Source organism: Castellaniella sp., from assembly GCF_034674885.1.
Lineage (GTDB): Bacteria > Pseudomonadota > Gammaproteobacteria > Burkholderiales > Burkholderiaceae_B > Castellaniella.
Genome location: NZ_JAUCDS010000001.1, coordinates 112,806 through 168,743, shown reverse-complemented (window position 1 = coordinate 168,743; position 55,938 = coordinate 112,806). Strand labels below are relative to the sequence as shown.

At 65.6% G+C, this 55,938-nt stretch carries 55 protein-coding genes and 1 riboswitch (2 of these 56 running past the window's edge); of the genes, 33 read left to right on the top strand and 22 right to left on the bottom strand.

What is annotated here, in order from left to right:
* Positions 1–115: the end of a c-type cytochrome gene (locus VDP74_RS00815; RefSeq protein ID WP_322997703.1), read on the top strand. The gene continues 254 nt to the left of window position 1, outside the view; only the last 115 of its 369 coding nucleotides appear in the window; its start codon lies off the left edge, out of view; its stop codon occupies positions 113–115.
* Between the two features lie 61 nt (positions 116–176).
* The gene (msrA, locus tag VDP74_RS00810) at positions 177–701 is read left to right on the top strand and encodes a peptide-methionine (S)-S-oxide reductase MsrA (protein ID WP_322997702.1); all 525 of its coding nucleotides are present in this window, start codon (positions 177–179) and stop codon (positions 699–701) included.
* Here msrA and VDP74_RS00805 read toward each other — a convergent pair whose 3' ends face one another.
* Positions 702–1,169 (bottom strand): Fur family transcriptional regulator, encoded by a 468-nt coding sequence (locus VDP74_RS00805; protein WP_322997701.1) that lies wholly within the window; start codon positions 1,167–1,169, stop codon positions 702–704. It abuts the gene before it with no gap.
* A 180-nt stretch (positions 1,170–1,349) separates the two neighbouring features.
* Between VDP74_RS00805 and VDP74_RS00800 the strand changes: the two genes are divergently transcribed.
* From VDP74_RS00800 to VDP74_RS00790, 3 genes are read left to right on the top strand one after another with little or no spacing between them, the layout of a single operon-like run.
* Positions 1,350–2,132 carry an ABC transporter ATP-binding protein gene (locus VDP74_RS00800; RefSeq protein WP_322997700.1) on the top strand — a complete coding sequence of 261 codons (783 nt, stop codon included), beginning with the start codon at positions 1,350–1,352 and terminating at the stop codon, positions 2,130–2,132.
* The gene (locus VDP74_RS00795; RefSeq protein WP_416232906.1) at positions 2,129–3,037 is read left to right on the top strand and encodes a metal ABC transporter permease; all 909 of its coding nucleotides are present in this window, start codon (positions 2,129–2,131) and stop codon (positions 3,035–3,037) included. The genes VDP74_RS00800 and VDP74_RS00795 overlap by 4 nt, the downstream gene beginning before the upstream one ends.
* A 52-nt stretch (positions 3,038–3,089) precedes the next feature.
* Positions 3,090–4,016, top strand: coding sequence for a metal ABC transporter solute-binding protein, Zn/Mn family (locus VDP74_RS00790; protein WP_416232913.1), 927 nt, complete (start codon positions 3,090–3,092; stop codon positions 4,014–4,016).
* Positions 4,017–4,048: 32 nt separating this feature from the next.
* On the opposite strand, the gene xerC is transcribed toward VDP74_RS00790, so the two are convergent.
* The 5 genes from xerC to VDP74_RS00765 all read right to left on the bottom strand — a co-directional run bounded on the left by xerC (position 4,049) and on the right by VDP74_RS00765 (position 8,430).
* A complete protein-coding gene (gene xerC, locus VDP74_RS00785) occupies positions 4,049–5,029 on the bottom strand; it encodes a tyrosine recombinase XerC (RefSeq protein ID WP_322997698.1) in 981 nt (326 codons plus the stop codon).
* A gap of 16 nt (positions 5,030–5,045) precedes the next feature.
* On the bottom strand, positions 5,046–5,726 hold the full coding sequence (locus VDP74_RS00780; protein ID WP_322997697.1) for a DUF484 family protein: 681 nt from the start codon (positions 5,724–5,726) through the stop codon (positions 5,046–5,048).
* Complete coding sequence (gene dapF / locus VDP74_RS00775) at positions 5,723–6,610, bottom strand: diaminopimelate epimerase (protein ID WP_322997696.1); 888 nt, start codon at positions 6,608–6,610, stop codon at positions 5,723–5,725. The genes VDP74_RS00780 and dapF overlap by 4 nt, the downstream gene beginning before the upstream one ends.
* Before the next feature lie 62 nt (positions 6,611–6,672).
* Positions 6,673–7,563 carry a lysophospholipid acyltransferase family protein gene (locus tag VDP74_RS00770; protein ID WP_322997695.1) on the bottom strand — a complete coding sequence of 297 codons (891 nt, stop codon included), beginning with the start codon at positions 7,561–7,563 and terminating at the stop codon, positions 6,673–6,675.
* Between the two features lie 21 nt (positions 7,564–7,584).
* Entirely contained in the window at positions 7,585–8,430 is an 846-nt protein-coding gene (locus VDP74_RS00765) for a lysophospholipid acyltransferase family protein (protein ID WP_322997694.1), read from the bottom strand.
* Positions 8,431–8,659: 229 nt separating this feature from the next.
* Here VDP74_RS00765 and metK point away from each other — a divergent pair, with 229 nt between their 5' ends.
* From metK to metF, 10 genes are all read left to right on the top strand, one after another.
* The gene (metK, locus tag VDP74_RS00760) at positions 8,660–9,823 is read left to right on the top strand and encodes a methionine adenosyltransferase (RefSeq protein WP_322997693.1); all 1,164 of its coding nucleotides are present in this window, start codon (positions 8,660–8,662) and stop codon (positions 9,821–9,823) included.
* 199 nt (positions 9,824–10,022) lie between these two features.
* Positions 10,023–10,916, top strand: coding sequence for a MurR/RpiR family transcriptional regulator (locus tag VDP74_RS00755; RefSeq protein ID WP_322997692.1), 894 nt, complete (start codon positions 10,023–10,025; stop codon positions 10,914–10,916).
* Positions 10,909–11,877 carry an isoaspartyl peptidase/L-asparaginase family protein gene (locus VDP74_RS00750; protein ID WP_322997691.1) on the top strand — a complete coding sequence of 323 codons (969 nt, stop codon included), beginning with the start codon at positions 10,909–10,911 and terminating at the stop codon, positions 11,875–11,877. The genes VDP74_RS00755 and VDP74_RS00750 overlap by 8 nt, the downstream gene beginning before the upstream one ends.
* A gap of 24 nt (positions 11,878–11,901) precedes the next feature.
* Complete coding sequence (locus VDP74_RS00745; protein WP_322997690.1) at positions 11,902–13,098, top strand: DegT/DnrJ/EryC1/StrS family aminotransferase; 1,197 nt, start codon at positions 11,902–11,904, stop codon at positions 13,096–13,098.
* A gap of 9 nt (positions 13,099–13,107) precedes the next feature.
* Positions 13,108–13,422, top strand: a complete 315-nt coding sequence (locus tag VDP74_RS00740; RefSeq protein ID WP_322997689.1) for a hypothetical protein — start codon at positions 13,108–13,110, stop codon at positions 13,420–13,422.
* A complete protein-coding gene (locus tag VDP74_RS00735) occupies positions 13,419–14,972 on the top strand; it encodes a sodium:solute symporter family protein (protein ID WP_322997688.1) in 1,554 nt (517 codons plus the stop codon). Before VDP74_RS00740 ends, VDP74_RS00735 begins: the two co-directional genes overlap by 4 nt.
* 53 nt (positions 14,973–15,025) lie before the next feature.
* The gene (locus tag VDP74_RS00730) at positions 15,026–15,730 is read left to right on the top strand and encodes a creatininase family protein (RefSeq protein ID WP_322997687.1); all 705 of its coding nucleotides are present in this window, start codon (positions 15,026–15,028) and stop codon (positions 15,728–15,730) included.
* Positions 15,731–15,791: 61 nt separating this feature from the next.
* A riboswitch (S-adenosyl-L-homocysteine riboswitch) is annotated at positions 15,792–15,890 on the top strand.
* A 63-nt stretch (positions 15,891–15,953) separates the two neighbouring features.
* The gene (ahcY, locus tag VDP74_RS00725) at positions 15,954–17,360 is read left to right on the top strand and encodes an adenosylhomocysteinase (protein WP_322997686.1); all 1,407 of its coding nucleotides are present in this window, start codon (positions 15,954–15,956) and stop codon (positions 17,358–17,360) included.
* A gap of 92 nt (positions 17,361–17,452) precedes the next feature.
* On the top strand, positions 17,453–17,791 hold the full coding sequence (locus VDP74_RS00720; RefSeq protein ID WP_322997840.1) for a phage holin family protein: 339 nt from the start codon (positions 17,453–17,455) through the stop codon (positions 17,789–17,791).
* Between the two features lie 15 nt (positions 17,792–17,806).
* Positions 17,807–18,667, top strand: coding sequence for a methylenetetrahydrofolate reductase [NAD(P)H] (gene metF / locus VDP74_RS00715; protein ID WP_322997685.1), 861 nt, complete (start codon positions 17,807–17,809; stop codon positions 18,665–18,667).
* 7 nt (positions 18,668–18,674) lie between these two features.
* On the opposite strand, the gene VDP74_RS00710 is transcribed toward metF, so the two are convergent.
* Positions 18,675–19,301: a 5-formyltetrahydrofolate cyclo-ligase gene (locus tag VDP74_RS00710; protein ID WP_322997684.1), complete on the bottom strand. Its 627-nt coding sequence runs from the start codon at positions 19,299–19,301 to the stop codon at positions 18,675–18,677.
* A gap of 122 nt (positions 19,302–19,423) precedes the next feature.
* Here VDP74_RS00710 and VDP74_RS00705 point away from each other — a divergent pair, with 122 nt between their 5' ends.
* The 3 genes from VDP74_RS00705 to murI all read left to right on the top strand — a co-directional run bounded on the left by VDP74_RS00705 (position 19,424) and on the right by murI (position 23,539).
* The gene (locus VDP74_RS00705) at positions 19,424–21,502 is read left to right on the top strand and encodes a transglycosylase SLT domain-containing protein (protein ID WP_416232912.1); all 2,079 of its coding nucleotides are present in this window, start codon (positions 19,424–19,426) and stop codon (positions 21,500–21,502) included.
* A 2-nt stretch (positions 21,503–21,504) separates the two neighbouring features.
* The gene (locus tag VDP74_RS00700; protein WP_322997682.1) at positions 21,505–22,653 is read left to right on the top strand and encodes a tRNA CCA-pyrophosphorylase; all 1,149 of its coding nucleotides are present in this window, start codon (positions 21,505–21,507) and stop codon (positions 22,651–22,653) included.
* A 112-nt stretch (positions 22,654–22,765) separates the two neighbouring features.
* Positions 22,766–23,539, top strand: coding sequence for a glutamate racemase (murI, locus tag VDP74_RS00695; RefSeq protein ID WP_322997681.1), 774 nt, complete (start codon positions 22,766–22,768; stop codon positions 23,537–23,539).
* 32 nt (positions 23,540–23,571) lie between these two features.
* On the opposite strand, the gene VDP74_RS00690 is transcribed toward murI, so the two are convergent.
* From VDP74_RS00690 to VDP74_RS00680, 3 genes are all read right to left on the bottom strand, one after another.
* Entirely contained in the window at positions 23,572–24,750 is a 1,179-nt protein-coding gene (locus tag VDP74_RS00690) for a class I SAM-dependent methyltransferase (RefSeq protein ID WP_322997680.1), read from the bottom strand.
* 104 nt (positions 24,751–24,854) lie between these two features.
* Positions 24,855–26,507, bottom strand: a complete 1,653-nt coding sequence (locus VDP74_RS00685; protein WP_322997679.1) for a DEAD/DEAH box helicase — start codon at positions 26,505–26,507, stop codon at positions 24,855–24,857.
* A 261-nt stretch (positions 26,508–26,768) separates the two neighbouring features.
* The gene (locus VDP74_RS00680; RefSeq protein ID WP_322997678.1) at positions 26,769–27,254 is read right to left on the bottom strand and encodes an Lrp/AsnC family transcriptional regulator; all 486 of its coding nucleotides are present in this window, start codon (positions 27,252–27,254) and stop codon (positions 26,769–26,771) included.
* A 190-nt stretch (positions 27,255–27,444) separates the two neighbouring features.
* Between VDP74_RS00680 and glmS the strand changes: the two genes are divergently transcribed.
* Complete coding sequence (gene glmS, locus VDP74_RS00675) at positions 27,445–29,277, top strand: glutamine--fructose-6-phosphate transaminase (isomerizing) (protein WP_322997677.1); 1,833 nt, start codon at positions 27,445–27,447, stop codon at positions 29,275–29,277.
* A 27-nt stretch (positions 29,278–29,304) separates the two neighbouring features.
* On the opposite strand, the gene VDP74_RS00670 is transcribed toward glmS, so the two are convergent.
* Complete coding sequence (locus tag VDP74_RS00670) at positions 29,305–30,213, bottom strand: LysR family transcriptional regulator (protein WP_322997676.1); 909 nt, start codon at positions 30,211–30,213, stop codon at positions 29,305–29,307.
* Positions 30,214–30,322: 109 nt separating this feature from the next.
* Between VDP74_RS00670 and VDP74_RS00665 the strand changes: the two genes are divergently transcribed.
* Positions 30,323–31,081: an SDR family NAD(P)-dependent oxidoreductase gene (locus VDP74_RS00665; RefSeq protein WP_322997675.1), complete on the top strand. Its 759-nt coding sequence runs from the start codon at positions 30,323–30,325 to the stop codon at positions 31,079–31,081.
* A 43-nt stretch (positions 31,082–31,124) separates the two neighbouring features.
* Here VDP74_RS00665 and VDP74_RS00660 read toward each other — a convergent pair whose 3' ends face one another.
* Positions 31,125–31,733, bottom strand: coding sequence for an FMN-dependent NADH-azoreductase (locus tag VDP74_RS00660; RefSeq protein ID WP_322997674.1), 609 nt, complete (start codon positions 31,731–31,733; stop codon positions 31,125–31,127).
* Between the two features lie 128 nt (positions 31,734–31,861).
* Here VDP74_RS00660 and VDP74_RS00655 point away from each other — a divergent pair, with 128 nt between their 5' ends.
* Complete coding sequence (locus VDP74_RS00655) at positions 31,862–32,755, top strand: LysR substrate-binding domain-containing protein (RefSeq protein WP_322997673.1); 894 nt, start codon at positions 31,862–31,864, stop codon at positions 32,753–32,755.
* Here VDP74_RS00655 and VDP74_RS00650 read toward each other — a convergent pair.
* Positions 32,752–33,975 carry an MFS transporter gene (locus VDP74_RS00650; RefSeq protein ID WP_322997672.1) on the bottom strand — a complete coding sequence of 408 codons (1,224 nt, stop codon included), beginning with the start codon at positions 33,973–33,975 and terminating at the stop codon, positions 32,752–32,754. The genes VDP74_RS00655 and VDP74_RS00650 overlap by 4 nt on opposite strands.
* Positions 33,976–34,006: 31 nt before the next feature.
* Positions 34,007–35,383 (bottom strand): MmgE/PrpD family protein, encoded by a 1,377-nt coding sequence (locus VDP74_RS00645; RefSeq protein ID WP_322997671.1) that lies wholly within the window; start codon positions 35,381–35,383, stop codon positions 34,007–34,009.
* Between the two features lie 164 nt (positions 35,384–35,547).
* Between VDP74_RS00645 and VDP74_RS00640 the strand changes: the two genes are divergently transcribed.
* The 5 genes from VDP74_RS00640 (at position 35,548) to VDP74_RS00620 (ending at position 40,994) form a co-directional block, all read left to right on the top strand.
* Entirely contained in the window at positions 35,548–36,459 is a 912-nt protein-coding gene (locus tag VDP74_RS00640; protein ID WP_322997670.1) for a LysR substrate-binding domain-containing protein, read from the top strand.
* 116 nt (positions 36,460–36,575) lie between these two features.
* A complete protein-coding gene (locus tag VDP74_RS00635; protein ID WP_322997669.1) occupies positions 36,576–37,736 on the top strand; it encodes an acyl-CoA dehydrogenase family protein in 1,161 nt (386 codons plus the stop codon).
* Between the two features lie 10 nt (positions 37,737–37,746).
* On the top strand, positions 37,747–38,898 hold the full coding sequence (locus VDP74_RS00630; RefSeq protein WP_322997668.1) for a CaiB/BaiF CoA-transferase family protein: 1,152 nt from the start codon (positions 37,747–37,749) through the stop codon (positions 38,896–38,898).
* A gap of 112 nt (positions 38,899–39,010) precedes the next feature.
* The gene (locus tag VDP74_RS00625; RefSeq protein WP_322997667.1) at positions 39,011–40,018 is read left to right on the top strand and encodes a TRAP transporter substrate-binding protein; all 1,008 of its coding nucleotides are present in this window, start codon (positions 39,011–39,013) and stop codon (positions 40,016–40,018) included.
* 154 nt (positions 40,019–40,172) lie between these two features.
* Positions 40,173–40,994, top strand: coding sequence for an FAS1-like dehydratase domain-containing protein (locus VDP74_RS00620; RefSeq protein WP_322997666.1), 822 nt, complete (start codon positions 40,173–40,175; stop codon positions 40,992–40,994).
* Positions 40,995–41,012: 18 nt separating this feature from the next.
* On the opposite strand, the gene VDP74_RS00615 is transcribed toward VDP74_RS00620, so the two are convergent.
* Positions 41,013–41,915 (bottom strand): LysR family transcriptional regulator, encoded by a 903-nt coding sequence (locus tag VDP74_RS00615; RefSeq protein ID WP_322997665.1) that lies wholly within the window; start codon positions 41,913–41,915, stop codon positions 41,013–41,015.
* Positions 41,916–42,080: 165 nt separating this feature from the next.
* Here VDP74_RS00615 and VDP74_RS00610 point away from each other — a divergent pair, with 165 nt between their 5' ends.
* From VDP74_RS00610 to hmgA, 6 genes are all read left to right on the top strand, one after another.
* Positions 42,081–42,647, top strand: coding sequence for a TRAP transporter small permease (locus tag VDP74_RS00610; protein WP_322997664.1), 567 nt, complete (start codon positions 42,081–42,083; stop codon positions 42,645–42,647).
* Positions 42,647–43,924 (top strand): TRAP transporter large permease subunit, encoded by a 1,278-nt coding sequence (locus tag VDP74_RS00605; RefSeq protein ID WP_322997663.1) that lies wholly within the window; start codon positions 42,647–42,649, stop codon positions 43,922–43,924. Before VDP74_RS00610 ends, VDP74_RS00605 begins: the two co-directional genes overlap by 1 nt.
* A gap of 43 nt (positions 43,925–43,967) precedes the next feature.
* Positions 43,968–44,948 (top strand): TRAP transporter substrate-binding protein, encoded by a 981-nt coding sequence (locus tag VDP74_RS00600; RefSeq protein ID WP_322997662.1) that lies wholly within the window; start codon positions 43,968–43,970, stop codon positions 44,946–44,948.
* Between the two features lie 73 nt (positions 44,949–45,021).
* Complete coding sequence (locus VDP74_RS00595) at positions 45,022–46,041, top strand: fumarylacetoacetate hydrolase family protein (RefSeq protein WP_322997661.1); 1,020 nt, start codon at positions 45,022–45,024, stop codon at positions 46,039–46,041.
* A gap of 7 nt (positions 46,042–46,048) precedes the next feature.
* Entirely contained in the window at positions 46,049–46,690 is a 642-nt protein-coding gene (gene maiA, locus VDP74_RS00590) for a maleylacetoacetate isomerase (RefSeq protein ID WP_322997839.1), read from the top strand.
* 91 nt (positions 46,691–46,781) lie between these two features.
* Positions 46,782–48,080, top strand: a complete 1,299-nt coding sequence (gene hmgA / locus VDP74_RS00585; RefSeq protein WP_322997660.1) for a homogentisate 1,2-dioxygenase — start codon at positions 46,782–46,784, stop codon at positions 48,078–48,080.
* Between the two features lie 24 nt (positions 48,081–48,104).
* Here the strand turns inward: hmgA and VDP74_RS00580 are convergent, their stop codons facing one another.
* Complete coding sequence (locus VDP74_RS00580; protein ID WP_322997659.1) at positions 48,105–49,235, bottom strand: homogentisate 1,2-dioxygenase; 1,131 nt, start codon at positions 49,233–49,235, stop codon at positions 48,105–48,107.
* A gap of 216 nt (positions 49,236–49,451) precedes the next feature.
* On the opposite strand from VDP74_RS00580, the gene VDP74_RS00575 reads away from it, so the two are divergent.
* Positions 49,452–50,219: an IclR family transcriptional regulator gene (locus VDP74_RS00575; protein ID WP_322997658.1), complete on the top strand. Its 768-nt coding sequence runs from the start codon at positions 49,452–49,454 to the stop codon at positions 50,217–50,219.
* Positions 50,220–50,268: 49 nt separating this feature from the next.
* Here the strand turns inward: VDP74_RS00575 and VDP74_RS00570 are convergent, their stop codons facing one another.
* The 6 genes from VDP74_RS00570 to paaN form a co-directional block, all read right to left on the bottom strand.
* A complete protein-coding gene (locus VDP74_RS00570) occupies positions 50,269–51,414 on the bottom strand; it encodes an ABC transporter substrate-binding protein (RefSeq protein WP_322997657.1) in 1,146 nt (381 codons plus the stop codon).
* 31 nt (positions 51,415–51,445) lie between these two features.
* Positions 51,446–51,604, bottom strand: a complete 159-nt coding sequence (locus VDP74_RS00565; protein ID WP_416232905.1) for a hypothetical protein — start codon at positions 51,602–51,604, stop codon at positions 51,446–51,448.
* Positions 51,605–51,628: 24 nt separating this feature from the next.
* Positions 51,629–52,951, bottom strand: a complete 1,323-nt coding sequence (gene paaK, locus VDP74_RS00560) for a phenylacetate--CoA ligase PaaK (RefSeq protein ID WP_322997656.1) — start codon at positions 52,949–52,951, stop codon at positions 51,629–51,631.
* 41 nt (positions 52,952–52,992) lie between these two features.
* A complete protein-coding gene (gene paaI / locus VDP74_RS00555; protein ID WP_322997655.1) occupies positions 52,993–53,448 on the bottom strand; it encodes a hydroxyphenylacetyl-CoA thioesterase PaaI in 456 nt (151 codons plus the stop codon).
* Positions 53,449–53,519: 71 nt separating this feature from the next.
* A complete protein-coding gene (paaG, locus tag VDP74_RS00550; protein ID WP_322997654.1) occupies positions 53,520–54,314 on the bottom strand; it encodes a 2-(1,2-epoxy-1,2-dihydrophenyl)acetyl-CoA isomerase PaaG in 795 nt (264 codons plus the stop codon).
* Positions 54,315–54,346: 32 nt separating this feature from the next.
* A protein-coding gene (gene paaN / locus VDP74_RS00545; protein ID WP_322997653.1) for a phenylacetic acid degradation protein PaaN crosses the window boundary here: on the bottom strand, positions 54,347–55,938 show its 3' portion. 76 nt of this gene lie beyond the right edge of the window; only the last 1,592 of its 1,668 coding nucleotides appear in the window; its start codon lies off the right edge, out of view — the gene reads right to left on this strand; the stop codon is at positions 54,347–54,349.

Sequence of the window (55,938 nt, the reverse complement as noted above, 5' to 3'; positions counted from 1 at the left end):
CAGCAGCGGCCAGTGGGGGGCGATCCCCATGCCCGCGCAACCGCGGCTGTCCGATGCCGATGCGATGCGCCTGGCGCAGTGGATCTTGTCCCTGTCCGAATCGAAACAGCCCTGACGCACTGGCTGCGCGGGGGTATCCTGGATACGAGCGTTCAATGGATGATCGGGAGGCAAATATGGAACAGGCGATCGTCGGCGGCGGGTGCTTCTGGTGCCTGGAACCGGTGTTTCGAGCGCTACCGGGCGTGCATGACGTGCAGCCGGGATATTGTGGCGGACACGTCGATCACCCGACGTATGACCAGGTGTGCCGACAGGATACCGGCCACGTCGAAGTCGTGCAGGTGGATTTCGACCCGGATCGGGTCAGCTACCGTACCTTGCTGGAGGTCTTCTTCGGCACGCATGATCCGACCACGCCCGATCGTCAGGGGCATGACGTCGGTCCCCAGTATGCATCGGTCGTTTTCTATCGGGACGATGCCCAGCGCGACGTTGCCCAGGCCGTGCGCGACGATGCGCAGGTGCATTTCGATGCCCCCATCTGTACCCGGATCGAGGCGGCCGGCAGGTTCTGGCCGGCCGAGGCCCTGCATCGTGAATATTTCCAACGCCATCCCGAACAGGGTTATTGCCAGTTCGTGATCGCGCCGAAAATGGCGAAATTCCGCCAGCGCTACGCCCACCTGCTGGCGGGCTGATCAATCTTTCTGGCAGCGCGTACAGACGGCACGCAGTTCGGTTTCGTGGCCGTCCAGCGCAAAGCCGGCTTTGGCCACGCAGTCGGCCAGGCGCCGGCTGAGCGCCGGGTCGCTCAATTCGGCGACGTTGCCGCAGCGGGTGCAGACGATCAGCAGGTCGTGCGGTTCGCCGCCGGCATCGGTGCAGGCCGACCAGGCGTTGATGGCGTCCAGGCGGTGAATCAGGCCCTGGGCCGTCAGGAAATCCAGTGCGCGGTACACCGTAGGGGGGGCCGCGCCTGGCTGGGCGGTGCGCAGGGCATCCAGCAGTTCGTAGGCTTTCAGGCTGCCAGGGTGTCGCAACAGGGTCTCCAGCACCAGCCGGCGCAAGGGCGTCAGCCGCGAACCGCGCTGGGTGCAGAGCTGTTCCGCCGTCTGCAGACGCTGGGCGATGGCGGACGCTGAGTGAGAATGGGCCTTGGTCGTCATGATGGTTATGTTATAACATAACGAACTTTCTTCGTTGCCACCACCCATGCCGCGCTTTCGCCCCTTGTCCCGATCCGACCATTACCGGGGATCTTCCTTGTTGCTATCGGCTGCGTGCCGGATGCGGCGCGTTGCGTGGGCGGTGTTGCTGTTGTGGGCGCTGACCGGGTGGGCGCTGCAATGGTGGTAGATCATGGGGTCGGTGGTTCCTGCTCCGTGCATGGGGGGCAGGGAGTGGCCTCGGGGCAGGGCGCGCCCGCGATCGAACTGCAGCAGGTCTGGCTGGGCTGGCGTGACCGTATCGCCGTGCGCGACGCCTGCGGCACGTTTTCCCAGGGCGCGCTGACGGCGGTGGTCGGCCCCAATGGCGCCGGAAAATCCACGCTGATCAAGGCGCTCACGGGGCGGCTCAGCCCGGCTCGAGGGCACATCCGCATCGATCCCGATCTGGGGCGCAGCCTGGCCTGCCTGCCGCAGGCTGCGGAACTGGATCTGGACTTCCCCATCAGCACCTTCGACATGGTGGCGCTGGGGGCCTGGCATCGGGTGGGCGCCTGGCGCGGGCTGGATTCCGCAGGCCGGGACGCCGTGGAATCTGCTTTGCAGACGGTCGGGCTGTCGGGTTTCGGCCACCAGCCGGTGAATACGCTATCGGGCGGGCAATTGCGCCGAGCCCTGTTTGCCCGGCTGATGTTGCGCGATGCCCGGGTGATCCTGCTGGACGAGCCCTTTGCCGCCGTGGACCGGGCGACAACCGACGACCTGCTGGTCCTGCTGCATCAGTGGCACGGAGAGGGCCGTACCGTGATCGCCGTTCTGCATGATCTGGAAATGGTGCGCCAGCATTTCCCCGAATCGCTGCTGCTGGCCGGACAGGTCGTGGACTGGGGGCCCAGCGATCGGGTGCTGAGCGCCGCCAATCTGCATCTGGCGCGTCATCTGTGCGCCGGGGGGCTGTCATGATGCACGCCTGGGATCTGCTGGTGCAGCCCTTCGTCGATTTCGGCTTCATGCGCCGGGCGCTGGCCGGGTCCTGGGCGCTCGCCTTTGCGGCGGGCCCCCTGGGCGTGTTTCTGGTGCTGCGGCGCATGAGCCTGATGGGCGATGCCATGGCGCATGCCATCTTGCCGGGGGTCGCGGTGGGGTTCCTGACCGCCGGCCTGTCGATGACCGCCATGACGGTGGGCGGCCTGGTCACGGGTGTGATCGTCGCCGTGCTGGCCGGGCTGATCTCCCGCCTGACGCCTCTGCGTGAAGACGCCAGCTTTGCCGCGTTCTACCTGGTGTCCCTGGGCTTGGGAGTGCTGCTGGTATCGCTGAAGGGCACCAACCTGGATCTGATCCACGTGCTGTTTGGCACGGTGCTGGGCCTGAGCACCGCCGCACTGCTGTTGGTGACGCTGGTCAGCAGCGTGACCCTGCTGGCCCTGGCGGGCATGTTCCGGGTGTTGGTCACAGAATGCCTGGACCCCCTGTTTCTGCGCACCGAAGGCAGGATCGGCGCCTGGGCACACATGGGATTCCTGTTGCTGCTGGTGCTGAACCTGGTGGCCGGCTTCCAGGTGCTGGGTACGCTGATGGTGGTGGGCATCATGATGCTGCCCGCCACGGCGGCCCGGTTCTGGGTACGCTCGGTCGGGGCCCAGATGGTGCTGGCTGCCATTCTGGGCGCGTTGGCGTCCTATGTCGGTCTGTTGGTGTCGTATTACGCAGACGTCGCGGCTTCGCCGGCCATCATCCTGGCGGCGGGGGTGGCGCATTTTGTATCTGTCGCCGTCGGGCCCTACGGTGGTCTGTTGCAGACTGCCCGGCAGATCCGGGCGCGGCGGGCCCGCCTGCTGCAATCCATGGAGAATGACCATGCTTGAGTTCTGGCGTCGCCTGAGCGTTGCCCTGTTGCTGTGCCTGGCCTGGGGGGGCATGGCACATGCGCAGGATGCAGCCGTCAGTGCGCAGGCCTCTGCGCCACCGGCCCGCCTGCAGGTGGTGGCCTCGTTTTCCATCCTGGCGGATATGGTGCGGGTGGTCGGTGGCGATGACATCCATCTGGACGTGCTGGTGGGGCCGATGCGCGATGCACATACTTTCGAGCCCAGTCCCAGGGATGTCCGCACGCTGGGCGCTGCCCAGGTGCTGGTGGTCAATGGTCTGGGCTTCGAGGCCTGGCTGCCGCGCCTGCTGGATGCGGCGGGCTTCAAGGGGCAGACGATCGCGGCGTCCCGGGGCGTGACGCCGCGCCACCTGAGCGAAGAGCACGCCGCGCAGGCCGACGCCGAAGAGCACGATCACGCGCACGAGGCCGGCGCGGTCGATCCCCATGCCTGGCAGGACCTGGCCAATGGCGTGCAGTATGTGCAGAACATCGCCCAGGGGTTGGCCCAGGCCGATCCGGCGCATGGGTCGGCGTATTTCGCCCGGGCGGACGCCTACATCCAGCAGTTGCGTGAAACCGATGCCCATTGGCGTGAACAACTGGCCGCCGTGCCTCGGGACCACCGGGTTCTGGCGACCTCGCACGATGCCTTCGGCTATTTCGGAGCTGCATACGGCGTCCGCATACTGTCTTTGGTCGGGATTTCCAGCGAGGCCGAACCATCGGCCCGCGCCATGGCCAGTCTGCTGAATCAGGTCCGTGCGCAACACGTCAGCGCCGTTTTCCTGGAGCATGGCAGCGGTTCCCAGGCCTTGCGCCAGCTGGCCGCCGAGGCCGGCGTCACCCTGGGCGGTTCGCTATACGCCGATACCCTGGACAAACCCGGCCATGAAGCCTCGACCTATCTGGGCATGTTTCGCTGGAACACGCAGCAACTGCTGGCAGCCTGGCAGCGGAACCCGCAGGCGCAGTAGCCCGTTTGGGGCCGGCGTGCCTGGTCGGCCGGTCAGCGCTGCGGATCGGGTGTGTCGTCCCGGGTCTTGCGCCGTGCGCGGGGATGCGCCTGATCGTAGCTGGCGGCCAGGTGCTGGAAATCCAGTCGGGTGTAGATCTGGGTGGTGGCGATGTTCGCGTGCCCCAGCAGTTCCTGCACTGCGCGCAGGTCCTGCGCCGATTGCAGCAGGTGGCTGGCGAAGCTGTGCCGCAGGCTGTGGGGGTGGATATGCATCGGCAGGCCGACGCGCTGGGCCAGGGCCTGCAGTTGCAGTTGCACGACGCGTGGGCTGATGCGGCGGCCACGTGCGCCCAGGAACAGCGCAGCCCGGGTGTCGGCATCCGGATCTGGGGACAGCAGCTGACCGCGCACGGTCAGCCAGGCCTGCAGGGCGTCGATGGCATGCTGCCCCAGGGGCACGGCCCGCGTCTTGCGGCCTTTGCCCCGGACGAGCGCCTCGCGTTCAGCCAGCTGGATCCAGCTGTGCGAGGCATATCCCGGTTCGCGCAGCGGCTGCCAGTCCAGCCCGACCAGTTCCGACAGACGCAGGCCGCTGGAATACAGGACCTCGAACATGGCCATGTCGCGTTTTTCGATGGGCGAGTCGGCTGGCGGCAGGCTGGTGCGGTCCAACAGCGCCTGGGCCTGATCGACAGACAGGGCCTTGGGGAGGCTGTGAGGAATGCGGGGCGCCCGCACGCCTTGGGCCGGATTGCGGTGCAGGTCGGCATGCGGCGCGCGCCAGGCAAAATAAGTCCGCCAGGCCGACAGCGCCCTTGCCAGGCTGCGCGGCTGGTGCCCTTGGGCATGCAGGCGCCCCAGCGCCTGGCGGATGTGGAGTTCTTCCAGGGCGTCCAGGCCGATATCCGGGAAGCAGGTCTGCAGGGCCTGCAGGTCGCGCCGGTAGGCAGCGACCGTGTGGGGTGAATACCGTTGTCCGGCGCCCAGTTCGGTCAGCCAGGATTCTATGCGCTGGGTGTCGTCGGCGGACATGGCCCTGCCCGCCGGTTCAGGCGACCTGGGGTGCCGGATCGATCAGCCGCCCCAGTGCCGCACCGGCCAGGGATGCAATCAATGTCAGGAAAGTGGTGCCCATGTCGGCAGTGAAGCGCTGGGGGTCTGTCGATCCCAGCACCAGCAGGCCGATGGGTTCTGAACCATTGAGCGCGCGCAGGGGCACGATGGCCAGCGAAGCGGGTTCATTGGCCAGCCACCCGGCGGCAGCCTGGCCTTTGACGGGACCGCAGTAGGGCTGGGTCATGTCGGCGGCGTCGCGGCGGATGTCAGTGGTGACATCCTGGGCGAATTCGCTGTCGCTCAGGGCCGGCAGGTCCCAGATGCGCAGGGCGATGGCATCGAGGTCGAATTGATCGCCCAGGCTGCGGATGATGTGCGCCGGAATCTGCTGCGCGTCGGGTTCGGCCAGCATCCGGGCGCACCATTGCATCAGCGCCTGGTTGATGCGTTCGTTGCCGCCGGCATTCTGCAGCAGGTGCATCAGGCGCTGTTCGTGTTCCTTGACCCGCGTGCGCAGTGTCAGAATCTGGCGTTCGCCCAGCGAGATGGCGCGGGCCTGGTGCGGGTGAGGCACGCTGAGCGTGGCGAAAACGTCGGCGTGTTCTTCGAAGAACTGGGGGTTCTGGCTCAGGTAGTCGGCGATATCCTGAGCGCTAGGGGCTTCCTGTGTCATGTGGGGTTCCGTTCGAGAGAGGCGACCAGGGCGTCGATGTCGATCTGGCCGTTGAAAACCGTGGTGGCCGGGCCGCGCATGCGCAGGACCTGGCCGTCCCATTCGATGTGCAGGGCGCCGCCGTGGGTGTCCACCCGCACGGGGCTGTCGAGCAGGCCTCGGCGGATGCCGGCCACGGCCGCCGCGCAGGCCCCGGTGCCGCAGGCCAGCGTCTCGCCCGCCCCGCGTTCGAAGACGCGCAGGCGGATATGGTGGCGGTCGAGCACCTGCATGAAGCCGGCGTTGACCCGCTGGGCAAAGCGGCGGTGGCTTTCGACCGCCGGGCCGATGCGGCCGACCGGGAAGGTTTCGGCATCGTCGACCAGGGTGACGGCGTGGGGGTTGGAGATCGCCACCAGGGAACACCAGAGCGGATCGGACTCGCCTGCCAGGTCCAGCCCGTACAGCGTGTCGGCGCCGGCTGCGCGGGTGTCCAGCCCGGCGGCTTCGAAGGCCAGCCGATCGGGTGTGAATGCCGTCTGGCCCATGTCCACCGAGACCTGGCCGTCATCCGATTCGTGCAATACGAGCAGGCCCGTGGCGATCTCGGCCCGCAGCGGGTTGCGCCGCGACAGACCCTGGTCGTGCACGAAGCGCACGAAGCAGCGGGCGCCGTTGCCGCAGTGTTCGACCTCTCCGCCGTCGGCATTGAAGATGCGGTAGCGGAAGTCGGCATTGGGATCCAGCGGATCTTCGACCAGCAGGATCTGGTCGGCGCCGATCCCGAAATGTCGATCCGCCAGGGCGCGTGCGCGTTCCGGCGTCAGCTGGATGGGTTGACGCACGCCGTCCAGCACGACGAAGTCGTTGCCGGCGCCCTGCATTTTGGTGAAGTTCCAGATCATCTGACAGATTATCCTGCAAAAAACGGGGTGCGCAAGCGTGGCCCGGCTGGATGGCGGCAGCCCTAGTAAAACCCTGCCTCGCCATCAGGTCGCGTCTTGAATCTTCGGTGCACCCAATAGTATTGGGCCGGATCGGGGCGGACCTCACTTTCGATCAGGCGGTTCAGGCGTGCCGTGGCGGTCTCGGGGGCGTCATCCCCCGGGAAATCATCCACCGGTGGGCCGACGATGACCTGATAGCGTCCGGTGTCTGGGTCCAGGCGGCTGATGACGGGCACCACGGCCGCGTCCCAGGCAGCGGCGATCTGGGCCGCCGACAGCAGGGTGGCGGCGGGTACGCCGAAAAACGGCACGAAGGCGCTGCCCTGACGGCCGAAGTCCATGTCCGGCAGGTAATAGACGGGGATGCCTTTGCGCAGATGCCGGATCAGGCCGCGCACGCCGTCGTGGCGGCTGATCAGATGCACCTGGTTGAAACGCCCGCGCCCCAGGCGCACGATCTCGTCCACGTCAGCGTCGCTCTGGCGGGTGTAGAGCGTGGCGGATTCCTTCAGGAACAGGGTCAGGCGGGTGGCGGCGGCATCCAGGGCGATGAAGTGCGGGGCGAACATCAGGATGCGCCGGCCCTGGTCCAGCAGGGTCTGCAGGTGCCGTTCGCCCTGCAGATCGATCGTGGACAGGATGCGTTCGGGCGTGCCGAACCAGCACAGGCCGCGGTCGATGAAAGACTGCGCCAGCAATTGGAAGTGGCGGCGGGCCAGCGCCTCGCGCCGGGTATCGTCCAGTTCCGGGAAGCAGCGCGCCAGATTGACGCGCACGACATGAGCGCGGGATCTCAGCAGTCGGGGCGCCAACCAGCCCAGGATGCGCCCCCAGCGCAGCCGGGTAGGAGTCGGGCAGCGTCCGAAATACGCAAACGCCGCCCGCAGCAGGGGTTTTTTATCGAAAGCCATGATCGGGGCATTGTAGGTGGATCAGCCCCCTGGGTGAGGGGGGGCATCGTCCGGCCATTTGTAGCGGTTGTAGCTCCATAGATACTGTTCCGGGAAACGCCGGATGAGGGTCTCCATGGCCTGGTTGATCGCCAGGGCCAGGGCGTCGGGTGTCTGCGGCAGCGGGTCGGGCAGGCGCAGATAGTGGATGCGCCAGCCGTGTCCATCCGGCAGGCGTTCACCGGCCGTCAGGATCACCGCCACGCCGGTCTGCAAGGCCAAGCGGGCCGCCAGCGTCATGGTCAGGGCGTGTTCGCCGAAGAACGGCAGCCACAGGCCGTCGCCCTCGCGTGGAACCTGGTCGGGCAGCATGCCCACGGCCTCGCCGCGTTTCAGCGCGCGGACGAATTCGCGCACGCCGTGGCGGTTGGCGGGCACGGCTCGCAGATTGTGCATGTCGCGGGCGGACTCGACGATGGGATCCAGCAGTGTGCTGCGCGACGGGCGGAACATCACGGTCAGCGGACCGTGCTGAGTCAGGTGGCGGGCGGTGATCTCGAAGCAGCCCAGATGGGGGGTCAGATACAGCACGCCCCGGCCTTCGGCCAGCGCATCGCGCACAATGGATTCCTGATCGCTGTGGGTCAGGGCCAGGCACTGGGCCGTGCGCCACCAGACCTTGGGCATTTCAAGGATCATGGCCCCTGATTCGGCTGCCGCCTTGCGGAAGAACGCTGGCGTGTCGTAGCCGGCCCGGCGGGCGTTGCCCTGCAGGCGGCGCCGGTAGCGCCCCGGCAGGCAGTACACCAGCAGGCCGATCAGCCGGCCCAGGTTCTGCAGCCAGGACAGCGGCACTCGGGCCAGCAGACGGACGAGAAATAGCAGCATGAGGGGCAGGATATCCCTGTCGGGCGAAGCGTTTTCAGCAGGCATGACATATTTTCGCTTAAAATCCCCCTGATCGCTGAGTTAACCCGACAACTTGCGGAGCGATCCCTGCGCCGGCGACGGCGTGGTCTAAACCGCTAAAGCGTCGCGCCCCGATACATCCAGAGGTGCAACGCGTTTCGTTCAACCTCGCGCCGGCCGTTCCGGCGCACATACAGGACGTATCGCTGTGGCAAACAACGATTTTCTCTTTACCTCGGAATCCGTTTCCGAAGGCCATCCCGACAAGGTCGCCGACCAGATTTCCGACGCGATTCTCGACGCCTTGCTCGAACAGGACCCGACTTCCCGGGTCGCCGCCGAAACCCTTTGCAATACCGGCCTGGTCGTGCTGGCCGGTGAAATCACGTCGCGCGCCAATGTCGACTACATCCAGGTTGCCCGCGACACGATCCGCCGCATCGGGTACGACAATACCGACTACGGCATCGACTACAAGGGTTGCGCGGTGCTGGTCGCCTACGACAAGCAATCTCCCGACATCGCCCAGGGCGTGGACCGCACGCCGGAAGAAATCCTGAACCAGGGCGCTGGCGACCAAGGCCTGATGTTCGGATACGCCTGCGACGAAACTCCCGACCTGATGCCCGCCCCGATCTGGTACGCGCACCGCATCGTGCAGCGCCAGGCCGAATTGCGCAAGGACGGCCGCCTGCCCTGGCTGCGCCCGGACGCCAAGTCCCAGGTCACGTTCCGCTACCTGGACGGCAAGCCTGCCGAAGTCGATACCGTGGTGCTGTCCACGCAGCATCACCCGGATATTTCCCAGGCGGACATCCGCGATGCCGCCATCGAGCACATCATCCGCCCGGTCTTCGCCGAAGGCCTGCTGACGGACAAGACGAAATTCCTGATCAATCCCACGGGCAAATTCGTCATCGGCGGCCCGCAGGGCGATTGCGGACTGACCGGCCGCAAGATCATCGTCGACACCTATGGCGGCGCCTGCCCGCACGGCGGCGGCGCTTTTTCAGGGAAGGACCCGTCCAAGGTCGACCGCTCGGCCGCCTACGCCGCCCGCTACGTCGCCAAGAACATCGTCGCGGCAGGCCTGGCCCGCCAGTGCCAGGTGCAGGTCAGCTACGCCATCGGTGTGGCCGAACCGATCAACATCACGGTCTACACCGAAGGCACGGGTGTGATCCCCGACGAGCAGATCGCCCGCCTGGTGCGCGAACACTTCGATCTGCGCCCCAAGGGCATCATCAACATGCTCGATCTGCTGCGCCCCATCTATTCCAAATCCGCCGCCTACGGCCATTTCGGCCGCAACGAGCCGGAATTCAGCTGGGAAGCCACGGATAAGGTTCAGGTGCTGAAGGCTGCTGCGTAGTCGCACCCAGACTGATCTGAAGTTGCCTGCCGGCCCGGTGGAACCCAGAGGTTCCGCCGGGCCGGTGCGTTTTGTGGCGCAATATCAGGGTTTATCAGTATGAAAATTTATTTTCATCAATCTGTTTTTGATGTAAATTATTTTTCTTATTGATCAGGATGGCAGCCCGGCATCTGGCTGCCTGACCCCCGAGCCCGCTTTGACCTCAGATCCCACGTCCGCCTCGTCGCCGACCATTGCCAGTCGCATTGCCGACAGGGTGCCGTCGTTCAGCGCCGCGCAGCGGCGCCTGGCAGATTTCGTGCTGGCGCATCCGTTCAAGGTCGCCACCATGTCGATCGACGAATTCGCCCACAGCGCGCAGGTGTCCGTGGCCACGGCCAATCGGTTCGCCCGTGCACTGGGGCTGACCAGCTACGCCCAGTTCCGGGCGGAACTGGCCCGGGGCTTTGAAGAGGCGCTGGAGCCCATCGAACGGCTGCGCCTGGAACGCGGCAAGGCCGCCAGTGCCGCCGACATCTTTGCCGCGTCGCTCTACGAAGATCAGCGCAATGCCGAGGCCACGCGCCTGAGTCTCAGTGCGGAACAATGCGAACTTGCCGTCAAGGCGGTGCTGGATGCCCGGCGGGTATTCATCATCGGTTTCGGGTCCAGCGGATTTCTGGCCGGCTTGCTGCAGCGCGGCCTGAGCCTGCACTGCGAGATGGTCGAATCCCTGGCCGGCCCCGGTGGCGTGTCCCATACCGCCCGGGAACTTTCGCGCATCCGGACCGGCGATCTGGTGATTGCCATTTCGTTTCCCCGCTATCTGGGCGACACCATCACGCTGGCGAAAGTCGCGCGGGATGCCGGGGCCACCCTGCTGGCGTTGACCGACCGGCCGGGCTCGCCCATCGCCGAACTGGCGCACATCTGCCTGTGCGCCAACAGCGGTCGACAGATGCTCGCCAATTCAGAAACCGCCGTGTTGGGCCTGATCGAGGCGCTGTCGGTCGCCGTCGCCCACCAATCGAAACACTCACTGCTCACGGCAGCGCAACTGACGGAATCCGTCATGCCGTGGCTCAGCTATGGAAAAAGACCCCATGATTAAACCCGTTCTCGCCATACACGGCGGTGCCGGCGCCATCACGCGCGCGCAGATCACGCCCGAGATCCAGCGAGACTACGAAGAGGCCTTGCGCGCTGTCCTGGCGGGCGGCGAACAGGTGCTGGCGGGCGGCGGTTCCGCGCTGGATGCCGTGACCGAGGCCGTGCGCCTGCTGGAAGAATGCCCGCTATTCAATGCCGGCCATGGGTCGGTCTTCACGCGGGCCGCCGAACACGAACTGGACGCATCCATCATGGACGGGCGCACGCTGGGGTGCGGCGCCGTCGCCAACATCAAGGTCATCCGCAATCCGGTAATGGCTGCACGGGCTGTCATGGAACGCAGTCCGCACGTTTTCCTGGTCGGCGCGGGCGCCGAGACTTTTGCCTGCGATGCCGGGCTGGAACGCGTGGATCCGTCCTTCTTTTCCACGCCTGCGCGGCGCGAGCAATTGCGCCTGGCCCAGGAAAGCGGTGCAGAAACCATCGTGCTGGATCATGATGCGCACCGCGATGCCCTGACGGCCCGTGCGCCTTTGGATGAGTCCCGCAAGATGGGGACGGTGGGGGCCGTGGCCTTGGACAGCCAGGGCAATCTGGCTGCCGCCACATCGACCGGCGGGCTGACCAACAAATGGCCGGGTCGCGTCGGCGACAGCCCGGTGATCGGGTCGGGGTGCTACGCCCGCAACGCGACCTGCGCCGTATCGACGACCGGCAAGGGCGAGGCCTTCATCCGGGCACAGGCGGCCCATGACGTGTCCGCCATGATGGAATACGCCGGCATGTCGCTCGGCCAGGCTGCCAACCGCATGGTCTTCGACAAACTGCCGCCCCTGGATGGCGCCGGTGGCCTGATCGCCGTGGATCGGGACGGCACGGTCGTCATGCCCTTCAATACCGAAGGCATGTATCGGGGCAGCGTGGTCGTGGGCGAACCCGCCTTTGTCGGCATTTATCGCTGATGGGCTTTTTCATCTGTATCCGTCATGAGTCTTGACCGCTTTCCCTATCGCGTCCCGCTGCTCAATGCCAGCCTTGTCGAGGACGACGCTGTGCGCGCCGCCACCCTGCTGCAAGGGGGTGGCCAGGCCCGTGGCGCCGTCGATGCGCTGCATCGACATGTGGCAGACGCCTGGGCCATGCCTTACGTCGCCAGTTTCATGGGTGGGCGGTCGGCGCTGTTCGCGATTGTGCGTGCCCTGGGCCTGCAGCCCGGTGACCAGGTCCTGGTGCCGGCGTTCACCTGTCAGGCGGTGACCAATGCCTTTTCCTTTCAAGGTATCGAGGTCCGTTTCATCGATATTGAACTGGATACCTTTGGCATGGACGCGGCCGCAGCCCGCCAGGCGATCACGCTCAGGACGCGCGCGATCCTGCTGCAATACACGTTTGGCCTTGTGTGTCGGGACATGGACGCGCTGTGCGATCTGGCCCGTCAGCGCGGGTTGCGCCTGATTGAGGACTGCGCACATGCCACGGGGGGTACCTACCGGGGGCAGTTGCTGGGCACCTTCGGCGATATTGCTTTTTTCAGCAGCGAACGGTCCAAGATCGTCAACAGCATCCACGGCGGCTGGGCCATGACCCGCGATCCGGATCTGGGGGCCGCCCTGGCCGGGATTCATGCCTCATCCCCTGTGCCGGATGCCGATCATGTCCGGTCTCTGCTGGGGACAATGTGTCTGGCCTATCGGCAGCGCCCGGATGTGGCGGCGGCGACATTGCCCGCCTGCCTGGCCGATCTGCCGGCAGAGAGGGTGGCCGCTGTGCCGCAGATGCAGGCGGCTGAACTCAGTGGCCTGTTCACGCCGCAGTATGGCTGGCGGATGCCCGATGCCATCGCGGCGCTGCTGTTGCCGCAGCTGCAGCGGCTGGACCAGATCCTGGCACGCCGGCGCGCCGGCGCCCGGTATTGGCAGCGCTGGGCCGAGCGCCATCGCGTGCAGCACGCCCGCGTGCTGCCGGACTCCGATCCGGCCTGGTTGCGGTTTCCGATTCTGGTGGACGAACCGATCAAGCGGTGCCCAGGTGATCTGGCCGATCAACTGGGGTGCGAGATCGGGGTCTGGTTCACCACACCCATGCATCCGCATGCCCTGACATTGCCGGACTGCCCACAAGGCATGCAGGCATCCCGGCGTTGCGTGAACCTGCCGACCTGGCTGCCCGATCAGGGCGTGTGATGGTGTTTCATGTTGCTGGCCTGGGGGCCGGCAAATGCGATTTTTTACTTCTGGAGGTGCGCGATGGACATGCGCAGTAATGCTTTCGAGCGCAAATGGTTCCTGGGGTTCATGCTCATGTATGTATTGATCATGATTCCGTTCCCGTTTTTCTTCAACACAAGCTATGTGCCCGGATGGCTGGGTGTCCCGGTCTTCGTGTACGGCTGGCTGATTCATGGCGGCGTCGTGCTGCTGATGATCATCCTGTTTGCGTGGCAGTGCCTGAAGCGGCCCGAATACCAGGATTTTGACGATGAGCCGTCGCAAGGAGAAGCACAATGACCGACGCGCCCATTCTGGTGCAGCCGGATCCCGGTCCCTTTTATGTGACGCTGGCGATCTTCTTTCTGATCATGCTGGGGATTGGCTGGTATGCCACCCGCCAGACCAAATCCCTGAGCGACTTTCTTGTGATGGGCGGCAAGGCCGGCGCGGTTGTCGGCGGTTTTGCGTATTTCGCCAGCCAGTACAGCATGAGCACGTTCATGGGGGTTCCCGCCATGACCTATGGGACCGGTTTTGCAGGTATGAGCATTTCCGTGCCGGGCCTTGCTTTCTCCATGATCGTGCCTGCGCTGTTCGTGGGTCGCAAACTCATGCTGATGGGCAGGCAGTACGGCTTCATGACGATGACCGACTATCTGTCGGACCGATATGAGTCCAACGCCATCCGCGGCGTGCATGCGGTGATGATGCTGGCGTTCGTGATTGCCATGATGGGGGCGCAGACCGTGGGCGCCGGGGTCATCTTCAACGTCTTCACCGGCGGCCCCGAATGGGTCGGCGTAGTGGCGATGGGCATTGTGGTGACGATCTACTGCATCGCGGGGGGCATGCGCGGTGCGATGATGACCGACGTCCTGCAGGGCGCTTTGATGGTGATAACCGCCGTGGTGACGTTCGTTGTCACCGTGCACATGGGCGGCGGTATGGAAACCATCACGGCCAAGCTGGCGGCGGACAGTCCCGCCCACCTGACGTTTCCCGGCGCCAAGGACAATTTCCCCTGGGCGACCTATATGTCCATGATCGTGATGTGGAGCTTCTTCACGATCGGTCAGCCGACGCTGTTTACGAAATTCTTCACCATGAACAGTTATCGCACCATGTTCAAGGCTGTGATCCTGGGCACGATGGGCATGCTGTTTTCGGCCACGCTGATCGAATGGTCGGGCGTCAACGCCTCGACGTTCATCCATGGGCTGTCGGGCAAACAGGCGGATTTCATCGTCCCGATGGTCCTGCAGCAAAGCCTGCATCCCTTCCTGGCGGCGCTCTTGATCACCGGCATCGTCTCGGCCGGGATGTCGACGATTTCCGCGCTGCTGGTGGTGGCCACGGGCGGGGTGACGCGCGACCTGTATCAGAACTTGCTGCATCCGCAGGCGTCACAGGAACGCTTGCTGCGGCTGTCGCGCTGGATGACGGTGGTGCTGGGCATGCTGGCCGTCGTGATCGGTATCGAGAAGCCGGCCGGCATCTTTGCGCTGATCCGCTTTGCTTTCGGCGGGCTGGGCATCTGGGTTGCCCCGGTGATCCTGGGCATGTACTGGAAGCGCGCAACGCGCACCGGCGCCATCAGCGCCGTGATCCTGGGCGAGATCCTGTATGTCGTGATGGTGATCTGGCACAAGGAATGGGCCTTCGGCTTTGACCCCCTGATCGTCAGCTGGTGCTACACGATGATCGTGATGGTCGGCGTCAGCCTGGTCACGCGCAAGGCCAGCCAGGCAACCCTGGATCGCCATTTCGACAAGCTGCGTCATGCCGAACGCGCGCTGGGCAAGCAGCCTGTTGCGCCGAGCCGGATGGCCAGCGCAACGCAGGCCTGAGCATACATGCCGGGGCGTGTGCCCCGGCGTCTGGACAGACAAGGAGATCAATCATGCAGATCGAACAAATGAACTGGTTTCAGGCTGAAGAGCACCTGAAACACGATGACCGCGTCATCATGCCCCTGGGCAGCACGGAACAGCACGCCTATCTGAGCCTGTGCACGGACTTCATCCTGTCCTCGCGGCTGGCACAGGAAGCCGGCGATCGCGTCGGGGTGCCCGTCTATCCGGGCCTGCCGTTTGGCATGACGTCCTACTTTCGGGAATTCCCGGGCACCGTCAGCCTGCGGCCGGACACCTACGGCGCGCTGATCACCGACATTCTGGACAGCCTCTACCACAGCGGCTTTCGCCGCGTCTTTCTGATCAATGGCCATGGCGGCAACAGCCCGGTCCAGACCTACATCGGCAACTGGCTGAATCAGCACGAAGACGCCCGCGTCGTCATCCACAACTGGTGGGCCTCTCCCGCCGTCATGTCGCGGGTGCGCGCCATTTCCACCAACGCGTCGCACGCGTCCTGGATGGAAAATTTCCCCTGGACCCGGATCGACGGCGTTCAGATGCCAAACGAGGAAAAACCCGGTATCAACCCCGCGAAACTGGGCCAACTGCCCGCCAGCGCCGTACGCGCCTACATCGGCGACGGCAACTATGGCGGCGAATACCAGCGTTCGGACGCAGAAATGGCCGACATCTGGGCGGCCGGCGTCGAGGAAACCTGCCAGTTGCTGGATAGCGTCTGGATGAAGTGATCGGTGGGGCGATTGCGGTGTGCGCAATCGCCCCACCGCCGACACAGTATAATGACCCCCATTTCCTGAGGGGCGCTGCACCGGCCCCGCCGGCCCGTCATGGGCCTAGCTGCGGGCCGCCAGGCTCAGGAACCTTCTTTATGAACGGCGCCCATCGTTGCCCTGCGCGGGCAGGGGTGGGCGGCAACCGTTCTCCCGCTGCGCAGGCTCTACAGGAACACGCATGAGCACTGCACACGACTACGTCATCGCCGATATCGCCCTGGCCGACTGGGGCCGCCGCGAACTTTCCATTGCTGAAACCGAAATGCCGGGCCTGATGGCCACGCGCGAGGAATTCGCCGCGTCGCAGCCGCTCAAGGGCGCTCGCATTGCCGGCAGCCTGCATATGACCATCCAGACGGCCGTGCTGATCGAGACCCTGAAGGCGCTGGGGGCGGAAGTCCGCTGGGCCTCGTGCAATATCTTTTCGACCCAGGATCACGCCGCCGCCGCGATTGCCGCCAGCGGCACGCCGGTGTTCGCCGTCAAGGGCGAATCCCTGGAAGACTACTGGCAGTACACCCACCGCATCTTCGACTGGCCGGGCGAACAGGCCAACATGATTCTGGACGACGGTGGCGATGCCACGCTGCTGCTGCACCTGGGTGCGCGGGCCGAGACCGATGCGTCCGTGATCTCCAAGCCCGACAACGAGGAAGAGCGCGTCCTGTTTGCCTCGATCAAGGCCAAGCTCGCCCAGGACCCCAACTGGTATTCGACCCGCCTGGCGCAGATCCAGGGCGTAACAGAGGAAACCACCACGGGCGTGCATCGCCTCTACCAGATGTCCCAGCGTGGCGAACTGAAAATCCCGGCCATCAATGTCAATGACTCGGTGACCAAATCCAAGTTCGACAATCTGTATGGCTGCCGCGAATCGCTGGTGGACGGCATCAAGCGCGCCACCGACGTCATGGTGGCGGGCAAGGTCGCCATCGTTTGCGGCTTTGGCGACGTGGGCAAGGGCTGCGCCCAGGCGCTGGCCGCGCTGCGCGCCCAGGTCTGGGTCACCGAAGTCGACCCGATCTGCGCCCTGCAGGCCTCCATGGAAGGCTACCGGGTCGTGGACCTGGACGATGCCGACGTGGTCGAGCAGGCTGATATCTTCGTCACCGCCACCGGCAACTACCACGTGATCGATCGCGACCACCTGTACCGCATGAAGGACCAGGCCATCGTCTGCAACATCGGCCACTTCGACAGCGAGATCAACGTCGCCTCGGTGGAAGACCTGCAATGGGAGGAAATCAAGCCCCAGGTCGACCACATCATCTTCCCGGACGGCAAGCGCGTGATCCTGCTGGCCAAGGGCCGCCTGGTGAACCTGGGCTGCGCCACCGGCCACCCGTCCTTCGTGATGTCGGCCTCGTTCACCAACCAGACCATCGCCCAGATCGAACTGTTCACGCGCGGCGATCAGTACAAGACCGGCCAGGTCTATGTGCTGCCGAAACACCTGGACGAAAAGGTCGCCCGCCTGCATCTGAAGAAACTGGGCGTGAACCTGACGACGCTGTCGCAGAAGCAGGCCGATTACATCGGCGTGCCGGTGGCCGGCCCGTTCAAGCCCGGCCACTACCGTTATTGATCGGTCCGGATGCCTGACCGGATGCGCCGCCCCGGCGCGGCGTCGTCCGGCCAGGTGCTGCGCCAGCCCGCCTGAATTGTCAAAGGAGCATCATCATGCTGTTGCTTGTCTGGATCCTGAATGCGGTCGCCTTGCTGGTGGTCGCCTATCTGCTGCCCGGCATTACCGTCTCGTCATTCGGTTCGGCGCTGATCGCCGCGCTGGTGCTGGGGTTGCTCAATGCGGTCGTCAAACCCTTGCTGGTCCTGCTGACCCTGCCGTTGACCATCGTCACGCTGGGGCTGTTCCTGCTGGTGCTCAATGCCCTGGTGTTCTGGTGGGCGGGGTCTATCCTCAAGGGCTTCCAGGTAGACGGATTCTGGTGGGCCGTGATCGGCGCCATCGTCTACAGCCTGGTGTCCGGCGTGCTGGCCAGCCTTTTGTTGCAATGAGATTCTTGGGACACCATGCCGAATACTGAAAAAACCAGGCCTTCCTCGGTCCTCAGCCTGGAATATTTTCCGCCTCGCGACATCGCCGCCCAGGAACGCCTGGTGCGGTCGGCCAAGCGCCTGGCAGCTCTGAATCCCGCCTACGTCAGCGTGACTTTCGGCGCGGGCGGGTCCACCCGGACCGGCACGGTGGATACCGTGCAGTTGTTGCGCAATCTGGGCACCGACGTGGCGCCGCACCTGTCCTGCATCGGGGCCACGCGCGACGATCTGCGCGTGATCCTGGACGACTACCGCGATCGGGGCATCCGCCGGCTGGTGGCGCTACGCGGCGACCTGCCGTCGGGCATGGGTGGCGACACGGGTGACCTGCATCATGCCAGCGAACTGGTGCGTTTCGTGCGGGAACAGTATGGCGATGCCTTTCACATCGAAGTCGCAGCCTACCCTGAAATGCATCCCCAGGCGGAAAGCGCGGAACAAGATCTGCGGCATTTCGTCAACAAGGTACGCGCCGGCGCCGACGGTGCCATCACGCAGTATTTCTTCAACCCGGACGCGTACTTCGATTTCGTGGACCGGGTGCGCGCCCAGGGCGTCGATATCCCCATCACGCCGGGCATCATGCCGGTGACGAACTACACCCAACTGGCGCGGTTCTCGTCCATGTGCGGGGCCGAGATCCCGCGCTGGATGCGGCTGCGCCTGCAGGGTTTCGGCGACGACAAGGCGTCGATCCGCGCATTCGGCATCGACGCCATTACCCGGCTGTGCGAACGCCTGCTGGACGGCGGCGCCCCCGGAGTGCATTTCTATACCCTGAACCATGCAGATGCCGTGGTGCAGGTGTGCGACAACCTGCGGATCGGGTCGTAATCGCGGTTTATTGCGGCGCCGGAACGGCCCAGCCCTTGTCGGTCAGGATCGCGTCCAGCCGGACGTCGTGCGGGGCCGGGGCATAGGGTTCCCCGCTGAGGTCTCCGCTGGCCCAGGCGATGCCGATGCTGGTAAATGGCTGCCCCGACGCCTTCAGCGCCGCCAGCGTGCGGTCATAGTAGCCGCCGCCGTAGCCCAGGCGATCGCCCTGACGGGTGAAGCCCAGCGTCGGCACCAGAACCAGGTCCGGGGCTGGTGCGGCAGGGCCGTCGGGTTCCTGGATGCCGTAGGCGCCCGGGTGCATGGGGGTCTCCGGCGTCCATAGGTGGAATGACAGCGGGGCGTCGGGCCCCGTCACCACGGGCAGAGACACCGTCAGGGACTCGTCTTGCGCCCATTGGCGCAGCAGCGCCTGCAGGCCGGGTTCTTCAGGCATGGACCAGAATGCTGCAATATGGCGGATGTCAGGGCGGCCGGATTCGCGCAGCGCGGCGCGGTGGCCAGCCAGCCAGGTGTAGAGCCGGCCCCGGATCAACAGGGCGCCCCGGTCGCGGTCGGCGGCGGGCAGGTCGGTTCGTCGTTGTTTCAGTCGCGTCCGCAAGGGGACTGCGTTATCCTGTGCGTTCTGATTCATGAGGCAGGCCGTAGCTGTGGGGTGGCGTGATGCGCGTTGATATTCTAAGGGATCCGGGATGCCTTGGCCGGACCGGGCATGACGCCTGTTGTCCTCCTGACCAAACCGTGGCGCGAGGGCGCATGCTGGCCTGGGGGCTGGCGGCCGCGCTGGGCCTGAGCGGCTGTGCAGGGGCCCATGCGCCGACGCAGGCCGAGGCGCAGGCGGGCGAAGCCCCGCAGGCAGCCCTGGTCGCCGATGGCGGCACGGTGCCCGGCGCTGCTGCGGCCGGTGCTGCGTCGGAACCGGCCGCGCCTGTCGTGCCGGCCTATGTGGCCCCGACCGTGCCGCCCGCCGCCCGCCAGGCGGTGGAAGATGCCTACGCCGCCGTGCAGAAGCGCCGCTGGACGGATCTGGATCGCCTGATCCCGGTCGCGGCAGCCGATCCCGTGCTGGGCCAATATCCCCGTTACTGGGCCCTGCAGCGCAATCTGCAGGACCGCACGTCCCCTGTGCCGAACGATGCCGTGCGGCAGTTTCTGCACGACAATCCGGACAGCTATCTGAACGAACGCATTCGCGCCGACTGGATCCTGGCGTCGGTGCGCGCCGGAGATTATGCCGGTGCCTTGCGGATCCAGCCGGTAGCCGACCCGTCGTCTGCTGTGCAGTGTTCGCTGCTGATGGCCCGCCACATGACGGGCAAGCATGCCCGCGCGACCGAAGTGCTCGACGTGTTCAAGCCCAATTCCGATTGCTGGGAACTGCTGGACCAGGCGGCAGCCGATCACGTGCTCAGCCGCAAGGAATGGAACGGCTTGCTGCGCGACATCATGGAAAGCAGCAAGACGGCCGACATCAATCGCCTGGCGTCCGTGGTCTTCGACGACGCCGCGATGGTGCAGTTCGCCGCCCTGATGAAGGATCCCCGGAAATGGCTGGCGTCGCGCTCGAAGCCGCGTTCGACCACTGATTTCGAGCTGACGGCGCTGGCGCTGTCCCGCCTGTCCCGCAGCGACGACCGCCCCGAGGCCGCGCAGTACGTCCAGGAACACTGGGCCGCCATCATGCCCAAGGCCGACATGCAGTGGGTCTGGGGGCAATTCGGGTTGGCGGCCGCGCTGAACGTCGAGACCGATGCCGCACGCTGGTACCGGCAGTCGGGGTTCATTCCCATGACCGATTACAACCACGCCTGGGAAGTCCGTGCCGAATTGCGGGCCTCGCCGATCCAGTGGGATCGGGTGGCGGCGGCGATCCGCAAGATGTCGGTCGCCCAGGCCGATGAGCCCGTCTGGCGATATTGGTATGGCCGGGCGCTGGCGGCCCAGGGTAATGCGCAGGCCGCGCGGCAGTATTACGAATCCGTTGCGGGCGATCTGGGGTTTTATGGCCAGCTGGCGGCCGAAGAGCTCGGTCGTACGCCGCGCCTGCCGGCCGCCCCCGCGCCGCTGGATCCCGCCTGGACAGCCCAGGCGCGGGCCAATGCCGGCCTGCAGCGCGCGGTTGCCTTGTTCGACCTGGGCTGGCGCCGCGAGGCCGTGCCGGAATGGAACTTCGCCCTGCGCGGCATGAGCGATCCGCAGCTGCGCGGCGCCGCCGAATTCGCCCGTGCCGAACACATCTACGACCGGGTGGTGAATACGTCCCTGCAGACCCGGCAGGTCGTGGATTTCAGCCAACGATTCATCGCGCCCTTCGAAGGCCGCGTCGCCGAGAAAGCACGCCAGATCGATCTGGACCCCGCCTGGGTCTATGGCCTGATCCGCCAGGAATCGCGGTTCATCATGGACGCCCGCTCCTGGGTGGGTGCATCGGGCCTGATGCAGCTGATGCCCGCCACGGCCAAATACGTGGCCCGCAAGATCGGCATGAAGGACTTCCATCCCGGGCAGGTCAACGATTTCGATACCAATACGGTTCTAGGCACCAACTACATGAACATGGTGTTGCAGGGCCTGGGGGGATCCCAGCTGCTGGCCACGGCCGGCTACAACGCCGGCCCGGGTCGTCCCAAGCGCTGGCGCTCCCAGCTGCAGGCCCCTGTCGAGGGCGCGATCTTCGCAGAAACCATCCCCTTCACCGAAACCCGGTTGTACGTGAAGAACGTCATGTCCAATACAGTCTGGTATTCCATGCTGTTTTCCGGCAAGCCGGATTCCCTGAAAGCGCGTCTGGGCACGGTCAGCCCCCTGGACGGCACGCGCACTGCGCAGCCGTGACGGTGTCCCACCTGCCTGCCGACTGGCAGGACCCCATTCTGGCGGGCCTGGATGTGTATATCGTAGGTGGCGCCGTCCGCGATGCGCTGCTGGGGCGGCCTGCCGGCGACCGCGACTGGGTGGTGGTGGGCGCCACGCCGGAAATCATGGCGGCGCGGGGCTTCACCCCGGTGGGCGGGGATTTTCCCGTGTTCCTGCACCCGCGCACCCACGAGGAATACGCCCTGGCCCGCACGGAACGCAAATCCGGACGGGGTTATCACGGCTTCGTCTTCCATGCGGGGCAGGACGTCACCCTGGTCGATGATCTGCATCGCCGCGACCTGACCGTTAATGCCATCGCGCAGGCGCCTGGCGGCACCCTGATCGATCCCCTGGGCGGGGCGGCAGATGTCCAGGCGCGCATCCTGCGGCACGTGGGGCCGGCCTTCGTCGAGGACCCTGTGCGCCTGTTGCGCCTGGCCCGTTTCGCCGCGCGCTTCCACGATTTTTCCATCGCCCCCGAGACCCTGGATCTCTGTCGCGCCCTGGTGCGCGACGGCGAGGTCGACGCCCTGGTGCCGGAACGGGTCTGGCAGGAATTCGCCAAGGGCCTGATGACGGCTCACCCAGGCCGCATGTTCGACGTGCTGGTCCAATGCGATGCGCTGGCGCGGGTCGCACCTGGACTGATCTGGAATGCCGGGGTCGCCGCTGGTCTGGCGCAGGGCGCTGACCGGGGCCTGTCCCTGGCGCAGCGGTATGCCCTGCTGTGCCGTGCTTCGGCGGATGCCGGTCTGCAGGATCGGCTGCGTGCGCCGTCTGCCTGCCGGGACCTGGCCCGCCTGCTGCCGGGCATGCTGGATCGCTTGGCGCGCCTCGGCCCGGCCGAGAGTATGTGCTTGCAGGCGGGTGATGTTGCCGGGCCCGAGGCCTGGCTGGATCTGCTGGAATCCTGCGATGCCGTGCGTCGTCCGGACCGCTGCCTGGATTTGTTGGCAGCAGCGGCCTGCGTCCGGGAGGGCATCGACCTGCCTGCCTGGGGCCAGCGCCTGGAGGCCGTCCGATCCGTGGATGCCGGCGCCATTGCCCGGGCCGCGCGAGGGGATGCCGGCTTGATCCGGGAAGGCCTGCGGGCAGCGCGGATCCTGGCCTTGTCCACGTCGGCCTGAACCCGTCGCGGGGCTGCCGGGACCCGACACTGGGTCCTCGGAAAAAGAGGACAATCGTACTTTTCAAGCCGCGACTCTACTTGTGCCTTCCTGTGTTCCGCCCGAACGTCCCGTGCTGGTCTTCGATTCCGGCATCGGCGGCCTGACCGTTTTGCGCGAGGCGCGGGTGCTGATGCCCGAACGGCGCTTCGTCTACGTGGCCGACGATGCCGGGTTTCCTTATGGCGGCTGGGCGGAAGATGAATTGCGGGGTCATGTGGTGGCCCTGTTCGGCCGCCTGCTGCGCGACCACGATCCGGTCCTGTGCATCGTGGCCTGCAATACGGCGTTCACCGTTGCAGGCGCTGCGCTGCGGGCGGCCTATCCTGCGATGACGTTCGTCGGGACGGTGCCGGCCATCAAGCCGGCGGCCGAACGCACGCGGTCCGGGCTGGTGTCGGTGCTGGCTACGCCGGGAACCGTCCAGCGCGACTATACCCGTCGCCTGATCCAGTCCTTTGCCTCGAAATGCCAGGTGCGGCTGGTGGGGTCGACTCGCCTGGCCCGCATCGCGGAAGCCTATATCCGAGGCCTGCCGGTGTCCGATGACGATATCCATGCCGAGATCGCCGGCTGCTTTGTAGAGACCGATGCTCGCCGGACCGATATCGTCGTGCTGGGCTGCACCCACTATCCCTTCCTGGCCAATGTCTTTCGGCGCCTGGCCCCCTGGCCCGTCGATTGGCTGGACCCGGCGGAGGCTATTGCCCGCCACGCGCGCAGCCTGGTGCCTCTGGCAGAGCAGGCGCTGCATCCCGATGCCGCTGATCGGGCATGGTTTACCGGGGGGGCGCCCGATTTTGCCACTCGCCGGCTGATGAACAGTTTCGGACTGGCGGTGGACTGATCGGGGCGGCGGCGCGCCCGCGCCGCAGCGGTTCAGAGCCGGTCGCGCCGGTCGCCGCGCACGAAACCCAGCAGCGGGCCATCGATGTCGCGACCCACGGCCAGGACCTTGAAGAGTTCGCCCATCTCGGCTTCGGACGTCAACGTGTTGATGGCGGCTAGTTCCCGGGCGCGCGCGGCAGGGTCGCACCCTGGCGCGCGGATCAATTGCGCGAGCCCGCCGTTCATCAGGAAGCGGGCCTGCGAGGCGTAGCCCAGCACGTCCAGTCCGCCGTCGAGCGCGGCATCCGCCATGGCCGTGAAGTCCACGTGGGCCGTGATGTCCTGCAGGCCGGGCAGGATCAGCGGCTGGTCATGGGCATGATGGCGAAAGTGGCACATCAGGGTGCCCTGCAGGCGCTGCGGATGGTAGTACTCGGCCTGCGGGAATCCATAATCGATCAGGAGCGCCGCACCCCGTTTCAGCCATTGGCCCATCTGGCGCATCCAGGCCTCGGCCTGCAGGTTGATCTCGGACCGATAGCCTGGCATGGCAGGCAGGCGCGCGGCGATCTGTGTCGCCAGTGCATCGGGCATGGGACGCGCAGCCCAGGCAAAGGGGCTGCCATCGACGTCCGGGCGATGTTCCACCCCCAACTGCTGGATCAGGCCCTGGGCGCCGTATTGAAACAGGACGACCGGCATGGCATCCAGGACTTCGTTGGCCAGCACGCATCCGGAAAACGCCTCGGGCAAGGCGTCGAGCCATTCCACCTGATCGCGCCACCAGCCCAGTTGTTCCTGCTGTCGGGCGCGCAGATCGGCGGACAGTTCGATGATCTGATAATGCACCTGGATGCCCAGGCCCTGCAGGGCCGGGATCAGCGCTGCGGCCAGCGCACCCGTCCCGGCGCCGAATTCCAGCACGGTCTGGCTGCCGCTGGCCTGCAGGATCTGCGCCACCTGGGGGGCCAGCGCCTGCGCGAACAGCGGACTGGTTTCCGGTGCCGTGGTGAAGTCACCCCCGAGATGCAGCTTGGCGCTGCCTGCGCTGTAGTAGCCCAGGCCGGGTTCGTAGAGCGCCGCCTGCATCCACGCTTCAAAGGACAGCCAGCCGCCGGCAGCCTTGATCCGATCCAGCAGCATGGCCTGTACCCGCTGCGCATGGGCGCGGGAGTCGGCATCGGGCTCGGGCAGGTTGTCGGGGGTCCGGATGGCAGGCAGTTCGATCATGGGGCGAAGCATAGCAGCTTGATCAGAGGCACATCGCCCCGGGGCTCGTGAGAGCGCCCGGGGCGATGGGGAGGCGCAGCGGCGCGTCACGCGCCGTCGGTCATTCAGGCAAAGCGCGGACGTTGGGCCGGCTTTTTGTCCTGATCCTGGCGGGCTTGGCGCTTGAAGGTCGATTTGGCGCCGACCTTGTCGCTGCGCGGGCCGCGTTGACCGTGGTCGGCGCGGGCATCGGGGCGGCGGGCGTGGCCGGGCCGGGAGGACGCGTCAGCGGCTGTCCAGTCGGAACGCGTGCTGTGGCTGCGAGCCGGCCGCGTGTCGTCGTCCGCCTGCGCGCGGTCGCGATGCCAGGGCTTGGCAGCGCCGGCCTGGGGGCGCGCGGCGGCGTCCCGGTCCTTGTTCCAGGGCTTGCGGGCGCCCTGGCTGGGGCCGGCAGCGTTGTCCCGGTCCTTTTGCCAGGGTTGGCGAGCGGCGGGGCGGGCGCCGGCAGTGGCCTCGTCCCGATCCTGCTGCCAGGGCTTGCGGCCCTGATAGCCGCCGGGTTTGCCTTGGTAGCCGCCGGGCTTTCCGCTGTGCGGGCGGCCCTTGCTGGGCCGGTCCTTCCAGGTGGGGCGTACGGATTGCTTCGGTTCCAGCCCCGGGATCGTTTCCATGGGGATGGACTGGCCGATGAATTGTTCGATGCGGCGGATCTTGTGGCGTTCGGCCGTGACGGCCAGCGTGATGGCCTGGCCATCGCGCCCGGCGCGCCCGGTGCGGCCGATGCGGTGCACGTAGTCTTCGGCCTGCATGGGCAGGTCGTAGTTCACGGCGTGGGTGATGGTCTGCACGTCGATGCCACGGGCAGCAACGTCAGTGGCCACCAGCACGCGCACGCGGCCGTTCTGCAGCAGACCCAGGGTGCGGGTGCGCTGGCGTTGGTTCATGTCGCCGTGCAGGGCGGCGGCAGAAAAGCCTTCTTCGGACAGGTGGTCGGCCAGGTCGTCGGCGCCGCGTTTGGTGGCGGTAAAGACGATGGCCTGGTCCAGCGTGGTATCGCGCAGCAGGTGATCCAGCAGACGCAGCTTGTGGGCACGGTCATCCGCATACAGCAGATGCTGCGTGATGTTGGTGTGCTTCTGCTGAGCCGAGGCGATTTCGATGCGATGAGGTTCGTGCATCAGGTTGGCGGCCAGCTTGGCCACCGTCCCGTCCAGCGTGGCGGAAAACAGCAGGGTCTGGCGGTCGTCCGGCGTCGCGCCGACGATGGTTTCGATGTCTTCGATGAAGCCCATGTCCAGCATGCGGTCGGCTTCGTCCAGGATCAGCGTCTGCACGGTGGACAGGTTCACGCGACGGGCCTGCAGGTGATCGATCAGGCGGCCCGGGGTCGCCACCAGCACGTCCACGCGCTTGGACAGGGACTTGATCTGGGCGCCGTAGGGCATGCCGCCGACGACCGTGGCCACGCGCAGGCCCTCCAGGTGCTTGCCGTAGGCGCGGGTGGCATCGGCCACCTGCATGGCCAGTTCACGGGTGGGCGTCAGCACCAGCACCTGCACGCCGCGCCCGCCGGGGCCGGTGCGGTGGCTGAGGTGCTGCAGCGAGGGCAGCATGAAGGCGGCGGTCTTGCCGCTGCCGGTCTGCGAGGACACCATCAGGTCGTGGCCGGCCAGCGCTTTGGGGATGGCGGCGGACTGCACGGACGTGGGGGTGGAGATGCCCTGTTCTTGAAGAGCGGACACGAGCTTGGGGCCGAGCCCCAGGGAGTCGAAAGACATGATTTCCTTGGCCCGCGAAGGCGGGCGATGTGCTGCGGGGCGCCAGTCGAGGGCCCCGTCGGGTTTGCTGCTGTGGATGTCTGCCACGCAGAATCAGTCGCATGTGCCGACCGGGTCAACCCAAAATAGCGCATCGGTGGGGTGTTCCGTGTGTCGGTCCGCCAGGGGAAATAAAACGCTGGCGGGTGGAACACCTGGCGCAAGCCAAGGTCAGGAGGTCAGAAAACAGGCAATCCGCTACTATAGCATAAGTATTAACCCTTAATCCACGATGGGAATGGAAGGGTCGAATTTGCTGCGGGCTGTGGCGAAAAAGCTGCGCACGTTGCGGATGCGGGGGTCGCCCGTCAGGCGGCGTATCGCCAGGTCCTGGTAGGCGGCCATGTCGGCGACCTGGGCCACCAGCACGAAATCGGGGCCGCTGCTGACGCGGTAGCATTGCTGGACGGCGGGCTCGCTGATGAGGCCGGCCTCGACTGCATCCAGTTGCGCCGCAGCCTGTGCGTCCAGGGATACTTCGATGATGACGGTCAGGGCGGCGCCCAGGCGTGCCGGATCCAGCAGGGCGACCTGGCGCAGGATCAGGCCGGATTGCATCAGTTTGCGTACGCGGCGCAGGCAGGTAGGGGGCGATGCGTGCACACGGGCGGCCAGGTCCAGATTGCTCAGGGAGCAGTCCTGCTGCAATTGGCCCAGAATGCGGCGGTCCAGATCATCGAGTCCGTGCGCGAGATTGGTGTCGGCCATGCCGAATCTCCCAGAAAGAATATGAAATTATATTTCATTCAATAAAACCAAAGAAATATAATTTCATATTAAATAGAAAATAGAAATCATATTTCTTTGTGGTCGAGACACAATAGCGGCTGAACAGGATTTCGGGGGTCGGTTGCGACCGGTTCGCAGGGCCCCATGATTTGATTTCAGGAGCATCCTCATGTGTGGCATCGTCGGCGCCGTTGCGCGTCACAATATCGTTCCCATTCTGCTGGAAGGCCTGCGCCGTCTGGAATACCGTGGCTATGATTCCTGCGGCGTAGCTGTGCATACCGGCACCGGCCTGTTGCGGGTGCGCAGCACCCAGCGCGTGGCGGAACTGGCGGCCCAGGCCGCGCAGGACGGCGTCCAGGGGCTGACCGGCATTGCCCACACTCGCTGGGCCACCCATGGGGCGCCGCTGACGCACAATGCCCACCCGCATTTCTCCGGCCCGGAAAACGGGGCGCCGCGCATCGGGCTGGTGCATAACGGCATCATCGAGAACCATGACGCGTTGCGTGCTGAACTGCAGGCGGTGGGCTATGTGTTCCACAGCCAGACCGATACGGAAGTGATCGCCCACCTGGTGGATCATCTGTACGACGGCGATCTGTTCGCCGCCGTGCAGCAGGCGACGCGACGCCTGGAAGGCGCCTATGCCATCGCCGTGTTCTGCGCGCAGGAACCCCACCGCGTGGTCGGGGCGCGCCAGGGGTCGCCCCTGGTGGTGGGCTGCAGCGAACAGGGCAATTACCTGGCGTCCGACCCGCTGGCGCTGGCGGGCACGACCGACCAGATCATGTACCTGGAAGACGGCGACGTGGTGGACCTGCAACTGTCCCGCGTCTGGGTCAGCGATGCTCAGGGCCAGCCTGTGGACCGGCCCGTGCATACCGTCCAGGCCCACACGGGCGAGGCCGAACTGGGCCCCTATCGTCATTTCATGCAAAAGGAAATCTTCGAACAGCCGCGCGCCGTGGGCGATACCCTGCAGGGGATCGACGCCATCATGCCGGAATTGTTCGGTGATGGTGCCCATGGGGTGTTCAAGGCCATCGACCGTGTGCTGATCCTGGCCTGCGGCACCAGTTATTACGCCGGGCTGACGGCGCGCTACTGGATCGAATCGATCGCCGGGATCCCGGTCAACGTCGAGATCGCCAGCGAATACCGCTACCGTACCAGCGTGCCCGATCCGCGCACCCTGGTCGTGACCATTTCCCAGTCGGGCGAGACGGCCGACACCCTGGCGGCGCTGAAACACGCCCGCAGCCTGGGCATGGAGCACACCCTGACCATCTGCAACGTGGCCACCAGCGCCATGGTGCGCGAGTGCAAGCTGGCCTTCATCACCCGGGCCGGGGTAGAGATCGGCGTGGCGTCCACCAAGGCCTTCACCACCCAGCTGACGGCGCTGTACCTGCTGACACTGGCGCTGGCGCAGACCCATGGCCGGCTGGATGACGCCGCTGAACAGCAGGCCGTCAAATCCCTGCGCCACCTGCCGGCAGCCATTGCCGCCGTGCTGGCCCTGGAACCGCAGATCATCGCCTGGGCCGAACGCTTCGCCAGCAAGGAAAACGCTTTGTTCCTGGGGCGCGGCATGCACTATCCCATCGCCCTGGAAGGCGCGCTGAAGCTGAAGGAAATCAGCTACATCCACGCCGAAGCCTATCCCGCCGGCGAACTGAAGCACGGCCCGCTGGCCCTGGTGACTGACGCCATGCCGGTGGTCACGGTGGCGCCGCACGACGAACTGCTGGAAAAGCTGAAGTCCAACATGCAGGAAGTGCGCGCGCGCGGCGGCGAACTGTACGTCTTTGCCGATGCCGACTCGCAGATAGTGGGGGCATCGGGCATGCACGTCATCCGCATGCCGGAACACTACGGCAAGCTGTCGCCCATTTTGCATACGGTGCCGCTGCAGTTGCTGGCCTATCACACGGCCTGCGCCCGAGGCACGGACGTGGACAAGCCGCGCAACCTGGCGAAAAGCGTGACGGTGGAATGATGCCCCGCCCCCGGCGCATGTCCGGGGTCAGTCTTTCTCCAGGATGGGATCAATGACGGTCTGCGCCCATTCCATGAAAACCTGGGTACGCCGCGCCAGGTGACGGCGCCCTTGGTAGAGCACCGATACGGGCAGGGACCGGGGGCGGTGGTCCGGCAGGATTTCCACCAGGTTTCCGGCTTCGATCAGGTGCCGCGCGTGCGCCTCCGGCACCTGGATGATCCCGATTCCTGCGATCGCGGCGGCTTCATACGAGTGCACGTGGTTGACCGTGAGCGCGCCGGGCATGGGCAGGGACTCGTATCCGCCGCGAACGGGGTATTCGAATCCCGGATCGCTGGCTCCCAGATGGCTGACGTAATGGACCAGTCTGTGGCTGCGCAGGTCGTCTACGGTCTGCGGTATTCCGTGGCGCTGCAGATAGGCCGGGCTGGCGCAGTTGATGAAGGGCAGGTGGCCGAGCCTGCGCGCCACCAGGTTCAGGTCGCCGGGTTCGCCGACCCGGAATACGCAGTCGAATCCGCCGCGCACCAGGTCGATGAACTGATCGGTGCTGCTCATCTCCACCTTCAGCAGGGGATGCGCATCCAGGAATTCGGGCAGGCGGGCCATGATCATGTTCTGCAGGATCCCGTTGGACATGTCGGTGCGGATCACGCCTGTCAGCGCCTGGTCGCTGCTCAGGAACAGGTTTTCCAGTTCCTCGAGATCGGCCAGCAGGTCGCGGCACCGCTGGTAGAACACCTCGCCGTCCAGCGTCAGGCTCACACGGCGGGTGGTGCGATGCAGCAGCCGGGTGCCCAATCGGTCTTCCAGTCGGCGCACGGCGCCGGATACCGTGGCCTTGGGCAACCCCAGGCTGTCGGCGGCTGCGCTGAAGCCGCTCAGTTCCGCCACGCGCCTGAAGATCTGCATGTCCTGGATTCTGCTCATCACTGTCTCTTTTCGTGGAACTATGTTTTCATGAATCGCCTATTTATATCATTTGTTCCGTTCAATAGAATGATTTCTCCGCTGATTCCACAGCCTGATACCGGAGAAATCCATGCATTCCACTATTTCACTCATCACTGGCGGCAGCCGGGGCCTGGGCCGTGACGCAGCGATCAAGCTCGCCGACCGGGGCAACGACGTGATCCTGACCTACCGCGCCGACCGTGCAGCGGCCGACGCAGTCGTATCCCGCATCCAGGACAAGGGGCGACGGGCTGCGGCGCTGCAGCTCGACGTTGGCGACAGCGCCAGCTTTGCCGGGTTCGCCGCGCAGGTCCGGGAGACCTTGTCCAGTCAATGGCGCAGCACGGGATTCGATCACCTGGTCAACAACGCAGGGATGGGAATCTATGCCGCGTTCGCCGATACCACCGAGGCGCAATTCGACGAACTGATGCGCGTGCATCTCAAGGGGCCGTTCTTCCTGACCCAGGCCTTGCTGCCGCTGTTGCGCGACGGCGGTCGGATCCTGAACGTATCGTCCGGCCTGACGCGCTTTTCGCTGCCCAATTTCGCCGCTTATGCGGTGATGAAGGGCGGCATCGAGGTGATGACGCGCTACCTGGCCCAGGAACTGGGACCGCGCGGCATCGCGGTGAACACCATTGCACCGGGCGCCATCGAGACCGACTTCCACGGCGGGGCCGTTCGCGACGACCGGGAAATGAATGCTTTTGTCGCTTCGGTGACGGCGCTTGGGCGTGCCGGCAAGCCGGATGACATCGGCGACCTGGTCGCTGCCCTGTTGTCGCCGGACAGCCGCTGGGTCAACGCGCAGCGCATCGAGGCGTCCGGCGGCATGTTCGTCTGACCCGGATCGGCGCCGCCCGCCGGGGCCGGGCCGGCCCGAATGATCAGGCGGCCAGCAGCGCCTCGATATCGGCCTGAGCCTGGGCCAGGCCGCGCTCGCGATGCTCGGGACCCATGTTCATGCCCTCGGCGCGCACGACGCGGATGTCGGTGACGCCCATGAAACCGAAGATCGATTTCAGGTAGCTTTCCTGATGCTCCATGGCCGGGTTGGCGGAATAGATGCCGCCGCGGCTCAGCGCCAGGATCACCGTCTTGTCGCCCAGCAGGCCGACCGGACCGGTCTCGGTGTATTTGAACGTGCGGCCGGCCTGGGCCACGCGGTCCAGCCAGGACTTGAGCTGGGCGGGAATGGTGAAGTTGTACATCGGCGCGCCGATGACGACGATATCGGCTGCGATCAGCTGACTGACCAGGGCCTCGGAGACTTCATTTTCCTGGCGCTGGGTCTCGGTGATCGCGGCATCGTCCGCCGGCATCCGGAAGCCGAGCGCGTTCAGCGACAGGGGCTGGGGGGCCTGGGCGGCCAGATCCAGGTATTCGACCTGCAGGCCGGGGTGCGCGGCCCGCTGTTGCGCCACGATGTCCTGGGACAGACGGCGCGTGATGGAATCGGAACCGGTGATGCTGGAGTCAATGTGCAGGAGCTTCATGGAGAATACCTTGTGTGAGTGATAGGCCCGGACAAGGCCTTGGATGAACGATATTTTCCATTACCGGTATGAAATAGATAATATGGCTGTCAAGGCTTACAGCATTCTATTTTTGGGGTGAATCATCCATGCAGGATCTGAACGATATGCGCTATTTCGCGGAAGTCGTGGAGCACGGCAGTTTCGTGGGGGCGGCGCGCGCGCTGGATCTGCCGACCTCGCGCCTGTCCAGGCGGATCGCACGGCTGGAAACCGAACTGGGCGTGCGGCTGCTGAACCGCACTACACGCAAGCTCTCTCTGACGCTGGCGGGCGAGCAGTACGTCCGTCACTGCGTCGCCGTGCGAGAAGAAGCCGAGCAGGCGCACGCGGAAATCTCCCGGATCCTGGCCGAACCGCGCGGCCCGCTGCGGGTGTCCTGCCCCGTCACGCTCGCTCAGTCAGTGATTGCGCCCCTGATCCCGGCCTACCTGAAGCGTCACCCGCTGGTCAGGCTGGAACTCGAGGTCAGCAATCGCGTGGTCGATCTGGTCAGCGAACGCGTGGACGTCGCCTTGCGGGTGCGCCAAAGCCTTGACGACAGCGGCAGCGCCGTCATCAAGCGGCTGGGCCTGAGCCATGGCCTGCTGGTCGCCAGCCCGGAATTGCTGCAGCGCCTGGGCAGGCCAGTCCACCCCGATGATCTGGAACGCTTCGATGCGGCAGGGATGTCCGCGCAGGCGGGCAAGATCCACTTCGCCCTGGCCGGGCCGCAAGGGGCACAGTGCCAGGCCGTGTGCCGCGCCGCATGCATCGTGGACGATCTGTTGTCGCTGCTGTATGCGATCATCGGGGGTGTCGGTATCGGGATGATTCCCGACTACATGTGCCACGAGGACATTGCCCAGGGCCGTCTGGAATCGGTCCTGCCCGGGTGGTCGCTGCCTTCGGGCATCGTGCATGCCGCGTATCTGTCGCGTCGCGGCATGTCGCCGGCCGTGCGTTCGTTCCTGGATTATCTCGGCGAGGCCATGGAGAGCTAGCGCCCGAACGCCGCCCGATACCGCCACAGCAGCATCAGACAGATGCCTGCAGGCACCACCAGCGTGGCATAGGCGAACCCGTAGCTGCCCGACAACGACGCGATCCAGCCAAAGATCGGTGGGCCGACCACCACCCCCAGGAACGTCATGGCCAGCGTGCCGCCCGTGGCGATGCTGGCCTGGCCGGCAGGGGCCTGGCGCGCGACTTCGGCCAGGTACACGCCGTTCCAGCCGATGGCGCTGCCCCCGAACAGGCACAGCACCACCAGCACGATCGCGTTCGAGTCGACGGCCTGCAGCAGCGGCGTACCCAGGGCGCACAGGGCGATCAGGGCGGACAGGCCAGCCAGGGTCCGGACCGGGCCGAAATAGTGATCCGACAGATAGCCCCACAGCAGGCGGCCGCCGACCCCGGCCGCCTGGGATACGGCCAGGATGACGCCGGCTGCGATCAGGTCCATGTGCAGGTCGTGGTTCAGGAACGTCACCAGGTAGGACGTCAGGGACAGCTGGGCAATCGAAAACAGGAACGAGACACCGGCCAGCACCGCCAGGCTGCGCTGGCTGAAGACGAGTTTCAGCGGGCCGATCAGACCATTGCCTGCGGACAGCTTTTGCAGGGGGTTCTGGTCGGCATCCAGGGCGGGGCGCAGCGGCTGGATCGCCAGTGCGCACAGCAAATTGCCGGCGGCGACGATCAGCAGGGCTGCCTGCCAGCCTGCCCAATGGGCCAGGCCTGGCACGATCAGGCCGGCCAGCACGCCGCCCAGGGGCACGCCGGTCTGCTTGATCGAGAAAACGAAAGACATGCGGTGGGCGGGCGTGGTGCGGGCCAGCAGGTGCGAGCTGGCCGGCGTAATGGGACCGTAGCCCAGGCCGACCAGCAGGGCGCCGATGGCCATGATCGGCACGGATGCGATCGTGCACAGCGCCAGCCCCAGCGCGCACAGCACCATGCCGGCCTGGCTGGCGCGGATGGCGCCGTAGCGCCGGGTGGCGGATCCGGACAGCAGGCTGGCTGCCATGGCGCCCAGATAGGCCAGGGCCACGTAGACCCCGACGTAGGCGGCCGGCACGCCCAGCACGTCGGCGACGACCGGCGCAATGGCCGGCAGCGTCAGCAGGGACATGGACACCAGGGACTGGATGGTCAGGGTGGCGGCCAACGTCAGTGCGGACGAGGCGGGCGGCGTGGCGGCTGAGTCGGTGGCGGCAGACATCAGGGAATCATAATCCTGGTGCGGGATGCCGTCAGGGGCGCGCGGGCGCGCCATCCCGGGGACAGAAGTCCCCCACCCGGGCGGTGTCGGCCAGAGTCCAGACGCGCTGGATCATGGCGTCGATGTCGGCTGCGCTGGCGGCATTCTGATAACGCCCCAGGCGGCGGACCTTGTCCTCGATTTCGGGGCGGATCAGGGTGTTGTCCGGGTCGCCCTTGGGGGTGTCGACGCGGCCGCTCAGCGTGCGGCCATCGCGCGTCGTGACCGTGACCTTGCCGATCCAGCGCTGCGGGTAGGCGCCGTCCACTTCCGGATCCAGCTGCATCGTGACGCGTGCCCGGAAATCTGCAATGTCCGAGTCGGCTGGGGCCTCGTCGAATTCCTGCAGGCCGGCTTTGCGATGCTTTGCGATCAGGCCCAGCACTGTGCCCATGGAAAATTTCGATTGGTGCACTGTCGCAGGGTTCACGACCGGACCCAGGACATCGATGGCGCCCTGGTGGACGTGCGCCGTCACCTGGGCGATATCGGCGATGCCCAGGTTGTGCGCCTGCACGACGGACAGCAGCGCATCGGCCGCAGGGTGGGTGTGGCGGCAGGACGCATGGTATTTGAAGGACGTTTCCAGCAGCGCCCAGCGCGAGCCCAGGCCGTCGGTCAGCCGGAGCGGGTCGGCATCGCGGGACATGCCCGCTGCCATGCCCTGGGGGCCTTCCAGGATGCGGCTGGCGCCGGTGAAGTCTCGCGCAGCCAGCCAGGCGGCCATCAGGCCATTGGCAGAGGCGCGGGCCGTGTGCAGTTGCTTGGAATCCGCGCCGTCGCGCAGGAATTCCCACAGGCCGGCCGCCTGGGTGCCCGCCGATCCCAGCGCGTGCAGCATCCGGGCAGCATCCAGCCCCAGCAGCTTGCCGCAGGCCATGGCGGCCGCCGGTGCCCCGGCCGTGCCGGTCGTGTGGAAGATCGTATAGTGGCTGCGGCCCAGGAATTCACCGATGCGGATGCCGGCTTCGTAGCCGGCCACGATGGCCGTCAGCAGGTCGCGGCCCGAGGCCCCCCGGGCCTGCGCGAGCGCCATGGCGGGCGGCATGACGACGGCGGCCGGGTGAAAGACCGATCCGTTGTGGACGTCGTCCTGTTCGACCATGTGGGCGGCGGCGGCATTGCTCATCGCGGCGAAGACCGGGCTGGTGCCGCTGCGAGTGACCAGGTTTTCCGATGGGCCTTGCTGCGGCCCCATGGCCTGTCCGTACTGCGCGATGGTCTGCACGGCGCGCGCGCCCGATCCCGCCAGCATGGATCCCAGGGTGTCCAGCAGCAGGTCTTCGGCCCGTCGCAGCACGGGGGCCGGGATCTGTTCATAGCGAAGATCGGCAAGGAAACGGGTCAGTGTTGCGCTGGGGTGGGACATGGTTTTCCTGTGGTACGCATGGGGTGGGGGCCGGCCTTGCCGGCAGGCGCCTGCAGTCTGCGCCGCAGGGCTTTTTCAGGGGTGACTTTGCTTCATGGGGAATTTTTTGCCTATTATTGTTTGCTGAAGACTGGCTTCATCAAACCGTAAGGGATATCCGTTTCATGGCGACACGCTTTGACCTCACCGACATGCAGCTCATGGTCAACGTGGCTGGCGCCCAGAGCCTGACCAAGGGCGCAGAGCGAACGTTCCTGTCCCTGCCGGCTGCCAGCAACCGGGTCAAGAGCCTCGAAGAAGCCCTGGGCACGGATCTGCTGTATCGCGGCAGCCAGGGGGTGACCCTGACTCCCTCGGGCGAGGTGTTCGTCAAACATGCCCGCACGGTGCTGCGCCAGCTGGAACACCTGCGCGGCGAGATCCAGGAATACGCCAAGGGCATCAAGGGGCGGGTTCGGGTCTATGCCAACACGACAGCCATGAATGAGTTCATTCCCGCCGTGCTGGGCCGCTACCTGGTCAGCCATCCCGACGTCAATGTCGAACTGCGCGAGCGGCTCAGCTATCAGGTCGTCAAGGCCGTGGCCGACGGCGTGGCGGATATCGGCATCACGGCCCAGGGCAGCGGCGGGGCGGGCGTGCGCTACCTGCCGTATCGCACCGATCGGCTGGTGCTGGTCACGTATCCGGATCACCCCCTGGCCGGGCAGGCTGCCTGTGCCTTCGAGCAGACACTGGACGACGATTTCATCAGCCTGTTCGAATCCAGCGCCATCCATTCCTTTTTGCTCAAGGCGGCCGAGGACCTGGGCCGCATCCTGAAATTCCGGGTAGAGGTCGGCAATTTCGAGGCCGTCTGCCGCCTGATAGCGGCGCGAGTGGGCGTCGGCGTGATTCCGCAGTCGGCCGCCTTGCGCTATGCACAGACCCTGCCGATCCGCCTCGTTGCGCTCACCGACGAATGGTCGCTGCGCAAACTGCACATCTGCTGGCGCGAGGCCGGGGAATTGCCGGTCTTCGCACAGGAACTGGTGGATCTGCTGGTCGGCGACGCGCAGGACAGCGCACCTGGCTGACGCCGCGTCGGATCCGGCGCGGGCCGGATCCGAAAGGCCTGGTTTGGCAAAACAAAATTGCCTGTCCGGGCCGATTCCTGCATGCTGCCCCTTCTCCTTCCATCAAGAGGCTGTGCATGTTCAACGCTGCAGGACACCATCAGGACATCCGCGACGCCATTCGCGATTTGTGCGCGCAATTTGGCGATGAGTACTTCCGGCGTGTGGATGAGCAGCGTGGCTACCCGGCGGAATTCGTCGATGCGCTGACCCAGGCCGGCTGGCTCGCCGCCTTGATCCCGGAAGAGTACGGCGGATCAGGCCTGGGCCTGACCGAGGCCTCGGTGATCATGGAAGAAATCAACCGGGCAGGTGGCAATTCGGGCGCCTGCCACGGGCAGATGTACAACATGGGCACGATCCTGCGCCATGGTTCCGAGGCGCAGAAGCAGCAATGGCTGCCCAAGATCGCCAGCGGCGCGCTGCGCCTGCAGTCCATGGCCGTCACGGAACCGACGACCGGCACGGACACCACGAAAATCAAGACGACGGCGGTGAAAAAGGACGGCCGTTATGTGGTCAACGGCCAGAAGGTCTGGATTTCCCGCGTGCAGCATTCGGACCTGATGGTCCTGCTGGCCCGCACTACGCCGCTGGAGCAAGTCCGCAAGAAATCCGAGGGCATGTCGATCTTCATGGTGGATCTGAAGTCCGCCATTGGCAACGGCCTCACCGTGCGGCCGATCCTGAACATGGTCAATCACGAAACCAACGAATTGTTCTTCGAAGACCTGGAGATCCCCGAGGAAAACCTGATCGGCGAGGAAGGCAAGGGCTTCAAGTACATCCTGGACGGCTTGAACGCGGAACGCACGCTGATTGCCGCCGAATGCATCGGCGACGGCTACTGGTTCGTGGATCGGGCAAAAAAATACGTCAGCGAACGGATTGTGTTCGGCCGCCCGATCGGCCAGAACCAGGGTGTGCAGTTCCCCATCGCCAAGGCCTTCGTCAACGTCGAAGCCGCCAGCCTGATGCGCTATCAGGCCTGCGCTCTGTTCGACGCCCACCAGGATTGCGGCGCCCAGGCCAATATGGCCAAGATGCTGGCGGCCGATGCCTCCTGGGAAGCAGCCAACGCCTGCCTGCAGGCGCACGGCGGCTTTGGCTTCGCCTGCGAATACGACATCGAGCGCAAGTTCCGCGAGACCCGCCTGTATCAGGTGGCGCCGATTTCCACCAACCTGATCCTGTCGTACGTCGGCCAGCATGTGCTGGGCATGCCGCGTTCATTCTGAAGAGGTCAACATGCTGCCCTTGCAGGACATCACGGTCATCACCCTGGAACATGCCATTGCCGCGCCGTTCTGCACGCGCCAGCTGGCGGACCTGGGTGCCCGGGTCATCAAGATCGAGCGGCCCGGCGTGGGGGATTTCGCGCGCGGCTACGACGAGCGGGTGCGCGGCCTGTCGTCTCATTTCGTGTGGGTGAACCGGTCCAAGGAAAGCCTGGCGCTGGACGTCAAGCAGCCCGAATCGGCGGATGTGATCGAGCGCCTGCTGGCCAAGGCCGACGTGCTGGTGCAGAACCTGGCGCCGGGCGCGGCCGCCCGCCTGGGTCTGTCCTTCGAGGCCCTGCATGAACGCTTTCCCCGCCTGGTCGTGTGCGATATTTCCGGCTACGGCAACGACGGCCCGTATCGCGACAAGAAAGCCTATGACCTGCTGATCCAGAGCGAATCCGGCTTTCTGTCGGTCACGGGGTCGGCAGACGAGCCCGCCAAGGCGGGGTGTTCCATCGCCGACATCGCCGCCGGCATGTACGCCTACACCAACATCCTGGCGGCGCTGATCGAGCGCGGCAAGACGGGGCGGGGCCGGCACATCGACGTGTCCATGCTGGAGAGCATGGCCGAGTGGATGTCCTACCCGATGTATTACAGCTTCGACGGCGCCAGGCCACCCACCCGCAGCGGGGCCTCGCATGCCACGATCTACCCCTATGGGCCGTTCGAGGCGGGGGACGGCAAGACCGTGATGCTGGGGTTGCAGAATGAACGGGAATGGCAGGTCTTTTGCGACAAGGTCCTGCAGCAGCCGGAACTGGCCGACGATCCTCGGTTCTCGAGCAACTCCCGGCGCTCGGCCGCGCGCGGCGAATTGCGCGCCCTGATCCTGGGGGTGTTTGCCGCGCTCAGCATCGACCAGGTCGTCGCCCGCCTGGACGAGGCCAGAATCGCCAATGCGCAGATGAACGACATGGCCGACGTGTGGGCGCACCCACAGCTGCAGGCGCGGGGGCGGTGGACGACGGTCGACAGCCCCGCCGGCCCGCTGCCCGCGTTGCTGCCTCCCGGCATCGGCGACCTCGCGCAAACCCGGATGGGCGCGATCCCGGCATTGGGCGAACATACCCAGGCCATCCTGCAGGAACTGGGTTTCCCGGGCGATCCCCGTTGAATCCCTGAGAATGCACGGGGCCCGGCAGTACGAGGCCCCGGTGAAATCCGGCAGCCCGCATGTTCAGGGGCCGCCCGAGTTGCACACATAAAACTTCCAAGGAGACAAAACCATGCAATCCCGCACACTGACCCGCCTGGCGCTGGCACTGGGCCTCACCTTGTCCGCCAGCCTGGCGGCGACTGCCGCCCAGGCCGCACCCATCGTCATCAAGTTCAGCCACGTCGTGGCGGCAACGGCCCCCAAGGGCCAGGGCGCCCTGAAGTTCAAGGAACTGGCCGAGGCCGCCCTGCCGGGCAAGGTCGAAGTCCAGGTGTTCCCGAACTCGCAGCTGTTTGGCGACGGCAAGGAAATGGAAGCCCTGTTGCTGGGCGACGTGCAGCTCATCGCGCCGTCGCTGTCCAAGTTCGACCGCTATACCAAGAAGCTGCAGATCTTCGATCTGCCCTTCCTGTTCGACGACATGGATGCCGTGGACCGTTTCCAGGCCAGCCCGGCAGGCCAGGACCTGCTGAATTCCATGACATCCAAGGGCATCAAGGGCCTGGCCTACTGGCACAACGGCATGAAGCAGCTGTCCACCAACAAGGACAAACTGACGCGGCCGGAAGACGTCAAGGGCCTGAAATTCCGCATCCAGGCCTCTGACGTGCTGGAAGCCCAGTTCCGCCAGCTGGGCGCCAATCCGCAGAAACTGGCCTTCTCCGAGGTCTACCAGGCGCTGCAGACCGGGGTGGTGGATGGCCAGGAAAACACCTGGTCCAACATCTATACCCAGAAACTGCATGAGGTGCAGAAGACCATTGCCGTCACCAATCATGGCGACATCGATTACATGGTGATCGCCAATGCCCGTTGGTGGGACGGCCTGCCCAAAGACGTGCAGGCCGGGCTCAGCAAGGCCATGGCGGGCGCCTCCGACTACGCCAACAAACTGGCGGCCGAGATCAATGAACGCGACCGTCAGCGTATCGCCAGTGCTGGCGCGGCGAAGATCCAGACCCTGTCCAAGGACGACGTTGCGGCCTGGCGCACAGCCATGCACCCCGTCTGGCAGAAATTCGAAGGGCAGATCGGCAAGGACCTGATCGACGCCGCTCTGGCATCCAACAAGAACTGAACCTCTCTCATGAGCCCCCTTGGGGGATGAACCCGGACACGGGGCAGTTCTGAGGACTGCCCCGTGCCTGGTGGATCCGACCAGAATGCAGGCTGCTATGTGGACAGCAAGCCGAACGCAGCGTGGGGGCCTTTTTATTCTGGAGCATCGGATCATGGATTTTTCGTCCTGGATCGGCCGTACTGAAACCTGCGAGGACAATCTGGACCCCGGCCACGCGCAGCGGGTGGCGCTGAGCCTGGACGAATCGCTGGATCCGCAGGCTGTATTGCCGCTGATGTGGCACTGGGCGTTCTTCATCCACGGCGAGCCCTATGCCCGCCTGGGGCGCGACGGCCATCCGCAGCAGGATGCCTTTCTGCCGCCCGCCGGGGACCGCAGCCGGATGTGGGCTGGCGGCCGCATCCGGTTTCATGCGCCGCTGGCGCTGGGGCGGCCTGCCCGGCGCGCGTCCAGGATTGTCGATATCGTCGAAAAGACCGGGCGCAGCGGCCGCCTGCAGTTCATGACGGTCGAGCATCTCTATACCCAGGACGACGCACTGTGCATCGCCGAAGAACAGGACATCGTCTATCGCGAACCTGCGCCTCCGGTGTTGCAGGGCACCCAGCCAGCGCCGCAGGCCCAGTGGACTCACGCCGTGGCGCCGGACCCCGTGCGGTTGTTCCGCTATTCGGCCGTCACCTTCAATGGCCATCGCATCCACTACGATGACCGCTACGTGCGCGAGGTCGAAGGCTATCCCGGCCTGGTGGTTCATGGGCCTCTGATTGCCACGCTGATGGTGCGCGCCTTCACCCGCGCCCATCCGGAACTGTCCGTGCAGTCACTGTCCTACCGTGGCCTGCGTCCGCTGATTGCGCCGCGAACTTTCCAGGTGGCGGGCTGCTTGCAGGACGGCGACGTGGCGCGGCTTTGGGCGGAGCAGGACGGCACGTTGGCGCATCAGGGCGAAATCGGATTCACCCGGGCCTGACGGCGCACCCAAGGGGCCTTACTCCCATTGTCGTTTCCCCACGTGTTCGTGCAGATACTGCACGAAGGCTTCGGCTGCGGGCGGCAGGCTGGCGTGCTGGCGGCTGTAGATGAAGAACTTCCGCCGGATTTCGGGGTCGTGCAATGGCCGCGCTCGCAGGCCATAGAGATCCACCAGGCGCTGGGCATACGGCAGGCAGGCCGTCACGCCCAGGCCGGCATTGACCATGCTCAGGGCTGTGCTCATGAAGGTGACTTCGTGGCTGGGGCGCACCGGTTGCTGGGACGACAGCTGGTGGAGGTCCATGGCCAGCTGATCGGTGAATTGGCCGTGCAGCACGATCAGCGGGTGGCGCATGAGATCCGTCCAGCCGACCCGCTTCAGGGATTCCAGCGGGTGGCCGACGGGGAACACCGCCATGAAAGGCAGGTCGAACAGGGGGTCGGCCGCGATGTCGGACAAGCCCTCGCGATAGGGGCCGATGCTGATATCGACCTCGCCGCGCACCGCCTGGGTAATGGCGTTTTCCACGGCGCAGTCCAGCAGGTGGATCTGGATGTGGGGATGTGCGAGGCGGAAGCCGGCAATGACTTCCGGGATCAATGTGCTGGCCATGAGCTGCGGGGCGGCAATCCGGACGATGCCGCGGCGCAGGCGCTTGAGGTTATCGATATTGTCCAGTGCGCTGTCCAGATCGCGGAGCACACGCGTGGCGACGGTATGGAACTCGCGCCCGACTTCAGAGAGCTGGATGCGCCGCGTGCTGCGGTCCACCAGGCGGACCCCCAATTGAGATTCCAGTTCTTTGATCAGGCCGCTGAGCGCTGATTGTGTGATGTGCAAGGACTCGGCCGCCCGTGTAAAGCCTCCGGTGCGGGCCAGCGCCGCAAAGGCGCGCAACTGGCGAAGCGTGACTTCCATCGGAAAATCCTATGAATCGATGAATAAAAACTGTTTGTATGATATCTGGAAACTCCGTCTAATGGGGCATCCATAACAAGGATGCGCGGGCGCCGGCCTGCAAGCATCCACATCCGGATCGGAGACAAGCATGATGTCCCTTCTTATCTCGCGCGGTGAGCGCCGATGATGAACCGCACCGCCCACCTGGTCGCCAGGGGCTTTGAAGTCCTGATCGTCGCCTGCCTGGCGATCATGGGCATCCTGGTCTTCGGAAACGTCGTCTTGCGCTACGCGTTCAATTCGGGCATCGCCATTTCGGAAGAACTGTCGCGCCTGCTGTTCGTCTGGCTGATCTTCATGGGTGCCGTCCTGGCTTCGGCGCGGCGCATCCACATCGGCTTCGACACGCTGCAGCGGGCCATCGGGCCGCGAGCGCGTCGCACGCTGGTGGTATTCACCGGCGTGTTGATCCTGGCTGGCTGCGGGGTCTTCATCATCGGCGGATGGCGCCAGACCCTGATCAACCTGGGCAATACCTACCCGGTCCTGGGCATTTCCTACGCCTGGCTGTATGGGGCGGCCCTGGTGTTCGGGGTGGCGCTGATCTTTCCCGTGTGCAACAACATCCGCCGAGCGCTGGTCGGCATCGATGACGGCCTGACGGAAGACCTGGCCGACCGCATCGAAGGCCTGGCGGAACGCATCGAAGACGATGCCGCCGACGTCGCCGCACCCAAGAGGGGACGTTGATGAGCGCGCTGGTCTTCCTTGGCACCTTGCTGGGCCTGATTGCCGTGGGCCTGCCGATCGCTTTCGCACTGATGTTCGCGGGGGTGGCGCTGATGCTGCTGATCGGGCAGTTCGACGCCCAGATCGTCGTGCAGAACGCCGTTGCCGGAGCCGACAATTTCGTCTTGATGGCGGTGCCGTTCTTCATCCTGGCGGGCGAGTTCATGAATGCGGGCGGGCTGTCCAGGCGCATCGTCGACATGGCCAGCGCCTTCGTCGGACACCTGCGCGGCGGCCTGGGCTATGTGGCGATCTGCGCCGGCATCCTGCTGGCCAGCCTGTCGGGGTCCGCGGTGGCGGACACGGCGGCGCTGGCGGCGATCCTGGTGCCCATGATGCGCCAGGCCGGCTACGATCCCGCGCGCGCCTGCGGCCTGATGGCCGCCAGCGGCATCATCGCGCCGGTCATCCCGCCCTCGATCGGCTTCCTGATCTTCGGCGTGGTGGCCAACGTGTCGATCACGCGCCTGTTCCTGGCCGGGATCGTGCCCGGCGTCCTGATGGGGCTGTTCCTGACCGTGGCCTGGTGGTTCGTCGCCCGGCGGCAGAAGGCGGCGCTGACGCCCCGGGTGCCCTGGGGGCAGCGCCTGCGCCTGCTGGGGCAGGGCGGCTGGGCGCTGATGCTGCCGGTCATCATCATCGGCGGCTTGCGTTTCGGCATCTTCACCCCGACTGAATCCGCCGTGGTGGCGGCTGCCTACGCGCTGTTCGTCGGCGTAGTGGTCTACCGGGAACTCAGCTGGCGCAAAGTCTACGAATGCCTGCTGTCCACGGCGCAGACCACGTCGGTCGTGCTGCTGCTGGCTGCGCTGGCCATGGTCGCGTCCTACATGATCACCATCACCGACATCTCCGGCCAGGTGGGCGGTTGGCTGACCGCGCTGTCGGATCATCCACTGGCCTTGATGTCGGCCATGATGGTGGTGGTGTTCTTCGCCGGGATGGTGCTGGATTTCATCCCTATCGTGTTGATCTTCACGCCGGTATTCATGCCCATTGTCCAGGCGGCGGACATCGATCCCGTGTACTTCGGCGTGATCTTCATCATGAACTGCTCGATCGGCATGATCACGCCGCCCGTGGGCGTGGTGCTGAACGTCGTCAGTTCCGTGGGCAAGGTCTCCATGGCCCAGGCCACGCGCGGCATCAGCCCGTTCCTGATTGCCCTGGTCGCGCTGCTGGTGGCCCTGATCCTGTTCCCCTCGTTGGTGACCGTGCCTGCCCAATGGTGGCGCTAGCGCCCGGCACCCACTTCATTCCATTCCACCCAAGGAGACTCCCATGAAAATCCGCACTACTTTGCTGGTCGGCCTGCTGGCCGCGACACTGTCCGGCTCTGCCTGGGCGGCCGTCACCGCGAAATTCGCCGTGACCTTGCCGGAAAAATCCCACCAGGGCCAGGGCGTCGCCAAGTTCGTCGAACTGGTCAAGGCCAAGAGCCAGGGCGAGATCGACATCAAGCCCTACTACAGCGGCGCACTGGGCAACGACGTGCAGGTGACTTCCGCCCTGCAGGGGGGCACGATCGAGTTCACCGTGCCCCAGACCACCACCCTGACGGGCATGGTGAAGGCGTATGAAATCCTGGATTTCCCCTTCCTGTTCAAGGACAGCCAGCAGGCGGAAAAAGTACTGGATGGCCCGGTGGGCCAGAAGCTGCTCGAGACCCTGCCCGCACATGGGCTGGTAGGCCTGGCGTATTGGGAAAACGGCTTTTTCAACGCCACCAACAGCAAGCATCCGATCGCCAAGGCTGAAGACTTCGAAGGTCTGAAATTCCGGTCGATCCAGGCGAAGATCACCCAGGAGACCATCAAGGCCCTGGGCGCCAATCCGGTGCCGCTGGCGGTGCCGGAACTCTATACCGCGCTGGAAACGCGCACCATTGACGGCCAGGGCACGCCCAATGCCGTCATCGCCGCGCTCAAGCTCTACGAAGTCCAGAAGTACCTGTCCATCACGCGGCATAGCTACGGTGCCTTCATCCCGCTGGTGTCCAAGGCCTTCTGGGACAAGCTCACTCCGGATCAGCAGAAGATCCTGAAGGATTCCGCCGTCGAGGCCCGGGCCTATCAGCGCCAGGTGGCGCGCGCCCAGGCGCAGTCCGCCAAGGAAACCATGGCCAAACACGGCATGGAGATCAACGAGGTCAGCGACGTCGAGCACGACCGCATGCGTGAACGCGTGCAGCCGGTCTGGAAGATGTTCATTCCCAGCGTCGGCCAGGATCTGTTCGACCAGGTCCAGGCCGAGCTGAAGTAAGTCCGCTTTTACACGCAGGGCGGCCGCCCTGCGCTCCGGGCGTGCCCTGGCCGCCCGGGCAACTGGAGTCCCCATGAAGCTTGCCACTTTGAAAAACGAGTCGCGCGACGGCCGCCTGGTCGTCGTGTCCCGGGATCTGTCGCAGTGCGTTGCAGTGCCCGAGATCGCGCCTACCTTGCAGGCGGCGCTGGACGACTGGGATGCCTGCCTGCCGGCGCTGCGTGCCGCCTACGATCGGCTCAATTCGGGCCAGGACGGGGCGGCCCGCCCTTTCGATACCGCCGCTTGCCATTCACCGCTGCCGCGCGCCTATCAGTGGGCGGATGGCTCGGCCTACCTGAACCACGTGGAATTGGTGCGCCGCGCCCGCAACAGCCAGGTGCCGGAATCCTTCTTTACTGATCCGCTGATGTACCAAGGCGGTTCGGACAGCTTCATCGGGCCGCGGGACCCGATTGTCGCGGACACGGAGGACTGGGGCATCGACATGGAGGCCGAGGTCGCCGTCATCACGGGCGACGTGCCCATGGGAACGCGGCCGTCGGACGCCGCCGGCGCGATCCGCCTGCTGATGCTGGTCAACGACGTATCCTTGCGGGCACTGATCCCGGGGGAATTGGCCAAAGGCTTCGGCTTTTTTCAGTCCAAGCCGGCCAGTGCGTTTTCCCCGGTGGCCGTCACGCCCGACGAACTGGGATCGGCCTGGCGCGACGGCAAGGTCCACCTGCCGCTGCGGGTCGACTTGAACGGAGAACCTTTCGGCTGTCCGGATGCCGGCCAGGACATGACCTTCGATTTTCCACAACTGGTTGCGCATGCCGCTCGTACGCGCCAACTGGCTGCCGGGACGATCATCGGTTCGGGCACGGTGTCCAACAAGCAAGGCGGGCTGCATGGGTCCAGCATCCGCCACGGCGGGGTAGGATATTGCTGCATCGCCGAGGTCCGCATGTACGAGACCATCGAAGGCGGCGCCCCTTCCACGCCCTTCATGCGCTTTGGCGACACGGTACGCATTCACATGAGCGATGCTCGGGGCCAGGACATCTTCGGCACCATCGAGCAGATGGTCGAGCGTCGCGCGGGAGCCTGAATCCATGCTGGATCTCTATTCCTATTTTCGCAGCTCGGCGGCTTACCGCGTCCGGATCGCGCTGGGATTGAAGGGGCTGGATTATCGGGTCGTGCCTGTGCACCTGTTGCGCCACGGCGGCGAGCAGCTGGGGGAAGACTACCTGCGTCGCAATCCTGAAGGCCTGGTGCCGACGCTGGACGAGAACGGCCAGATCCTGACCCAGTCCCTGGCGATCATGGAGTACCTGGACGAGACCCGTGGTCCCGCCACGCTGCTGCCGGCCGATGCGCTGGGCCGCGCCCGGGTACGCGCCCTGGCGCTGCACATCGCCTGCGACATCCACCCCTTGAACAATCTGCGCGTCCTGCGCTGGCTGGCGCACGAACTGAAGGTCGAGCAGTCCGCCCGCGACGATTGGTACCGGCACTGGGTAGGCCTGGGTTTCCAGTCGTTGGAGGCCCAGTTGAGATCGCCCGAGACGGGGCTTTGCTGCCATGGCGACGAGCCGGGCATGGCCGACTGCTGCCTGGTGCCCCAGGTCTACAACGCGCGTCGCTATGATGTGGATCTGTCGGCTTTTCCGACCATCGCGCGAATCGCGGCGTATTGTGAATCGCTGCCCGCCTTCCAGGCGGCGCATCCAGGCGCGCAGCCCGACGCCGAGTGACGGTGCGTCGTTTGTGACGGCGGGCGCCAACCATGGTCTGGCGTATCCGGCGTGTGTGCCGGTTGCCGGCCGTGCTTTTCGGGAGATCATCATGAGCACGACATCCTCCTTGGAATACCAGAGCGGGTTCGGCAACGAATTCGCCACCGAGGCTTTGGCCGGCGCGTTGCCGGCGGGACGCAATTCCCCCCAGCGGGCCCCTTATGGCCTGTATGCCGAACAACTGTCGGGCACGGCGTTCACCGCGCCGCGTCATGCCAATCGTCGATCCTGGCTGTATCGCATCCGGCCGGCGGCAACGCACGGGCCGTTCGAGCCGTCCTCGGCCGGGGCCCGCTGGCTGAGCCACTACGACGACATCCCCACTCCGCCGGACCCGCTGCGGTGGGATCCCATGCCTTTGCCCGGCGATGATGCAGCCGTGGATTTCGTGGACGGCATGGTGACCATGGGCGGCAATGCCGGCTGCGGCATCCACCTGTATGCCGCCAACCGTTCGATGCGGGACCGTTATTTCTATGACGCCGATGGCGAACTGCTGATCGTGCCGCAGCAGGGCCGCCTGGAACTGGCGACCGAATTGGGCGTGCTGATGATCGAGCCCCAGGAAATCGCGGTCATTCCGCGCGGCGTGCGTTTCCAGGTCCGTCTGCCCGATGGCGTGGCGCGCGGCTATGTCTGCGAGAATCCCGGCGCGCATTTCCGGCTGCCCGATCTGGGTGTGATCGGCTCGAATGGCCTGGCCAACCCGCGCGACTTCCTGGCGCCTGTGGCTGCCTACGAGGACGTCGATGGCGACTTCGAACTGCTGGCGAAATTCCAGGGCCGGTTCTGGAGCGCCCGCATGGATCACTCGCCCCTGGACGTGGTGGCCTGGCATGGCAGCGACACGCCGTATAAATACGATCTGCGCCGCTTCAATGCGATCGGCTCGATCACCTATGATCATCCGGATCCGTCGATCTTCCTGGTGCTGCATGCGCCCAGCGCTGTGCCGGGCGTGGACACGATCGATTTCGTCGCCTTCGCCCCGCGCATCCTGGCCATGCGGGATACCTTCCGGCCGCCCTGGTTTCACCGCAACCTGGCCGGCGAATTCATGGGCCTGGTGCATGGTCATTACGACGCCAAGGCCGAGGGTTTCCAGCCTGGCGGCGCATCGCTGCACAACACCATGACCGGCCATGGCCCGGATGCCGAGACCTTCGCCAAGGCCAGCGCGGCAGACACGACTCGGCCTGACGACATCGCCGACACCATGGCGTTCATGTTCGAGACGCCGGTGGCGATCCAGGTCACCCGCCAGGCCATGGAATCGCCGCAGCGGCAGCGGGAATACTACCGCTGCTGGCAGGGCCTGACGAAGCACTTCGACCCGACGCGGCGCTGATCGGGCGCGTCGGGCGGCCGCGCGTCATTCCTTCCACGAGTCCAGGTAGCCCGGAACCTTGACCCCATCGGGCAAGGTGTCGAGTTCCAGCGGGTAGCGTGAATCGATCATCACGGCGACTTCATCGGTGTACTTGCGTTCGCCCTGATTGTTGGCTGCCGCCGCCGCGAAGGCTTTGGGGTGCGGACCGTGATGGAAACCCGAGGGATGCAGGGTGAACATGCCGGGTTTGATGTTGTCGCGGCTGAAGAAATTGCCCTGGTGGTAGAAGATCGACTCGTCGAATTCGTCGTTGTTGTGATAGAAGGGCACCTTGAGCGCGCCTGGGTCGCTTTCGATGGGGCGCGGGGCGAAGGTGCAGACGATGATGGTGTTCGACAGAAAGGTCGCATGCACCGTTGGCGGCAGGTGATAGCGGTCCGACAGCAGTTCGCGGATGTCGCGCCAGTTCAGCTTCACCGGCACGCAGTCTCCGTGCCAGCCGGCCGTGTCCAGGAAGTTGTAGGGGAAGGTCACCGTCGTGACCTGCTGGCGGCGTTTGGCGCGCACACGGGTTTCATGTTCGCCGTACTGGGCCTTGTATGCTTCGTCGATTTTCGGCGTATCCAGCACGGCCAGGTCGAATTGCGCGTGGCGGCCGGTGATGCCGCGTTCCGGGATCTGGAACAGGTCTTCGGTGGCTTCGATGGTCAGGACCTCGTTGCGCGTCGACGTTTCCAGGCGCCAGGTCGTGCCGCGTGGAATATTGATGTAGTCGCCTTCGCGGTAGCTCATGTGGCCGTAGTCGCAGAAGAATTCGCCTTCGCCCCGGTGGAAGAACAGGATCATGTCGCCGTCGCCGTTGCGCGCCAGGTCCGGCATGGAGACGTCGAATTTCCAGAAACAGACCTGGGTCTGGCCGTTGTGCATGAAGCGCCGCGCCTTCCAGGGGCAGGGGGCGCTGTCGTCCAGGCGGTTCAGGTCCAGCAGGGTGAGTTCCAGCGGGCCTTCCCATTTTGTCCAGCTGGTGGGCTTGTGGGTGTGCAGGATGTGGCTGGCCGGGCCGAAGAAACCGTTGCGGCCGTGTTCGCGTTCGTACAGGCCGTCGGGGATGTCGCAATGAGCCTGGCGCGTGTAGACGCCTTCGGCCTTGGGGAATGTGATGGGGTTCTTCATGGATGTCTCCGTCAAAACGTTATACAATGATTAACAGCGTTATGATATAAGCAGCAATTACAATCTAAGGCATATCTCGTTCGTGCGTCCAACAGTTTTTGTCCATGAATGGATTGGGCGGGCTTCTGATCGGGGCGATCGGTGTGTTGGTTTGACATCGGTGGGCGTTGCGGTGGGTGGCGGGCGATAGCGGGGTCAAAAAAGCGGAGACAGTTCATGGTGCCTATCGACGACGACATGCCACCCAGGCAGGCGGCTGCTGCGCTGCCGGCCGGGGCCTGGCCCGGCGACATCCAGGGGATCCAGTCGGTGGAATTGGGGCTGGAATTGTTTCGCCTGCTGGCCGATGGGGGTTCTCCGTGCGGCCTGTCGGACCTCGCCCGGCGGGCCGGGATGCACAGGGCCAAGGCCTATCGCTATCTGGTCAGCCTGGCCCGCGCCGGTTGGGTCTGCCAGGATGCGCGCACGGGTCAGTACGACGTCGGTCCGGCCGTGCGCGATCTGGCGCTGTCCTGGCTGGCGCGCCAGGATCCCCTGCAACTGGCTGGAACCGAGGCCCGCGCCCTGGCGCAAGCACTGGGGGAAACCTGTTTCGTCGCGGTGAACGGGCAGGGAGGGGTGACCGCCATCCGGGTCTGCCAGCCGGGCCAAGGGGTGTCCGTCGGGGTGGCGGAGGGTGCCCTCTTCGATCTGGAATCCTCAGCCACGGGGCGTGTCTTCGCTGCTTGGCAGGACCCGCCCTCGCGGCGGCTGGCCGCCGCCGTGTGCCGCGACATCCGGTCGCGCGGCCTGGCGGTGGTGGAAGGCGAACACGTTCCCGGCATCAACGCCCTCAGCGTGCCGGTACTCGATGCGCAGGGCCAGCTGCTGCTGGCCCTGACGCTGGTGGGGCACGCCGCGTCCCTGCAGGCTGATCCGGACAGCCCGTCCGCCCTGGCGCTGCAGGCGGCTGGCCGGCGGATCTCGGCGGCGGTGGGTGGGTAAAAAACCGGCCGCAGGAGCGGCCGGTGGTTCATCGCGCAGACACTGGCATTCAGTCGATCAGCTTCCAGTCGCCATTGTGGATCTCGAGCATGCGGAAGGCGCTCAGGTCCAGGCCCATGTGGTCGGTGGCCGACATGTTCACCACGCCGCCCGTGCCGACATAGCCCTTGGTCTGTTCGATGGCGTCGCGCACCTTGGCCTTGTCGGTGCTGCCGGCCCGCTTGACCGCGTCGACGTAGAGCATCAGGCCGTCATAGGCGTGGCCGCCGAACGTCGAGACTTCGGCGTTCCAGCGATCCTGGAATGCCTTGGCGTAGGCCGTGACGACCGGTTTCTGGGGATCGCTGTCGGGCAGCTTGTCGGCGACGACCAGGGCTGCGCAGGGCAGGCGCACGCCTTCGGCCGCGTCGCGGGCCAGCTTGATGAACTCATTCGAGCACACGCCGTGCGCATGGTAGAGCGGCAGCTTGACGTCCAGCTGCTTGTAGTTGCGGGTGACCAGCGCCGGTCCCTGACCCAGGCCGAAAATCAGAACTGCCTGGACGTCGGGGGTGTTCTTGATCTTGGTCAGCTGCGGGCTCATGTCTGTGTCTTTGGGGCCGTAGGTCTCGTTGGCCACGATCTGGATGCCGTAGTTGGGCGCGACCAGTTCGGATTCCTTCTTTCCGGATTGGCCGAAGCCGCTGGTTTCGCTGAGCAGGGCGATCTTCGTGAGGCCGCGCTTCTTCATGTCCTCGAACACCTTCTCGGCGGCCATGCGGTCGGTGTGCGGGGTCTTGAACAGCCATTTCTTCACCGGATCGATGATGACGACCGCGCCCGCCAGGGAAATGAAGGGGATGCCCGCTTTTTCGGCGAGCGGATCCATGGACATGGTAGAGCCCGTGGTGGTGCCGCCGATGATGACGTCGACCTGGTCGTCGTAGATCAGGCGCTTGGCGAAACCGTTGGCCTTGTTCGCGTCGCTGCCATCGTCATAATGCACGAGCTGCAGCTGCCGGCCCAGGACGCCGCCCGCCTTGTTGATGGAGTCGACGTACATTTCCAGGGTCTTGACTTCCGGGTCGCCCAGGAAGGCGGCAGGGCCGGTCGCCGACAGGACAGAGCCGATCTTGATCGGGTCGGCGGCGTGCGCCGTCAGTGCGAAGGCAGCCAGCGCGCAGCCGGTCATCCAGCGCCAGGTCGGTGATTTCATGATGTGTCTCCTTGGGTGGTTTTTTCGATGATCATGGCGATGCTCTGGTCCGCACCGATGCACATGGGCACAGAGCGTAACGACCGACAGGCCGGATCAATCTCAAGCCGGCACGGGCGGTAGTGAGCCGCCGGGTGCTGCTCATCCCCGGCGGATGGCCGATGGCGGTCGCGCCGCCATTCGGATTCATGCGGGCATCCCGATGCCGCGACGACTAGGCCTGTTTCGGCCGTTCGTCGAACACGCGGCGGGCCTTGCCGGTCTGCGTGCGCGGCAGTTCTCCGTAGTGCATGACGGTGACTCGGGTCGAGATGCCGATATTGGTCTTGATGTGGTGCTGCAGTTGTCGGGCGGACTGGTCGATGGCTTCGGCCGTTGCGCCGTCGGCCTCGTGCTGCAGCTCGCAGCGGATCTCGACCTGGTCCAGGTGATTGGCGCGCGAGACGATGATCTGGTAGGTGCCGTTGAAGATCGGGTTGCGCAGGATCTGCTCCTCGATCTGGGTGGGGAAGACATTGACCCCGCGGATGATCAGCATGTCGTCGGTGCGCCCCGTGATGCGGCCCATGCGGCGGAAGCTGCGGGCGGTCGGAGGCAGCAGGCGGGTGCGATCCCGGGTGCGGTAGCGGATGATGGGCAGGGCTTCCTTGGTGAGCGACGTGAAGACCAGTTCGCCTTCCTCGCCGTCTGGCACCGGCTCGTCGGTGAGCGGGTCGATGATTTCCGGGTAGAAATGGTCTTCCCAGATGACCGGGCCGTCCTTGGTCTCGATGCATTCGGAGGCGACGCCGGGGCCCATGACTTCGGACAGGCCATAGATGTCCACGGCGTCCAGTCCCAGCTTGCGTTCGATTTCCGTGCGCATGCCCTCGCCCCAGGGCTCGGCGCCGAAGATGCCGACCTTCAGCGAGATCTCTTCGGGTGCGATTCCCAGGCGATCGAACTCTTCTGCGATGACCAGGGAGTAGGACGGCGTCACCATGATGATGTCGGGCCGCAGGTCCATGATCAGCTGCACCTGCTTTTCCGTCTGGCCGCCGGACATGGGAATGACGGTGCAGCCGGCGCGTTCCGCGCCGTAGTGGGCGCCCAGCCCGCCGGTGAACAGGCCGTAGCCGTAGGACACGTGGACGATGTCGCCGGCCCGCCCGCCCGCCGCGCGGATCGACCGGGCCACCAGTTGCGCCCAGGTGTCGATGTCTTTCAGGGTATAGCCGACCACCGTGGGCTTGCCGGTCGTCCCGGACGAGGCATGCAGGCGGGCGATGCGTTCCCGGGGCACGGCGAACATCCCGAAGGGGTAGTTGCGCCGCAGGTCTTCCTTGGTCGTACAGGGGAACTTGCGGATGTCTTCCAGGCGCTGCAGGTCGTCTGGATGGACGCCGCGCGCGTCGAAGGCCTGGCGATAATGGGGAACGTTGTCGTAGGCGTTGCGCAGGGTCTGGCGCAGGCGCTCGAGCTGCAGCGCGGTAATTTCATCGCGGCTGGCGGTCTCGATGGATTCCAGATCCCCGGCTTGGACGGTCTTGACGGGCATGATGTGTGTCTCCTGGTCTTATGGTGTTGGTTCGCAGGGGCTCAGCCTGGAGGCAGTGTGTCGGTCACCATGCCCTGGATCCGGTGGGACTTGCCCCGAAACAGCGCGACGTCGCGACCCTCTGTCAAGTTGTGGACCGTGATGTCGTAGACTCCGGTGCGGCCGCCCTGGGTGCGGGCCTGCGCGTAGGCCTGCAGGCGGTCTCCTGCGCGGGCAGGCGCCAGGAAATCGATGTGGCAGGCCGAGGCGACCGTGTTGTGGTTGTCGCTGTTGCAGGCATAGGCGAAGGCGGTGTCGGCCAGCGTGAAGATCATGCCGCCGTGGCAGATGCCGTGGCCGTTGAGCATGTCGCCGCGCACGGTCATCGACAGCCGGGCGCTGCCGGGGGCGATGGAGTCCAGGCGCATGTCCAGCGACTGCGCGGCGCGGTCGCGGGACCACATGGCGGCGGCCACGGTTTCGGCCAGGGTCTGGGGGGCGAGGGCTTCATGCGTCATGGAGAAGGTTTCCCAAGTGGATGGCAGATTGGCGGGCGGCGCGAGGGCGGAAATCCAGGGCTGTCATGGCCTCATTCCCCCGTGAATCGCGCAGGGCGCTTTTCCAGGAACGCGGCAACGCCTTCCGCGTAGTCGGCGCGCCAGCCCAGTTCGCGCATGATGCCCGCCTCCATCGAGAGCTGCTGTTCCAGCGTGTGCGAGGGGGCGGCCTGCATGGCCTGGCGGGTGCGCACCAGGGCCCGGGTCGGCGCCTGGGCCAGCTGGCGGGCCAGTCGATCGATCTCGGCGTCGAAGGCATCGTCGGCGACGCATGACCAGATCAGGCCCCAATCGGCCGCCTGGCGTGCGGGGAGCCGCTCGGCGAGCAGGGCCAGGCCCATGGCGCGCGCCATGCCGACACGCTGGGGCAGCAGCCAGGTACCGCCCGTGTCGGGAATCAGTCCGATCTTGCTGAACGCCTGCAGGAAAGAAGCGGATTCCGAGGCCACGACCAGATCGCAGGCCAGGGCGATGGAGGCCCCCGCTCCGGCAGCGATCCCGTTGACGGCCGCCAGCGTCGGCACGCGCAGGTTCTGCAGCGCCAGGATCAGCGGCTTGTAGAAGCCTTCGACGGTGGCGCCCAGGTCGGGCGCCTGACCGGTGCCGATCTGCATGGCGCGGTCACCCAGGTCCTGGCCTGCGCAGAAGCCGCGGCCGGCGCCGGCGAGCACCAGGACGCGAGCTGCGCTGTCCTGCTGGATTCGAGCCAGCGCGTCGCGCACTTCCTGGTGCATGGCTTCGGTGAAGCTGTTGAGCTTGTCGGGCCGCGACAAGGTCAGGCGGGCGATGCCCTCGTCGATGGAAAAGCGGATGTTCTGGTAGCTCATGCCGGGCCTCCTGGAGTAGGTGGGAACAGGCGTCAGGCGTGGGCGCGCCACTGCACGACCCGGAATCGGTTGGCCACGAAGGCCGAATCGGCGTACGAGGCATTGGCCGCCGGGTTGCCGCCTGTTCCGTGGAAGTCGGAGAAGGCGGCGGACTGGTTCACGAACACACCTCCCGTCAGGTTGAAGGACAGGGCGACCTTGGCGCGCCAGGACGCTGCGATTGCGGCGTCCCGCACGTCATCCCGGGTGGTGTAGACCGCGAGCGTCAGCGCGCCGTGCGTGCGCGTCAGATCCTCGACCAGTTGCAGGGCGGCGGCCGTGTCCTGTGCGCGGACCAGGAAGCTGATGGGGCCGAACTGTTCCTGTGCGTAGTGCGCTGTGTCCCGTGCATCGCAGGCCAGCAAGGCCGGAGTGCGGGCGCGTGCCTGCGGGAAGTCGTCATAGCGCAGCGCGCGGGGTGCGAGCACGACTTGGCCCATGCCGCCGCCGGCAGCCTCGTCGATGCGTTGCAGCGTGGCGTCGGATTGGATCGCCCCCAGGACGGCCAGGGCGGTTTCCGGCTTTTCCAGGAAACGTTCGATTGCCTGTGCCAGGTCCTGGCCGACTTCTTCGAAGGACTTGTGGCCCTCGTTGGTGTCGATGCCTTGCGCCGGCACGACGATGGCCTGGGACGTGGTGCACATCTGCCCGGAATAGAGCGACAGCGTGAAGGCCAGGTTGCGCAGCATGCCGGGGTAATCGTCGGTGGAGTCGATCACGATGCTGTTGACCCCGGCGAGTTCCGCGTAGACCTGGGCCTGACGGCAATGGTCCAGCAGCCATCGACCAAAGGCGCTGCCTCCGGTGTAGTCGATCGAGTGGACGTCGGGGTCGGTGTAGAGCGCCTGAGCGGCCTGGTGGTCCGGTGGCAGGCACAGGGTGACCAAATTCGGGTCCAGGCCGTTTTCGATAAGCACGGCGCGAATCGTGCGGACCGTGATGGCTGCGGGCAGGACGACGCTGCCGTGCGGCTTCAGGATCACGGGGTTGCCGGTCGCCAGGGCAGCGAACAGCCCCGGGTAGGTGTTCCAGGTGGGAAACGTGGCGCATCCAATCACCACGCCGACGCCCCGGCCGACAATTTCGTAGTGTTTGCGCATGACCAGGGCCGGGTGTTTGCCTTGCGGCTTTTCCCAGGTGGACTCGGCAGGGATGAACGACATTTCGCGCCAGGCGTAGGCCACGGCTTCCAGGCCCCGGTCCTGGGCGTGGGGGCCGCCGGCCTGGAAGGCCATCATCCAGCCCTGGCCGCTGGTCATCATCACGGCGTGGGCAATCTCGAAGCTTTGGCGGTTCAGCCGCTGCAGGATTTCCAGGCAGATGCCCGTTCGACCTGCCGCGCCCAGTGCCTGCCACGCCGGCATGGCAGCCGTGGCCGCCCGCACCAGGATCCGGGGGTCGGACTGAGGGTAGCGGATGCCCAGGGGGGTGCCATAGGGCGAGGTTTCCCCGTCGTGCCATCCGCATTGGCCTGGTTGGTCGAGTTCGAAGGGTTTTCCCAGGTGGGCCTCGAAGGCGGCGCGGCCGGCTTCGGGGGCGCCTTCACCGTAGGCCCTGGGGCTGGGGGATTCTGCAAAGGCCGACC

Coding starts and splice junctions, on each gene's coding strand:
- metF (WP_322997685.1), top strand. CDS start 17,807: ATGCCGAATACTGAAAAAACCAGGCCTTCCTCGGTCCTCAGCCTGGAA.
- VDP74_RS00580 (WP_322997659.1), bottom strand. CDS start 49,235: ATGAAGAACCCCATCACATTCCCCAAGGCCGAAGGCGTCTACACGCGC.
- VDP74_RS00625 (WP_322997667.1), top strand. CDS start 39,011: ATGCAATCCCGCACACTGACCCGCCTGGCGCTGGCACTGGGCCTCACC.
- VDP74_RS00690 (WP_322997680.1), bottom strand. CDS start 24,750: ATGATCGAACTGCCTGCCATCCGGACCCCCGACAACCTGCCCGAGCCC.
- VDP74_RS00680 (WP_322997678.1), bottom strand. CDS start 27,254: ATGGCCGACACCAATCTCGCGCACGGACTCGATGATCTGGACCGCCGC.
- VDP74_RS00665 (WP_322997675.1), top strand. CDS start 30,323: ATGCATTCCACTATTTCACTCATCACTGGCGGCAGCCGGGGCCTGGGC.
- VDP74_RS00570 (WP_322997657.1), bottom strand. CDS start 51,414: ATGAAATCACCGACCTGGCGCTGGATGACCGGCTGCGCGCTGGCTGCC.
- paaI (WP_322997655.1), bottom strand. CDS start 53,448: ATGACGCATGAAGCCCTCGCCCCCCAGACCCTGGCCGAAACCGTGGCC.
- VDP74_RS00605 (WP_322997663.1), top strand. CDS start 42,647: ATGAGCGCGCTGGTCTTCCTTGGCACCTTGCTGGGCCTGATTGCCGTG.
- glmS (WP_322997677.1), top strand. CDS start 27,445: ATGTGTGGCATCGTCGGCGCCGTTGCGCGTCACAATATCGTTCCCATT.
- VDP74_RS00805 (WP_322997701.1), bottom strand. CDS start 1,169: ATGACGACCAAGGCCCATTCTCACTCAGCGTCCGCCATCGCCCAGCGT.
- VDP74_RS00770 (WP_322997695.1), bottom strand. CDS start 7,563: ATGGCTTTCGATAAAAAACCCCTGCTGCGGGCGGCGTTTGCGTATTTC.
- VDP74_RS00780 (WP_322997697.1), bottom strand. CDS start 5,726: ATGACACAGGAAGCCCCTAGCGCTCAGGATATCGCCGACTACCTGAGC.
- VDP74_RS00650 (WP_322997672.1), bottom strand. CDS start 33,975: ATGTCTGCCGCCACCGACTCAGCCGCCACGCCGCCCGCCTCGTCCGCA.
- VDP74_RS00735 (WP_322997688.1), top strand. CDS start 13,419: ATGACCGACGCGCCCATTCTGGTGCAGCCGGATCCCGGTCCCTTTTAT.
- VDP74_RS00750 (WP_322997691.1), top strand. CDS start 10,909: ATGATTAAACCCGTTCTCGCCATACACGGCGGTGCCGGCGCCATCACG.
- VDP74_RS00745 (WP_322997690.1), top strand. CDS start 11,902: ATGAGTCTTGACCGCTTTCCCTATCGCGTCCCGCTGCTCAATGCCAGC.
- VDP74_RS00615 (WP_322997665.1), bottom strand. CDS start 41,915: ATGGAAGTCACGCTTCGCCAGTTGCGCGCCTTTGCGGCGCTGGCCCGC.
- msrA (WP_322997702.1), top strand. CDS start 177: ATGGAACAGGCGATCGTCGGCGGCGGGTGCTTCTGGTGCCTGGAACCG.
- VDP74_RS00600 (WP_322997662.1), top strand. CDS start 43,968: ATGAAAATCCGCACTACTTTGCTGGTCGGCCTGCTGGCCGCGACACTG.
- dapF (WP_322997696.1), bottom strand. CDS start 6,610: ATGATCTGGAACTTCACCAAAATGCAGGGCGCCGGCAACGACTTCGTC.
- VDP74_RS00660 (WP_322997674.1), bottom strand. CDS start 31,733: ATGAAGCTCCTGCACATTGACTCCAGCATCACCGGTTCCGATTCCATC.
- paaK (WP_322997656.1), bottom strand. CDS start 52,951: ATGCCCGTCAAGACCGTCCAAGCCGGGGATCTGGAATCCATCGAGACC.
- VDP74_RS00635 (WP_322997669.1), top strand. CDS start 36,576: ATGTTCAACGCTGCAGGACACCATCAGGACATCCGCGACGCCATTCGC.
- VDP74_RS00655 (WP_322997673.1), top strand. CDS start 31,862: ATGCAGGATCTGAACGATATGCGCTATTTCGCGGAAGTCGTGGAGCAC.
- VDP74_RS00790 (WP_416232913.1), top strand. CDS start 3,090: ATGGCACATGCGCAGGATGCAGCCGTCAGTGCGCAGGCCTCTGCGCCA.
- VDP74_RS00645 (WP_322997671.1), bottom strand. CDS start 35,383: ATGTCCCACCCCAGCGCAACACTGACCCGTTTCCTTGCCGATCTTCGC.
- VDP74_RS00610 (WP_322997664.1), top strand. CDS start 42,081: ATGATGAACCGCACCGCCCACCTGGTCGCCAGGGGCTTTGAAGTCCTG.
- VDP74_RS00620 (WP_322997666.1), top strand. CDS start 40,173: ATGGATTTTTCGTCCTGGATCGGCCGTACTGAAACCTGCGAGGACAAT.
- VDP74_RS00685 (WP_322997679.1), bottom strand. CDS start 26,507: ATGTCTTTCGACTCCCTGGGGCTCGGCCCCAAGCTCGTGTCCGCTCTT.
- hmgA (WP_322997660.1), top strand. CDS start 46,782: ATGAGCACGACATCCTCCTTGGAATACCAGAGCGGGTTCGGCAACGAA.
- VDP74_RS00595 (WP_322997661.1), top strand. CDS start 45,022: ATGAAGCTTGCCACTTTGAAAAACGAGTCGCGCGACGGCCGCCTGGTC.
- VDP74_RS00800 (WP_322997700.1), top strand. CDS start 1,350: ATGGTGGTAGATCATGGGGTCGGTGGTTCCTGCTCCGTGCATGGGGGG.
- VDP74_RS00710 (WP_322997684.1), bottom strand. CDS start 19,301: ATGAATCAGAACGCACAGGATAACGCAGTCCCCTTGCGGACGCGACTG.
- VDP74_RS00730 (WP_322997687.1), top strand. CDS start 15,026: ATGCAGATCGAACAAATGAACTGGTTTCAGGCTGAAGAGCACCTGAAA.
- VDP74_RS00575 (WP_322997658.1), top strand. CDS start 49,452: ATGGTGCCTATCGACGACGACATGCCACCCAGGCAGGCGGCTGCTGCG.
- ahcY (WP_322997686.1), top strand. CDS start 15,954: ATGAGCACTGCACACGACTACGTCATCGCCGATATCGCCCTGGCCGAC.
- VDP74_RS00765 (WP_322997694.1), bottom strand. CDS start 8,430: ATGCTGCTATTTCTCGTCCGTCTGCTGGCCCGAGTGCCGCTGTCCTGG.
- VDP74_RS00565 (WP_416232905.1), bottom strand. CDS start 51,604: ATGAATCCGAATGGCGGCGCGACCGCCATCGGCCATCCGCCGGGGATG.
- VDP74_RS00630 (WP_322997668.1), top strand. CDS start 37,747: ATGCTGCCCTTGCAGGACATCACGGTCATCACCCTGGAACATGCCATT.
- paaG (WP_322997654.1), bottom strand. CDS start 54,314: ATGAGCTACCAGAACATCCGCTTTTCCATCGACGAGGGCATCGCCCGC.
- VDP74_RS00705 (WP_416232912.1), top strand. CDS start 19,424: ATGCTGGCCTGGGGGCTGGCGGCCGCGCTGGGCCTGAGCGGCTGTGCA.
- VDP74_RS00640 (WP_322997670.1), top strand. CDS start 35,548: ATGGCGACACGCTTTGACCTCACCGACATGCAGCTCATGGTCAACGTG.
- VDP74_RS00795 (WP_416232906.1), top strand. CDS start 2,129: ATGATGCACGCCTGGGATCTGCTGGTGCAGCCCTTCGTCGATTTCGGC.
- VDP74_RS00740 (WP_322997689.1), top strand. CDS start 13,108: ATGTTGCTGGCCTGGGGGCCGGCAAATGCGATTTTTTACTTCTGGAGG.
- xerC (WP_322997698.1), bottom strand. CDS start 5,029: ATGTCCGCCGACGACACCCAGCGCATAGAATCCTGGCTGACCGAACTG.